General features: G+C 44.3%; 42 protein-coding genes and 1 tRNA gene (2 of these 43 running past the window's edge). 26 read left to right on the forward strand and 17 right to left on the reverse strand.

Features of this window, described 5'->3' with window-relative positions; translation table 11 throughout:
• The 3 genes from CLV51_RS23250 to CLV51_RS23260 form a co-directional block, all read right to left on the reverse strand.
• On the reverse strand, positions 1–737 hold the 5' portion of the coding sequence (locus CLV51_RS23250) for a DUF2625 domain-containing protein (protein ID WP_211302093.1). The gene continues 16 nt to the left of window position 1, outside the view; only the first 737 of its 753 coding nucleotides appear in the window; it begins with the start codon at positions 735–737; its stop codon lies off the left edge, out of view.
• A gap of 106 nt (positions 738–843) precedes the next feature.
• Positions 844–2,553, reverse strand: a complete 1,710-nt coding sequence (locus tag CLV51_RS23255) for a GMC oxidoreductase (protein ID WP_106530500.1) — start codon at positions 2,551–2,553, stop codon at positions 844–846.
• A gap of 11 nt (positions 2,554–2,564) precedes the next feature.
• A complete protein-coding gene (locus CLV51_RS23260) occupies positions 2,565–3,116 on the reverse strand; it encodes a gluconate 2-dehydrogenase subunit 3 family protein (RefSeq protein WP_106530501.1) in 552 nt (183 codons plus the stop codon).
• 901 nt (positions 3,117–4,017) lie between these two features.
• On the opposite strand from CLV51_RS23260, the gene CLV51_RS23265 reads away from it, so the two are divergent.
• From CLV51_RS23265 to CLV51_RS23285, 4 genes are all read left to right on the forward strand, one after another.
• A complete protein-coding gene (locus CLV51_RS23265) occupies positions 4,018–7,167 on the forward strand; it encodes a SusC/RagA family TonB-linked outer membrane protein (RefSeq protein ID WP_106530502.1) in 3,150 nt (1,049 codons plus the stop codon).
• A 32-nt stretch (positions 7,168–7,199) separates the two neighbouring features.
• A complete protein-coding gene (locus CLV51_RS23270; protein ID WP_106530503.1) occupies positions 7,200–8,771 on the forward strand; it encodes a SusD/RagB family nutrient-binding outer membrane lipoprotein in 1,572 nt (523 codons plus the stop codon).
• Positions 8,772–8,790: 19 nt separating this feature from the next.
• Complete coding sequence (locus CLV51_RS23275) at positions 8,791–9,786, forward strand: DUF1735 domain-containing protein (protein ID WP_106530504.1); 996 nt, start codon at positions 8,791–8,793, stop codon at positions 9,784–9,786.
• A gap of 363 nt (positions 9,787–10,149) precedes the next feature.
• Positions 10,150–11,337 (forward strand): M20 metallopeptidase family protein, encoded by a 1,188-nt coding sequence (locus tag CLV51_RS23285; RefSeq protein ID WP_106530506.1) that lies wholly within the window; start codon positions 10,150–10,152, stop codon positions 11,335–11,337.
• Positions 11,338–12,054: 717 nt separating this feature from the next.
• Here CLV51_RS23285 and CLV51_RS23290 read toward each other — a convergent pair.
• Together CLV51_RS23290 and CLV51_RS23295 are read right to left on the reverse strand one after the other, a co-directional pair.
• A complete protein-coding gene (locus CLV51_RS23290; RefSeq protein WP_106530507.1) occupies positions 12,055–13,593 on the reverse strand; it encodes a DHA2 family efflux MFS transporter permease subunit in 1,539 nt (512 codons plus the stop codon).
• Positions 13,594–13,716: 123 nt separating this feature from the next.
• Positions 13,717–14,340: a TetR/AcrR family transcriptional regulator gene (locus CLV51_RS23295; RefSeq protein WP_245898919.1), complete on the reverse strand. Its 624-nt coding sequence runs from the start codon at positions 14,338–14,340 to the stop codon at positions 13,717–13,719.
• Positions 14,341–14,562: 222 nt separating this feature from the next.
• On the opposite strand from CLV51_RS23295, the gene CLV51_RS23300 reads away from it, so the two are divergent.
• On the forward strand, positions 14,563–15,687 hold the full coding sequence (locus CLV51_RS23300; protein ID WP_106530508.1) for a glycosyltransferase family 2 protein: 1,125 nt from the start codon (positions 14,563–14,565) through the stop codon (positions 15,685–15,687).
• A gap of 231 nt (positions 15,688–15,918) precedes the next feature.
• On the opposite strand, the gene CLV51_RS23305 is transcribed toward CLV51_RS23300, so the two are convergent.
• A complete protein-coding gene (locus tag CLV51_RS23305; protein WP_106530509.1) occupies positions 15,919–16,278 on the reverse strand; it encodes a DUF1801 domain-containing protein in 360 nt (119 codons plus the stop codon).
• A gap of 111 nt (positions 16,279–16,389) precedes the next feature.
• Here CLV51_RS23305 and CLV51_RS23310 point away from each other — a divergent pair, with 111 nt between their 5' ends.
• Positions 16,390–16,884 carry a DinB family protein gene (locus CLV51_RS23310; RefSeq protein ID WP_106530510.1) on the forward strand — a complete coding sequence of 165 codons (495 nt, stop codon included), beginning with the start codon at positions 16,390–16,392 and terminating at the stop codon, positions 16,882–16,884.
• Between the two features lie 67 nt (positions 16,885–16,951).
• Here the strand turns inward: CLV51_RS23310 and CLV51_RS23315 are convergent, their stop codons facing one another.
• The gene (locus CLV51_RS23315; RefSeq protein WP_106530511.1) at positions 16,952–17,422 is read right to left on the reverse strand and encodes an SRPBCC family protein; all 471 of its coding nucleotides are present in this window, start codon (positions 17,420–17,422) and stop codon (positions 16,952–16,954) included.
• 98 nt (positions 17,423–17,520) lie between these two features.
• Between CLV51_RS23315 and CLV51_RS23320 the strand changes: the two genes are divergently transcribed.
• From CLV51_RS23320 to CLV51_RS23365, 10 genes are all read left to right on the forward strand, one after another.
• A complete protein-coding gene (locus tag CLV51_RS23320; protein WP_211302094.1) occupies positions 17,521–18,279 on the forward strand; it encodes a type 1 glutamine amidotransferase domain-containing protein in 759 nt (252 codons plus the stop codon).
• 275 nt (positions 18,280–18,554) lie between these two features.
• Complete coding sequence (locus CLV51_RS23325) at positions 18,555–19,568, forward strand: LLM class flavin-dependent oxidoreductase (RefSeq protein ID WP_106530513.1); 1,014 nt, start codon at positions 18,555–18,557, stop codon at positions 19,566–19,568.
• A gap of 112 nt (positions 19,569–19,680) precedes the next feature.
• Complete coding sequence (locus CLV51_RS29665; protein ID WP_245898921.1) at positions 19,681–20,463, forward strand: DUF6515 family protein; 783 nt, start codon at positions 19,681–19,683, stop codon at positions 20,461–20,463.
• A 108-nt stretch (positions 20,464–20,571) separates the two neighbouring features.
• Complete coding sequence (locus CLV51_RS23335; protein WP_106530514.1) at positions 20,572–21,078, forward strand: GNAT family N-acetyltransferase; 507 nt, start codon at positions 20,572–20,574, stop codon at positions 21,076–21,078.
• Positions 21,079–21,253: 175 nt separating this feature from the next.
• Positions 21,254–22,324: a 3-oxoacyl-ACP synthase III family protein gene (locus CLV51_RS23340; protein ID WP_106530673.1), complete on the forward strand. Its 1,071-nt coding sequence runs from the start codon at positions 21,254–21,256 to the stop codon at positions 22,322–22,324.
• A 201-nt stretch (positions 22,325–22,525) separates the two neighbouring features.
• Complete coding sequence (rluF, locus tag CLV51_RS23345) at positions 22,526–23,272, forward strand: 23S rRNA pseudouridine(2604) synthase RluF (RefSeq protein ID WP_106530515.1); 747 nt, start codon at positions 22,526–22,528, stop codon at positions 23,270–23,272.
• Positions 23,265–23,981: a 4'-phosphopantetheinyl transferase family protein gene (locus tag CLV51_RS23350; protein WP_158267127.1), complete on the forward strand. Its 717-nt coding sequence runs from the start codon at positions 23,265–23,267 to the stop codon at positions 23,979–23,981. Before rluF ends, CLV51_RS23350 begins: the two co-directional genes overlap by 8 nt.
• A gap of 371 nt (positions 23,982–24,352) precedes the next feature.
• Positions 24,353–24,428 (forward strand) — tRNA-Lys (locus CLV51_RS23355).
• Positions 24,429–24,687: 259 nt separating this feature from the next.
• On the forward strand, positions 24,688–25,923 hold the full coding sequence (locus CLV51_RS23360; RefSeq protein WP_106530517.1) for a site-specific integrase: 1,236 nt from the start codon (positions 24,688–24,690) through the stop codon (positions 25,921–25,923).
• Positions 25,924–26,153: 230 nt separating this feature from the next.
• Positions 26,154–26,681: a DUF4468 domain-containing protein gene (locus tag CLV51_RS23365; RefSeq protein ID WP_106530518.1), complete on the forward strand. Its 528-nt coding sequence runs from the start codon at positions 26,154–26,156 to the stop codon at positions 26,679–26,681.
• A 556-nt stretch (positions 26,682–27,237) separates the two neighbouring features.
• Here CLV51_RS23365 and CLV51_RS23370 read toward each other — a convergent pair.
• Entirely contained in the window at positions 27,238–27,639 is a 402-nt protein-coding gene (locus CLV51_RS23370) for a helix-turn-helix transcriptional regulator (RefSeq protein ID WP_106530519.1), read from the reverse strand.
• 167 nt (positions 27,640–27,806) lie between these two features.
• On the opposite strand from CLV51_RS23370, the gene CLV51_RS23375 reads away from it, so the two are divergent.
• The 3 genes from CLV51_RS23375 to CLV51_RS23390 all read left to right on the forward strand — a co-directional run bounded on the left by CLV51_RS23375 (position 27,807) and on the right by CLV51_RS23390 (position 29,527).
• Positions 27,807–28,277 (forward strand): hypothetical protein, encoded by a 471-nt coding sequence (locus CLV51_RS23375; protein WP_106530520.1) that lies wholly within the window; start codon positions 27,807–27,809, stop codon positions 28,275–28,277.
• Positions 28,274–28,507 (forward strand): hypothetical protein, encoded by a 234-nt coding sequence (locus CLV51_RS23380; RefSeq protein WP_106530521.1) that lies wholly within the window; start codon positions 28,274–28,276, stop codon positions 28,505–28,507. The genes CLV51_RS23375 and CLV51_RS23380 overlap by 4 nt, the downstream gene beginning before the upstream one ends.
• 735 nt (positions 28,508–29,242) lie before the next feature.
• Positions 29,243–29,527, forward strand: coding sequence for a type V toxin-antitoxin system endoribonuclease antitoxin GhoS (locus CLV51_RS23390; RefSeq protein WP_106530523.1), 285 nt, complete (start codon positions 29,243–29,245; stop codon positions 29,525–29,527).
• Between the two features lie 855 nt (positions 29,528–30,382).
• On the opposite strand, the gene CLV51_RS23395 is transcribed toward CLV51_RS23390, so the two are convergent.
• The 8 genes from CLV51_RS23395 to CLV51_RS23430 all read right to left on the reverse strand — a co-directional run bounded on the left by CLV51_RS23395 (position 30,383) and on the right by CLV51_RS23430 (position 48,405).
• Positions 30,383–38,968, reverse strand: coding sequence for a hypothetical protein (locus CLV51_RS23395; protein WP_106530524.1), 8,586 nt, complete (start codon positions 38,966–38,968; stop codon positions 30,383–30,385).
• Between the two features lie 59 nt (positions 38,969–39,027).
• A complete protein-coding gene (locus CLV51_RS23400) occupies positions 39,028–40,428 on the reverse strand; it encodes a ComEC/Rec2 family competence protein (RefSeq protein WP_106530525.1) in 1,401 nt (466 codons plus the stop codon).
• 38 nt (positions 40,429–40,466) lie between these two features.
• Positions 40,467–41,873: a ComEC/Rec2 family competence protein gene (locus tag CLV51_RS23405; protein WP_106530526.1), complete on the reverse strand. Its 1,407-nt coding sequence runs from the start codon at positions 41,871–41,873 to the stop codon at positions 40,467–40,469.
• A gap of 21 nt (positions 41,874–41,894) precedes the next feature.
• Positions 41,895–45,341, reverse strand: coding sequence for a hypothetical protein (locus tag CLV51_RS23410; protein WP_106530527.1), 3,447 nt, complete (start codon positions 45,339–45,341; stop codon positions 41,895–41,897).
• A 13-nt stretch (positions 45,342–45,354) separates the two neighbouring features.
• Positions 45,355–45,807 carry a hypothetical protein gene (locus tag CLV51_RS23415; protein ID WP_106530528.1) on the reverse strand — a complete coding sequence of 151 codons (453 nt, stop codon included), beginning with the start codon at positions 45,805–45,807 and terminating at the stop codon, positions 45,355–45,357.
• Positions 45,808–45,820: 13 nt separating this feature from the next.
• Entirely contained in the window at positions 45,821–46,207 is a 387-nt protein-coding gene (locus CLV51_RS23420; protein WP_106530529.1) for a hypothetical protein, read from the reverse strand.
• Positions 46,208–46,344: 137 nt separating this feature from the next.
• On the reverse strand, positions 46,345–46,995 hold the full coding sequence (locus CLV51_RS23425) for a response regulator transcription factor (protein ID WP_106530530.1): 651 nt from the start codon (positions 46,993–46,995) through the stop codon (positions 46,345–46,347).
• Between the two features lie 474 nt (positions 46,996–47,469).
• The gene (locus tag CLV51_RS23430; protein ID WP_106530531.1) at positions 47,470–48,405 is read right to left on the reverse strand and encodes an IS3 family transposase; all 936 of its coding nucleotides are present in this window, start codon (positions 48,403–48,405) and stop codon (positions 47,470–47,472) included.
• Between the two features lie 758 nt (positions 48,406–49,163).
• Here CLV51_RS23430 and CLV51_RS23435 point away from each other — a divergent pair.
• Positions 49,164–50,633, forward strand: coding sequence for a serine hydrolase domain-containing protein (locus CLV51_RS23435; protein ID WP_106530532.1), 1,470 nt, complete (start codon positions 49,164–49,166; stop codon positions 50,631–50,633).
• A gap of 222 nt (positions 50,634–50,855) precedes the next feature.
• On the opposite strand, the gene CLV51_RS23440 is transcribed toward CLV51_RS23435, so the two are convergent.
• The gene (locus CLV51_RS23440; protein ID WP_106530533.1) at positions 50,856–51,422 is read right to left on the reverse strand and encodes a dihydrofolate reductase family protein; all 567 of its coding nucleotides are present in this window, start codon (positions 51,420–51,422) and stop codon (positions 50,856–50,858) included.
• Positions 51,423–52,014: 592 nt separating this feature from the next.
• Here CLV51_RS23440 and CLV51_RS23445 point away from each other — a divergent pair.
• The 6 genes from CLV51_RS23445 to CLV51_RS23470 all read left to right on the forward strand — a co-directional run.
• Positions 52,015–52,935: a helix-turn-helix domain-containing protein gene (locus CLV51_RS23445; protein ID WP_106530534.1), complete on the forward strand. Its 921-nt coding sequence runs from the start codon at positions 52,015–52,017 to the stop codon at positions 52,933–52,935.
• 12 nt (positions 52,936–52,947) lie between these two features.
• Entirely contained in the window at positions 52,948–53,721 is a 774-nt protein-coding gene (locus CLV51_RS23450) for an ABC transporter ATP-binding protein (RefSeq protein WP_281261535.1), read from the forward strand.
• Complete coding sequence (locus CLV51_RS23455; protein ID WP_106530535.1) at positions 53,722–54,489, forward strand: ABC transporter permease; 768 nt, start codon at positions 53,722–53,724, stop codon at positions 54,487–54,489.
• Positions 54,490–54,572: 83 nt separating this feature from the next.
• The gene (locus CLV51_RS23460) at positions 54,573–55,895 is read left to right on the forward strand and encodes a TolC family protein (RefSeq protein ID WP_106530536.1); all 1,323 of its coding nucleotides are present in this window, start codon (positions 54,573–54,575) and stop codon (positions 55,893–55,895) included.
• A gap of 6 nt (positions 55,896–55,901) precedes the next feature.
• The gene (locus tag CLV51_RS23465) at positions 55,902–56,993 is read left to right on the forward strand and encodes an efflux RND transporter periplasmic adaptor subunit (RefSeq protein ID WP_106530537.1); all 1,092 of its coding nucleotides are present in this window, start codon (positions 55,902–55,904) and stop codon (positions 56,991–56,993) included.
• 2 nt (positions 56,994–56,995) lie between these two features.
• Positions 56,996–57,671, forward strand: partial view of an ABC transporter permease gene (locus CLV51_RS23470; RefSeq protein WP_211302095.1) — the 5' portion only. The gene runs 587 nt beyond the window's last position; 676 of the gene's 1,263 nt are visible here — the first part of the coding sequence; it begins with the start codon at positions 56,996–56,998; its stop codon lies off the right edge, out of view.

Raw genomic sequence — 57,671 nt, forward strand, 5'->3', positions numbered from 1 at the left:
TCCTTGGTATGCTCATTTTGTAAAGTCCATAGCTCTTCTACGGGCACCGGTTTTTTGCTGGTATTATTTATGTCTTTTCCTTCTTTCGTGAATAAAAAAGGGAAAAAACTCATTCCCTGTGTACCGCTCATTTTAGCTACATCATCTTCCCAGCCGGTCCAGCGGAAATCCTGGTAGAATTGTTTTAAATCTCCGGAGCAGCAAAAGGTAATAAAGTCGGAGTAACCGATCTCCATATTTTCCCACTCTAAATTGTCCGGTGCAAAATAGAAAACACTGCCTATGCCTTGTGAAGAGAGACCACCGGCATTGATAGCAAAGAAACCACCCAACACATCATCTGCTATTAACAAAAAGCCGGGTTGTTCACCTTCATTTGTATAGGATTTGCCTTTATTCCATGCTGGTAAGCTTCGGTTGAGTTTTTCATGGCCGGAGCCTAAAACTCTTATCCAGCCATGATCTACCAGGAGGCCGCCGGTTTCATGAATAATAGCTCCCATAGGAGAGCGTGTAGTCACCTGCGTTAGGTACAGGGCATGATCTGCGCGTGCACTGTCTTTGGGTAGCACCTCAATATGATTGGTAGCGGCTTTAATCCATTTTTGTACTAATTCCCAGCCGGGTTCTTTTGTATTGATCAGTTCATTTAAAGGTTTCATCTTATGAATTTGTGCATTTGTTATTACAGGTGAAATAAACAATGTGATGATGACAGCATACAGGTATAATTTCATTGTAATGTTGTTACAGGGAGTAATAAACGGACGCACGCAAATTAAGTAAAAATCCCGTCTCAGCATGGCCGGGGCGGGATTATATATTTATGGGTGACCGGCAGACTTAAATTTCTCCTTTCTTCAATTGCTGGAATGCATAATCCGCTGCCCTTGCTGTTAAGGCCATATAAGTGAGGGATGGGTTCTGCGTAGACGTAGATGTCATGCAGGCACCATCTGTTACAAATACATTTGTACAGGCATGCAGCTGATTCCATTTATTGAGCATAGATGTTTTGGGATCATGGCCCATACGTACACCGCCCATTTCGTGGATATCCAGCCCGGGTGCCTGTTTGGAGTCACTGGTTTTAATGTTGGTGAATCCTGCTTTGGTATACATTTCGGTCATCTGCTCAAAAAAATCTTTCAGCATTTTCTCATCATTCTCATCGTAGTCCACATCGATATTTATTTGTGGTACGCCCCATTCATCTTTGCGGGTGCTATCAAGTGTCAGGGTGCTTTTTTCTTTGGGAATAGTTTCGCCCATCATGTGAGAGCCCACATACCAGGGACCCACTTCAGGATTGAACAACTGATCTTTTAAGCTTTTGCCAAAGCCGTTGGTGTTGGTGTGGGTACCTCTTTCGGCAGAAAAACCTGCGGCATAACCACGAAGAAAATCTGTTTCCTGTTTAACTACATTACGGAAACGCGGCAGGTACGCACTGGTAGGTCTGCGCCCATCCGTTGTGGAATCCAGGAATCCTTCGTATTGCGCGGAAATATGACCGCGGTAATTATGGAAAGCAAAATATTTACCTAATACGCCACTATCATTGCCCAGGCCATTGGGGAAACGGTGGGAGGTAGAGTTGAGCAGGATCAGGTTAGTATTTACTGCCGCCGCATTTACAAAAATGACTTTAGCATAAAATTCTATCATCTCTTTACTCTTCGTATCTATCACACGTACACCTGTGGCTTTCCCTTTCTGCTCATCGTAAATGATAGAATGCACAACAGAAAAAGGGCGCAGCGTTAAGTTGCCGGTTTTTTCTGCCCAGGGAATGGTGGAAGAGTTGCTACTGAAATAACCTCCAAACGGGCAGCCTCGCTGGCATAAATCCCTTTTCTGGCACTGACCCCTGCCTTGCTCCAGGTGAACGGGCTGTGGCTGCGTTAAATGCGCACAACGGGCATAAATAACCTGTCTGTCTTTATAATTGGCGGCCACCTTGTCTTTGAAATAGTTTTCTACACAGGTAAGGTCCATGGCTGGTAAAAATTCGCCATCGGGCAAATGGGGTAACCCATCTTTATTACCGGAGATACCTACAAATTTCTCTACATAGCTGTACCAGGGCGCCAGGTCTTTGTAACGAATGGGCCAGTCTGTTGCAAATCCGTCGCGTGCAGGACCTTCAAAGTCAAAGTCGCTCCAGCGTTGCGTTTGCCTTGCCCACATCAGTGATTTACCGCCTACCTGGTAGCCACGTATCCAGTCGAATGGTTTTGGTTGTCCGTAAGGATGATCATTATCTTTCACAAAAAAGTGCATGGCATCTTCTTTGAATGCATAGCAGCGGCTAATTACAGGGTTAGCCGCTTTAATTTCCTGCGGTACCTGTCCTCTGTGGGGAAACTCCCATGGAAACTGGTTGGTAGTAGGATAATCTTTTAAATGTTTTACATCGCGGCCTCTTTCAAGTACCAGTGTTTTTAATCCTTTTCCGGTAAACTCTTTGGCTGCCCATCCGCCGCTCATGCCGGAACCTATAACGATGGCATCGAATGTACGGTTTTGCAGACTGGTATTATTGTTACTCATGCTGTTATTTGTTAGGCAATCTTTCGGGTAATAGGTTTCAGTGGTACACATCCTTTGAAGCGGGCGGGCACTAATTCATAGATCTGTACATTCGTCAAAAAGTATTTTGAGGAGATGTACGCCTGTATGGTCAGGTGCTTTGTGGTGTTGTAAAAAAAGGAGATATCGCTGTTATCTGTTTTTTTAGTTTCCCGTTCCTCTAAAAACGCGGCGCTTTGCACCGGGGTGCACTTTTCGAAAGCATAGCCATTTTTCGCTATGCATAGTTTGTTAAACTGTTGTAAGCCACTGAGCCATTTTTGCTGGTCCTCCTTTGTGTAGCAGTCATCTATCATAATTAATGTAAACAAATGCGCAGAGAGGGCCTTTGCGCCCGGGGTGGTAGTAGCCGGGATGATGGCTTCCACCAGTTCTGCCAGCATTTTTTCCTGCTGGCCATCCACCTTAATATTTTTCAGTGCTAAAGAAGCCCTGGTTGTATGTTGCAAACAGGCTGGCAAAAGGGCCATACCGGCGGAAACATATAACAATTGCTTGATAGCGGATCGTCTGTTCACTGACATGAAATGGAATTTTGTATAATGAAACGGATAGTTATCGACATTCTAATAAATTAGCAAAAACGATTTTTTAGGGCGTTTTTAACGTGAAACCAGACTTAAATATAGTAGAATCCGGGAGTTTTTACAAGTAATAATATCAGATCTGGCCTGCATCTATGTTTCACTAAAAATTTTTTTTAAATTAATCTTGTTATTGAAAAATTCAATTCATATATTTGTCTTGATAAGATCAAACACTTGTTTTTACTTTTGAGCGCAACAATTTCTGGTTTTTGAATGCTTTTTAGATTAAATCGATCAACCAAAATCAATAGAACAGGAACGTAATCAGCTACTGCTGCTTGCCAACGTTACAAACTTTGCCGGGGAAATAGGTTCTTATACAGTCCGTGGCAAGCCATATTAAATTTTGTTATTTTTAATAACGATGACTATGAACATAGGCGTTGTAGTTTCTTATGCCAATATCACAAATATTGTTGTAACGGGATTCCTATAGTCTGACTTTAGTAAAGCACACAGTTTTAAGCGTATTTTATTAAGATGAACATATATCTAAACCAAAATCTGATCAATGAGTAAGCGTTCACCTGGGCTCCGCATTCGTCGGGCATGCTCCTTTCATTTTTTAAAAATTTAGGATGGTAAAATGGGATGATTGTCTTTTTGACAATCATAGCCTGTACAATTAGCTAAAATATTATCTAAATCTAAACCAAAATCAGACTCGCGCAACAATCGACTGTTACAGCGCTAACGGGATTTTTATGTCTTTCCACATAGCCCGTAAAAATAACTTCTGCCGATAAATACAGACAGGTAAGCGCTACCTGCATCTCTGTGCGGAATGCTGCGCCCTTAATGGAAAGCAATTATCTAAATCTAAAAAAAAACTGTTCACATGAAAAAAATTGCATCATTATGCTTAACGCTGATGCTTTTTGGGTTGCTCTCCTTTGGGCAAACCCGAACTGTAACCGGGCATGTATCGGATGAAAGTGGCGTCGCAATTGGATTCGCCACTGTTCAAATTAAAGGAACCGTTACCGGTACAATGACCAATGCGAAAGGTGAATTTCAAATCCACGTAAAAAATGGCGCTACACTTATCGTATCTTCTGTAGGATATCTCAGAAAAGAAGTAGCGGTTGACGGACAGAATGAAGTGTCTGTAAAATTAGCAGTATCCTCCAAAACAATTGATGAAATCATTGTTACAGCAGGTGGTGTTACTTCTAAAAGAAAAGAATTGGGGTATGCCAACGCTGTTATTAAAAGTGAAGCACTGGTAGCCGGAAAGGCAACCAACATTGCAGGTGGCTTGCAGGGCAAAGTTGCCGGTTTACAGATCAGCGGAACCGGTGGTGGTGTAAACCCCAGCTACCGCCTGATATTAAGAGGACAACGTTCCTTAACAGGTAACAACCAGGCACTGGTTGTATTAGACAACGTTATTGTAACTACTGATATCCTGGGTAACCTGAATCCGGAAGATGTAGAGAGCGTAGTGGTGCTGAATGGTGCCGGCGCTGCTGCTTTGTACGGTTCACAGGCATCTAACGGTGCGGTAATTGTTACTTCCAAAAAAGGAAAAAGAGGTGTTACAAGTGTAAATATTTCTCAAACAACTACGCTCGAACAGGTAGCTTTCTTTCCTAAAATTCAAAAAGGATTTGGTGCAGGTGGTACTAGTTATGGTACAACTCCCAGCGGAACGGCTCCTTTTTCTTACCTGGAAAACCAATCTTACGGGCCTGCCTTTGATGGTGTAAAAAGACCGTTAGGACCCCCACTGGAAGATGGTTCTCAGGATTCTTCGATCTATTCTTTCAACAACGGACATAATAAGTTTTGGGTAAAAGGTGTAACCAGCCAAACAGATTTTTCTGTTTCTACCGGAGATGAAAAATCAACCTTTTATTTATCCGGTCAGTACCTGAGTTCTACCGGTACAACACCTGGTGATAAATACAAACGCAGCTCTGTGCGGGCCAATGGTACCCGGAGAATCGGCAACACCATCAACATTACCTACAGCACTGACTATGTGCAAAACAGGTATGATATCACCAGTGCAACGTCAGCGATGTATGCCAATATGCTGAACATGCCGAGCAACGTTGACATCACAAAATATAAAAACTGGCAAACAGATAAATTTGCCAACCCTAATGGCTTCTACAATCCCTGGTACCTGAACCCTTATTTCAGCAAGGATAATTTCAGAACAAATTCAAGAAATGATTATCTCACCGGTAATGTGGAATTGAAGTTCACTCCAATAGAAGGACTGGATTTAGTGGCCCGTGAAGGTGTTGTGGCAAGGAACTATTCCGGTAAAAATACTTCCGGCGGCTTTATTTATACTGATTATGCCAAGCATACTGAATCCAGCTCCAAAGCAGATCTCTCTGCAGCGGTATCGGATTACAGCAGCTTTAAAACGCTGTTGTTAACAGATCTGTATGCACAGTATGCCAAAAAACTAGGACGCTTTGATTTTAAAGTATTAGGTGGCGGACAGTGGCACCAGGATCAATCCAAGTTTGTTAGTAACAGTGCAAATGGACTCGTGGTTCCGGGTTTATTTAACGTAAGCAATGGTGTTGGTACACCAGGTGCTGCCGAATCTAATTATCAGTCACGGCAAATTGGTGCTTACGGAAGTGCAACTATTGGCTTTAATAATTATTTATTCTTGCATGTTACCGGCAGAAATGATTGGGTATCTACATTAGCACCTTCCAATCGCTCCTTCTTTTATCCTTCAGTGGATCTGTCTTTTGTAGCTTCAGATGCTATCGAAGCCCTCAAAGGAAATAAAACAATCAGTTTCCTGAAACTCAGAGGTGGCTGGTCAAAAGTAGGACAGGTAAACCTTGGTAACAGTGACGACTTTGGTGCTTACCAGTTGCAGCCTACTACCAGCGGAAAATCATTTGGATTCCCTTATGGTAACCTTGCCGGTTATACCATCGATAATACACTGGTAGCTGCCAGCTTAAAACCTGAAATAACCAAAGGATATGAAGCTGGTTTCGATCTGAATATGTTTGCTGACAGATTTGTTTCCAACGTTACCCTGTTCAGCACAAAAACGGATGATCAGACGGTTAATACAAAAATATCCGCTACTACAGGTTACAATATTTTAAGGACCAATACCGGGCAAACACAAAGCAAGGGTCTTGAAGTAACCGCACACTTTACACCGATAAGAACAACCAAATGGTCAGTAACTGTGGGCGGCAATTTCACCGCACTTGATAACAAGGTTAATTATATCAGTGCAGCGTTACCAAGACTGGCATTATCTACCTATGGTGCTGATGGTCCCGGTTCTTATGCTGTACCCGGACAAGGATTTCCTGTGATCATGGGATATGACTATCAACGTACACCAGATGGTAAAGTAATCGTAGATGGTGCAACCGGTTTGCCTACAAAATCTGATACGATCTCTATCCTTGGTAGTGCAACACCTAAAACCCGTATCAGTCTTGATGCATTAGTAAGATATAAACATTTTACTTTTAGCGTATTATTTGAACATCGTGGTGGTTACCAGGTGTACAATGCCATGGGACCTGAAATGGATTGGTCCGGAACCGGCTACAGAACTGCTATCTACAACCGTCAGCGTTTTGTGTTCCCTAATTCAGTAATTGCGGATCCTTCTAGCCCTGGTAAATATGTAAACAATAACAGTGTAACCGTTAAGAATGGTAATGGTAATAATGGTTTCTGGACAGATGGTATTAACAGGGATGTTACCTCTAACTACGTTACCTCAGGTGATTTCTGGAAGTTAAGAGAAATCTCAATTTCTTATGATGTACCTGCCGAAGCATTAAGAAGAATAAATTTCCTCAAAGGATTAACAATCAGTGTACAGGGTCGTAACCTGTTTCTCTGGATGGCTAAGGATAACTATTATACCGATCCGGAATATAGCGATTCTGGTAATGATAGTAATGGTATTGGTCTCACTGGCCTGGGACAAACACCTCCGTCACGTTATTACGGAGCTACCATATCTGCTAAGTTTTAAAACAGGATGAAGATTGTTTAAAAATTATTATCATGAGAAAACTGAACTTTATAATATTTATGGGGATAATGGTGCTGGGGACCTCCTGTAAGAAATATTTTGACATCAACCAGGACCCCAACAGAGCAACAGCCCCGGCAGCAACTGCTGAATTGATCTTGCCACTGGCGCTTACCGCTACTGCATCAGACCTGAACGGATTTAACAGCTACGGCATGCAGCTGGGCGGTTATGGTGCCAATGCAGGCGGCTTTGGTGGATTTGGAACAGCTATTTCGTATAACTTTTCCTCTAACGATTATAGTGGCTTGTGGAATAATACGTATGATAACCTGGAAGATTATTATACGATCATTACTAAAACAAAGGATAAGCCAACATACAAGTATTTTGAGGCAGTGGCGCGGATTATGCAGGCACATGACTTTCAGTTGCTGGTAGATACCTACAATGATGTGCCTTATACAGATGCATTAAAAGGTGCTGCTAATCTTACACCTGCCTATTCAGATGCTAAGGTGATCTATAAGGATCTGGCAGATCAGCTGGATGTGGCTATCGGCCTTATCAACGCGGGCAACACAACCGTTGGTGCTGTACCGCTGGGTACTTCAGATGTGATTTTTGGAGGAGATGTAACCAAATGGAAGCAGTTTGCCAATACCCTTAAGCTCAGGATCATTTTGCGTGCAAACGGTAAGGTTACTTTTTCCAATACTACTTTCAGTGCAGATGGATTTCTTGCAGCAGATGCGCTCGTAAATCCAGGTTACACCAGGGATAACGGAAAACAAAATCCAAAGTGGGACAACTGGGCATATGGTTATACCGGCACCGATGCCGGCAAAGCATGGATGCCAAATACTTTTGTATTCAGCTTTTACGATGGTACAAAATTATCTGACCCATACAGGGGCGCAAACGTTTATTACCAGTTTCCTAAAACAGGCACAAACAGGCTGGGTGTAGAAAATAATAGTGTGGTGGCCAGTCCTTCCGGTAATTTCTGGTATACAGGATTTAACAGAAAAGGTGCTTCTGCAGTGGATACTACCGGTGTATTAAAAGGACCGGGTGCTGGTTTCCCTGTTATCACTGCTGCTGAAAGTTATTTCCTGCAGTCAGAAGCTGCTGTGAGAGGTATTCTCGCTGGTGGTGATCCTGCTGCCTTGTTTAATAGCGGCATCAGTGCATCTTTTAATTATTTGTATACCATGGCTGATGGCAAAACCATACACGGAGATCCTGCTGGTGATCTTGCCAAATATAAAACAGATAATGTTGGAAGTCCGCTGGTGAATTTTACACTCGCTGTTACAGCTGATCAAAAGATTGAAGCCATTATCACACAAAAATATATAGCACTGAATTTTGTCAATAGCAATGAAGGCTGGAATGAGTTCAGACGTACGCATTACCCTAAGATCAGTAGTGCTGCAAATGCCAGTGGTACTGCCACCTTTGCTTCTTCTGTGTCTGAAAGTACGCGTCCGGACAGGTTGCCTACCAGGGTACTGTATCCTTCTTCTGAAGGTGCATATAATGGAACAAATGTGCCAAAAGGTATCAGTCCGTTTGGTTCCCTGATTTTTTGGGCTTTATGATAAATTTAAAACCAGTGATATGAAACGACTTACAATAAAAATATTACTTTTTTCAGCACTCATGTCCGGCTTAACATCCTGCCTGAAGAAGAATGACATGGCTGGTCTTGACTCGTCCATAAGGGGAAATGTAGTGGAGTTTGACAATACGGGTGATAATGTTGCATCGGCCACCTCTATCTATCCCAGGTTTGCGATTGATCTGGGCGTGATAAATATCGGTGATACCGTTTCTTTTAATGTAAACGTCAGCTACTCGGGTACGAACGTTGCTCCCGAAGACATCACCGTAAACCTTGCATTGGATACAGCCGCATTGAATCAGTTTAACGTACAAAACGGTACATCTTACAAAGCGCCTCCTGCCGCTATATTCCAGATGCCTACGTCGCTTGTTATTAAAAAAGGAACACGCCAAACGCAGATCAGGGTACTTATCAGCAATAACAGCAGCTTTGATTTTAATGTGAATTATGGTTTGCCATTACAGATTACTACTGCTTCCAAAGGCATTATCAGCAGCAATTTCGGCAAAGCGGTATATTCCTTCTCTGCCCGTAATAAATACGATGGTGTTTATACAATGGATGCCAGTGCTCCAATGGTAGATCTTACCAATCCGGCCTTTACCGGGTGGTATCCGCTCAACATGCAGCTGATCACCTACTCCGGAAACTCAGTAGCGCTGTATGATGCGGTTGGTAATGCTTCAAAAACATATGGTCATCCTTTCCATAATGCCGGAAATGCTTCTTACTATGGTAGCTTTAGCCCGGTGTTCTTTTTTGATAATACGGGTAAAATAACCAGTGTATCAAATTACTATGGCCAGGAATCAGGTGGTAATAAAAGATCTGCTGTGCTGGATCCTACCGGCGTTAATAAAATTACATTTAAGGCAAATGGTAAGGTTGACTTTTTTGAAGTGAGCTATATCATGACACAGAGCGTGGCATCACCATATAAGCCGAGAACATTTTTCCATGAAAAATACACTTACCAGAAAGGAAGATAAACAAACAGTAGAGGATTGATCGCTGAAAGCGAATGAAAAATAAAAGCATACTGCAATGAAGAAGGTCATAAAACCGGAACCGTTGCAGTATGCTTTTTTTATGCAAAAAATATTTAATGCCTTTTTCAGGACGTGAAAACTGTTAAAACAGCCCCATTTAACCGCTATCAGGCGCTGGATATGCTAAAGGCTGCGGTCAGCTCTTTCCGGCGAAATGATATAGCCCTGTACACCGGCAATGATGATAATATTGCGGCAGGTCTCTCCGGACAAATAAAAAATTGTATAATTGAGGGTTATAAGGGTGCGCGAGCATTGAGAGGGTGATTTTATCACAGGAAGGAATAAAAAAATTAATGAGCAATGCTTAAAGAAAAGATCCGGCAACTGGCCAGCGAACTGCAAGGGGAAACAATTACACATCGTCGTCACCTGCACGCAAATCCTGAGCTTTCATATAAGGAGTTTCAAACAGCTGCTTTTGTAGAAGGAAAACTACAGGCGCTGAACATTCCTTTTGAGCGGATGGCAGATACCGGTATTGTGGCCTTGTTACAAGGCAGCAGGGCAGCATCTGATAAGGTGGTGGCGCTGCGCGCAGATATGGATGCATTGCCCATATACGAATTAAATGAGGTGGATTATAAATCACGCAATGAAGGCGTGATGCATGCCTGTGGCCACGATGTTCATACGGCTTCCCTGCTGACTACTGCGGCTATTCTCAGCCGGATGAAAAATGAATTTGCCGGAACGGTGAAGTTTATTTTTCAGCCGGCAGAAGAAGTAATTCCCGGCGGTGCCAGTTTGCTGATAAAAGCAGGCGTACTCGAAAACCCGCGTCCGCACAATATTTTAGGGCAGCACGTGATGCCGGAACTGCCGGTAGGCAAAGTAGGCTTCCGGCCTGGTTGTTACATGGCCAGCAACGATGATATACATATTACTGTGAAAGGTAAAGGCGGGCATGGTGCCATGCCACATCTGGGCATTGATCCGGTGGTGATAGCCTGTCATATGGTGATTGCGTTGCAACAGATTGTAAGTCGCCGCGCTAACCCGCTGCTGCCATCTGTGCTGTCTTTTGGAAAGATGCTGGCCAATGGTGCAGGCAACGTGATACCTGATGAAGTGCGATTGGAAGGCACCTTCCGTTCTTTGGATGAAACATGGCGCACAGCCGCACATGAAAAGATCAGGAAAATGGCTGTATCCCTGGCCGAAAGTATGGAAGGCTCCTGCGATATCAAAATCGAAAGGGGGTACCCCGTACTTATCAATGATGATGCATTAACGGCAGCCAGTCGCGCACATGCAGTTGACTTTTTGGGAGAGGAACAGGTAGTAGACCTCGATATCTGGATGGCTGCTGAAGATTTTGCTTCTTACTCACAACAGGCCGATGCCTGCTTTTACAGGCTGGGCGTGCGTAATGAAACACGGGGTATTACTTCCGGGTTACATACGGCCACTTTTGATGCAGATGAAAAAGCCCTGGAAACCGGCGCCGGGCTGATGACTTACCTCGCTTTAAAAACATTGGGTAATTAAGTGAAAGCCTTTTGTATTAAGGGTTCGCAATACCTTTAATAACCTCCTTTTTTTGTTAATCGAAGGTTAACAGTAGCTGATTTGATACATTCACTAGGTATAATGATGTGTTCACGAAATAAGAAATTAAACTAACGTCCATGAGTATATCTTTGGGTCAGGTTTTTCATAGGATATGGTTAAAATATTAGAGGGAGGTATTCTTACCACCCTCTATTTTTATTTTCCCCAAATGTCAATGCCCCATTCACATTACTTTCACCGCTTTATTTTTTTTACCTGAAGCAAGTAGCAGTAATGGTAACACAATCAAAAAGATTATTCAATCAACAAATAACCATCGTTAAAACGTTTGCCTGATTACATTGTTATCCAATAATTTTAATACTTTGTTATACGGCCACTTTTGATGCAGATGAAAAGCCCTGGAAACCGGCGCCGGGCTGATGACTTACCTCGCTTTAAAAACATTGGGTAATTAAGTGAAAGCCTTTTGTATTAAGGGTTGGCAATACCTTTAATAAGCACCTTTTTTTGTTAATCGGAGGTTAACATTAGCTGATTTGATACATTCACTAGGTATAATGATGTGTTCACGAAATAAGAAATTAAACTAACATCCATGAGTATATCTTTGTGTCAGGTTTTTCATAGGATATGGTTAAAATATTAGAGGGAGGTATTCTTACCACCCTCTATTTTTATTTCCCCCAAATGTTAATGATCCATTAACATTACTTTCACCGCTTTATTTTTTTTGCCTGAAGCTAGTAGCAATAACGGCAACACTATTAAAAAAATTATTCCGATCAATAAATAAGCATCGTTAAAACTCAGGAGTGTTGTTTGCCTGATAACATTGTTATCCAGCAGTTTTAATGCTTTGTTATGTGCTTCTGAAACAGTGGCGCCTTTATTTAAAAAATACCGGGCGTAACCGGATAGCCTTGCAGTGACCTGTGGGTTATCTGTGCTGAGATGTGTGATGAGGTCGGAACGGTGCACCGCACTACGATTCACCAGGTAAGTGTTTACCATCGCAATACCAAAGGAGCCACCCAATTGACGCATCATGTTATTTAATGCCGCACCCTGTCCGATATCTGCGGGAGCCAGGGAAGATATTGCCAGTGTGGTGAGCGGTACCGTTAGTATGGCGAGTCCTATACCGCGCCAGATCAATGTGGTGGATATGCTGGATGCGCTGACGTCAAACGTGAAGGATGACATTTGCCAGTTGAACAAAATAAAAAGTAACATGCCGCTACCGATCAGGATCACTGGCGGAATGCCACTTTGCAGCAGCCGGGCAGAAATAATGAGGCCAAGGATGGCCAGGCACGCACCGGGCAATAGCAGTAGCCCTGTTTGCAGCGGACTAAATTGTAACAATCTTTGTGCAAATACCGGCGTAAGAAAAACAGAGCTGAACATGCCAATGCCGGAGATGAAAGTAAGGACGGCAGCAATAGCCAGGTTTTTACTTTTTAATACCCGTAAATTCACCACCGGGTCTGTGGTATGTAATTCCCACCAGATAAATAGTATTATCCCGGCAATGGCCACAGCTGTGAGCCAGGTAATGTAAGTAGTTTCAAACCAGTCTTCGGTTTCACCTCTTTCGAGTACTATTTGCAACGCACTCACACCAATGGCCAGGAGCAGGATACCTATCCAGTCAATTCGCCTGGGAGGAGGTGTGGTGGTGGGTTCCCGTAGCAGTATATAACAAATGAAAGCCACCAGTATGCCTATCGGTACATTGATGTAGAAGATCCAGGGCCAGGAATAATATTCAGTGATATAACCACCTAAAGTAGGGCCAATAGTGGGGCCAACAAACACGCCTATACCAAATAAAGCACCTGCCACATTTTGTTTTTCTTTCGGAAATTGTTCAAATACAATTACCTGGGATACTGATAACAAAGCACCGCCACCTATTCCCTGCAGAAACCGGAATATTACCAGCGTCAGGATATTGCTGGCTTGTCCGCACATCAGCGAGAAAAAAGTAAAGGCAATAACAGAGCCGATATAGTAATTGCGCCTGCCAAGTTTATCTGCTAAAAAGCTGGTCATAGGAATGATGATCACGTTGGCAATGGCGTAGGCTGTAATCACCCAGGAGCTGTCTTCCAGTGTGGCGCCAAGGTTACCACTCATATGCGATAAGGCAACGTTTACAATGGATGTATCAATCAACTCCATGATGGCAGCCATGATAACCGTAATAATCAATAAGGAACGTTTCATTTTCTGGTAATCTTTAATATACCGATCGGTATATTTATGTGTAAATTTTTTTCGGGATATACTACGTCGTCAGCTGAATTGCTTGTTAAATATACCGTTCGGTATATTCAAAGAGAAAAAATATTACGTCAGATCCTGTATCAGTTTTTCTACAGACTGCAGGATGGCTTTTTTATAATGTAATTTACCGGTCAGCTTGGCAATCATGATGGCGCCTTCAATCATAGCAATCATCGTTAATGCGGTTTGCTCCGGATTTACACCAGGTTTGAACTCTTTATTGGCGATACCTTTTTTTATAATATTCACAATGGAGTTTTTCCATGTATTCAGTCCATCACAGGCTTTTTGTTTCAGCAAAGGATGGGTATCATCTGCTTCTATAGCAGTATTGAGAATAGGGCAGCCACCAGTAGGGAAGGAGGATTTCAGGAAGTGATCGTATACGCGCACATATCCCAGCAGCTTACCTTTACAGGTGGCTTCCTTCTCTATCTCCTGCCGGATAATAGCATATATCTTATTCAGGTTATAATCAAAAGCAGCCAGGGCCACCTCATCCTTATTGGCAAAATTGCCATAAATACTCCCCTTAGTCAAACCAGTGATATTGGTCATATCATTCAAAGAAGTACCGGTATAGCCTTTCTCATTAAAGATAGGCGCTGTCATTTCTACAATAAACTGTTTTGTTTTATCTGCTTTGTTCATCATCTTAAAATTGATGCCGGTGTAAAAATATACCATTTGGTATTATCTAAGAAATTTATTTCCGCAGATGCTCTTTGATAAAGAGATACGCCATAACATGTTTAAAATAAACTTGTATTATCCAGAGAAATAATCCAGGCAGGGTGGCGGCTATTGATCAGGTGTCTTGCAGGTATATTTTTTTATATATCTTTGCGGCACTAAAAAGGGTAACTGCAATAAAGCAGTGATTTCCTGATGTATTTATTGAACTAGTCTATGGCCAAGCAAGTGAGTATTGATGTTGTTATTCCTTCTTTCCGTCTGGAAGAAAAATATTTATTACCTATTCTGCAGTTAAAGCGGCCGGAATCGGCTATTATCAGATTTTACCTGGTAGCAGACAATCCTGCGCTGGTACCAGCTGAAGCTATCAAATCACTGGTAGATAATGAGCACGTATTTCTTACTGTCAATTCCCGGAACCTGGGCGCTGCCTTAACCCGTAACAAAGGAATTGAAATGGGGCAGGGCGACTGGATACTTTTTCTGGATGATGATATTGTTTGTAATGCTGATCTGCTGGAGACTTACGTGCATGCTATTGAACAATATCCTGAGGAGATCGGATTTATTGGCCTGGTAAACTTACCGAAGCCTGGTAAGTCTTTCAGCCATGCTATCCTCGCTAATGGTTCTATGGATACATTTACGCTGGCTGCTAAATATGATAGTGCAGCATGGGGTGCTACGGCCAATCTCATGATTAGCCGTAAGGCAGTGGGGGATGTGCGTTTTTCTGAGCGATATCCAAAATTTGGCGGTGGTGAAGACGTGGATTTTTTCATCAACATCCGGGAGCGCAATGGCTACCGCAACTATAAAACATTGCCGGCAGCGGCAGTAGCGCATCCCTGGTGGGATAATGAAAACGCCAACTTCAAACGTTTCTTTCGTTATGGTGTGGGGAATAGCTTTTTACCGCAACTGAATCCAAAATATGCTTACCGCGATTTGTTGGATGGCCCGGAAACGCTGTTCATGGCAGTTTTAGCAACGATAGTACTGTCAGTTATAAATATCCATTGGCTGGCGCCTATGCTTACATTGATAGGAGGCATACTGCTCATCGAAATAATAGCCATTATTGTACAGGCGCTCAAAAGAAAAGTGAAGCCGTCACTGGCTACCTTCCGTTATATGGTGCAGCTGCGTTTTGTGTATGAAAGCGGCATCCTGTGGGGTAACCTGACCCGCTTCAGACTGGCAGGTATCAGTCAGCGGTTTAATTTTGACGGTAGTTTCCCGAAAAAAGGTAAAATCTTTGAAACCAATACCTACAAAACTATAAAGTGGATCTTATATCCCGTGTTGGTTTTCTTTATTGTTAAAAGGTTTATGTGAATATAGCAATGTGTATATATTAAAAGAGAGGTCAGGGTTAAACCTTGACCTCTCTTTTAGTATATACGTAAACGTTATTTTTTATCGTATAATTTGATGCGGAGTCTTTTTGCAGCTTTAGTACAGCATATAGGTTACAGGCATACATTGTATGTATCTGCAATTTAATATAAATGATAATATGATATGTGTATTATTTTTATGTTGATAAGAATATGATTTTCAATGGAATCACTTACTTTGTTTTCCATACCAGTTGATCATCTTTCCCAAAATTTCATTCACAGTTTCCATCGGAATATCTGCCTCCGGATCTATCAGCAGGATCTTCATACGGGCGCGCTTTTCGGGTAACAGCAGTCGATGTGCGATGTTTTTACCTTCCACAATACCCAGGTAGGGCTGCCGGAAAGTTTTGTGCATCCATAGATAGCAGCACATTTTTCCATTATAACAATAGAACGGCATTTTGTATTTCCAGGCTTCCGTAATAGCGGGGTGGTATTGCAGTAAATGTGCTCTCAGCGCGAGCAGGCAGCCCTTTGCGGGCTCCGGCTGCGTATCAAACCATACATCAATGTCTCGTAGCATGGACAGGGTTTAGTCCCGAAATTAAATTTTCTTTTTTATTTCTGATCACTGCTGACATAGGGTTGTCACTCCCCGGTTTTTTCTTTGTATCAACAACTAAAAACACACACTATGTCTACCATTATTCAAGCCTTACTGAAGGAAATGGATCAGGAATCCACTACCACCCGCAAAATGTTGCAATGCATTCCGGAAGACCGCTTAGACTGGCAGCCACATGAAAAAAGTATGACCATAAGGCGACTGGCTACGCATCTGGCGGAATTGCCTACATGGGTAACGATGGGATTTACCACAGACGAATTGGATTTTGCTAAAGGAAACTATGAAGCTACCGAGGTAAAAAGTAAGGAAGAGCTGATAAAACTCTTTGAAGATTCCCTGGCGGATGGCAGAACACACCTTGAAAAAGCAAGCGAAACGCAATTCCCTGAAGCATGGGTGATGCGTAACGGGGAAGCGGTGCTATGGAGCACTACCAGGGCGGAAGTGATCAGACATACTTATTGTCAGATTGTACATCACCGCGCACAATTAGGTGTATTCTTACGGTTACTGGATATTCCCATTCCCGGAAGCTATGGCCCCAGTGCCGACGAAAATTAACGAATAGAAAATTAAACGGGCATAAACAGTGCGTTCTCTTTGTACGGGCACAAAGGGAGCGTACTGTTTATTTTGCTTTGCAGTAGTTGGCAAAGCATTGCAGAATGAAATCCCATCCCTCGTTGCTGTTCATCGCTTCCCTATATGCGGCAGCGTCTTCCCCATGATTATCAAAATGGCGGTGCCCGAAATCAATTTTTACTTTATGAGCTCCCTCCGGAAGAAAATGGAGGAATACTTCGCTGGCTTTTTCAGGGTCGGGTTCCGGCGCGCGTGTAGGACTTATTTGCCATGAAAAGGCAATGCTGGCACCGGCTGTTACGAAGATTACCCGGCCCCAGTCGCAACTGAAATTATAAGGACCTGTTTCTGTACACAACCCGTTTACTTCCGGCTTTATGGTCATTTTTACCAGCTTGTTACGCGACCAGGTATAGTCTTTAGGCCACCACTCATTAATCTCCTGTACAAATTTCGTATAGGCGGTACCGGCAGCAACCGGTAATGTCAGGTGTCTGGATATGTTGGGTGTTTTCATACTGTCCTGAGATTAATTTGCTATCTTAAACAAGGATACATTGGAATTGTTTGAAATAACAGGGGCTTACTTGCCAGGTATCTTCAAAAATCATAACGATGAAAAAAGTCCTGATGCCTTTACCAACTTATGGTTTTGATCCAACAGAGGCGGCTATTCCGTGGCTGCTGCTAACGGCGCACGGGTACGAAGTGGCGTTTGCCACACCCAATGGTTATAGCAGTTTAGCCGATATCCGGATGTTGAGGGGGGAGCAGCTGGGTATCTGGAAGTGGCTGCTGCAGGCACGTTCCGATGCTGTTACCGCCTATTATCAAATGTCCAACAGCGACAACTTTTGCGCGCCCCTCAAATATACTGATATACAAATGAATGAATATGATGCACTGTTGTTACCTGGCGGGCACGATAAAGGCGTGCGGGAATACCTCGAATCCGCGCTGCTGCAAAGTATAGTTGTTGATTTTTTTGTTGCGAAAAAGCCCGTTGCAGCTATTTGTCACGGGGTGGTACTGGCTGCCCGCAGCATCAATCCCGCTACCGGCAAATCTGTCTTACATCCTTATAAAACTACCGCTTTGTTGCAATCGCAGGAGCTCGCGGCCTATCATCTCACAAAATTATGGCTGCAGGATTATTACCTGACTTACCCTGTAACAGTAGAAGCAGCCGTAAAAGCAGCTTTGAGCGATCCTGCTCATTTTTTAAAAGGACCGGCGCCTTTGTGGAGAGATACCGCTGCACACCTGAACAGGGGCTTCACGGTAACCGACCGTAATTATTTATCTGCCCGCTGGCCGGGAGATGCGTATCGCTTTTCTATGGACTTTATACAGCTTTTAGCGGTTAGCTTTTAGCTTTTAGTAAAAATCACCTTCGCGTTAATCACTATACAGCATTTAGCGGTTAGCCATTAGCTTTTAGTAAAAATCACCTTCGCGTTAATCACTAAAAGCTAAAAGCTAAAAGCTAAAAGCTAAAAGCTAACCGCTAAAAGCTAACCGCTAAAAGCTAACTGCTTTCCTAAAGGTTATCACCTGACCGGCTTCTAATGGCAATAGTGTAAATTTGTTAATGGCTGAATTTGCAGTCATCATGAATCAATAAATGAATCATTATAATAGCCTGAAGTATGAGTAAGCAGCATGGATCAATACGCCCGCTATCCGTTCTGGATCTGGCCCCGGTATTAGAAGGAAAAACGCCAACAGACGCATTTCACAATAGCCTCAGACTGGCAAAGCACGTCGAACAATTAGGATTTAACCGTTTCTGGATGGCAGAGCACCATAACATGGTGAGTGTGGCGAGTTCTGCTACAGCGGTATTGCTGGGATACATTGCCGGTGGCACAAGCACCATCCGGGTTGGGTCAGGTGGTATTATGCTGCCTAATCACGCACCGTTGGTGGTGGCTGAACAGTTTGGTACGTTAGCCTCTTTGTATCCGGATAGAATTGACTTAGGTCTGGGACGCGCCCCTGGCACAGATCAGGTTACTGCCCGTGCGCTACGCCGCGACAGTCTCGGTGCCGGTAACGATTTTCCGGAGCAGGTAGCAGAATTACAAATGTATCTTTCATATGATAATCATACCAGTGCTGTGCGTGCCATTCCTGGTGAGGGACTGGATATTCCTATCTGGATATTAGGCTCCAGTACAGACAGTGCCTACCTCGCAGCCGCTATGGGACTGCCTTACGCTTTTGCCAGCCATTTTGCACCGGCACAGTTGCATGCTGCTTTGAAAATTTACCGTCAACATTTTAAGCCATCAGAATTTTTGCAGGCTCCTTATACAATGGCCTGTGTAAACGTGATTGCAGCTGATACAGATGTGGAAGCAAACCGCCTGGCTACCTCTTTTTACCAGTTATTCCTGGGCATTATACGCGGACGGCTGCGTCGTATGGGCCCTCCTGTAGATAGTATGGATGGCTTATGGACTGAATATGAAGCTGCACATGCAAAACAAATGTTGTCCTGCTCCTTCATTGGCGGACCCGCTACTGTACAACAGGGCCTGCAGGCATTCCTGGATGAAACACAAGTGGATGAGGTAATGTCTACCGCACACATTTATGACCAGGATGCCCGGTTGCACTCTTACACTTTACTCCGTAAAGTGTTCAATGAGCTGACCTGAATATTTCTGTAAAGCCGGAAGATCATTGTTCAGAACAATTATTGGTATCGTGCTGTTTTCTTATAGAGACACAATTAAGATAACACCTCAATAACCTATAAAGATCCGAACTATGTATCTTCCATCTGCTAAGCAATATTTTAGTATTGCGCTCTTATTCTCTGCTATTTTATTATCTTCTTACAGCTTCGCCCAACGGGAACGGGGTGAACGGGAGCGGCCGGCTGAACGCCCCGGGCGGGAAGACAGAGCTGCTAATAATAATGTTAACCGCAATAATAACGTGAATGTTAATCGCAATAACAATGTGAATGTTAACCGCAATAACAACGTTAATGTAAACAGGAACGTTAATGTAAACAGAAACGTAAACGTAAACAGGAGTGTAACCGTCATTAATCGCCCGGCTTATCGTGTGTATCCTGGCCGTTATAGTTACTACTATCATCCTTACAGGCCCTATAGCTGGGGACCCGTGTGGCATCCGATAGGATTCCTGGTGACTACGCTGGCGGTAACAGCGGTGGTGGTGACTGTGAATAATCAAAAATATCATTACGATAAAGGCGTGTATTACGCGCCTGCGCCTACCGGAGGGGGATACACCGTAGTGCCTGCGCCGATCGGTGTAGTGGTGACTACCATTCCGTCGGGTTACGCTACGGTACCTGTTTCGGGCAGCAATTATTATTACTATGGCGGCGCATTTTATTCAAAGTCAGGTAGTTCCTATAAAGTGGTGGCACCACCGGCAGGTGCGGTGATTACACAACTACCCTCAGGTGCAAAAGAAGAAACAATAGATGGCAAAAAGTATATGGCCTATAACGGCACCTATTATCAACCGGTATCAAATAATGGCCAGAATGGCTACGAAGTGGTATCGGCGGAATAGATAATGTTTGTGCTCAAAGGAAAAGCTGTTTCAAAGTAATTTTGGAACAGCTTTTTTATGCTGGTGCTGTTTTAATTGTATATTTTGCGTGATCTAAAATTTTTTTTTATGGAGATATTGAATAGCACAATGAATGATATAGACCGGATATTTGACCTGTATGATGATGCTGTTGCTTTTCAAAAGACCCGCTTCAACAAGCATTGGCAGTCGTTTGACCAGGAGATGGTAGCAACAGAAATTAAAGAAGGCCGGCAGTGGAAAATTGTTGAAGATGGCGCTACTGCTTGTATATTTGCTTCCGCTTTTAGTGATCCGTTTATCTGGGGAGAGAAAAATACTGATCCTGCAATTTATCTCCACCGCATTGTTACTAATCCACTTTTCAGGGGCAAAAATTATGTGCTCACCATTATCGAATGGGCAAAAGTGTATGGTAAAAAGATGAACAAAGATTACATCCGTATAGATACCTGGGGCGATAATCAATACCTGATAGACTATTATGTAAAATGCGGATTCACTTTTTTGGGGTTGATGACACCGGAAGATGCAGCTACATTACCCAGTCATTATTCCGGAATTTCACTAAGTTTATTTGAGATAAAAATTTGATGAAAAATGTTTGTAATGTGATGGAATAAAATAGCCCGCTGCGGTTTAATATCATGACAAAAAGTCTCTTTTGTCAACGCAAGGGTTACCAGCCATAAACAAATGTTTGTATCTTTATATAAATAGGTTGTCAGGTGGCAGCTTAAAAAACGTAGTACGTAGTATGATTCAAACAATGCGAACAGTTATAACGGGTACTGGTAGTTTTATCCCTGTTAACAAAAAGATCAACAGTGATTTTTTGATCCAGGAATTCTACAGTGAACGCCAGGAGCGTATTCCTTCAGAGGCTGCGGTGATCATCCGGAAATTTGAAGAGGTCACCGGCATTTCTGAGCGCAGGTATGCAGATGTAGATATGAATGCTACGGAAATGGCCATTGCTGCAGCTATTGCGGCTATCAAGGACGCAGGGATAGATCCGGAAACCCTGGACCAGATCATAGTGGCGCATAATTTTGGCAATGTTTTAAAAGATACTATTCAGTCGGATGCAGTGCCTTCGCTGGCTTCCCGCGTAAAACAGGCGCTTGCTATCCGCAATCCGGCCTGTATTCCTTACGATTTATTATTTGGTTGTCCGGGTTGGATTCAGGGCCTGATACAGGCAGATGCTTTCTTTAAAGCGGGTCTTGCTAAAAGATGCCTGGTAATAGGAACAGAAACACTGAGCCGTGTAATTGATTTGTACGACAGGGATAGCATGATCTTCAGTGACGGCGCCGGTGCAGCCATAGTAGAGGCTATCAGCGATACTGCAACAGCAGCCGGTATTATCAGCGCCAGTGCGCAGTCTTATGCCATCGACGAATTAAACTACATCTTCATGGGCTCCTCTTACGCTCCGGATGCCGATAAGAATGTACGATATATTAAAATGCAGGGCCGCAAAGTATACGAGTTTGCGCTGAAACGTGTACCTGAAGCGATGAAAGCTTGTCTGGATACCGGTAATATTGATATTGCCGATGTGAAGAAGGTTTTTATTCACCAGGCAAATGAAAAAATGGATATCGCCATTATAAAGGCTTTCTATTTATTATATGGCATTAAAGACATACCAGTGGATATTATGCCTATGAATATCCATGAACTGGGTAATAGCTCTGTAGCCACCGTTCCCACTTTATTTGATATGGTAAGAAAAGGTGTGATTGCCAATCAGGCCATTCATGCCGGCGATGTCGTGCTCTTTGCCTCTGTAGGGGCGGGGATGAACATCAATGCCATTTGTTACCGGGTGTAGCCATCGTATAAGCATGACCGTGCCCCGGCGATGGTAGTGCTTGTGTGGTATTATCCGCTTTTTCACCAGCCATACATAAGGGCTGTATTACAACAGTTTGCATAAATTAAGCAGGGGCGCTATTGCGCTCCTTCTGCTGTTGGTGGGATGGCTCAGTTTTGCCCGGTTTTAAGTAATTTGCAGGTGATTTCAAAGGTAATTATGGATATAAGCGTTAACAAATACATCAGTGAAACGGGCTTTTGCAGCAGGAGAGAAGCTGATAAATATATTGAGCAGGGACGTGTGACCATCAATGACAACATCGCCTCCAAAGGCAACCGTGTTAAGGATGGGGATGTTGTGGAAGTAGATGGGGAGCCGCTGAAAAAGAAAAAGGCCACTGTTTATATTGCGCTCAACAAGCCCAAAGGGATTACCTGTACAACGGATATGAAGGATAAGACAAACATCATTGACTATGTCAATTTCTCTTCCCGTATTTTCCCGATTGGCCGGCTGGACAAACGTTCTGAGGGACTCATCTTTTTAACGAATGATGGAGATATTGTCAACAAAATTTTAAGAGCGGGCAACCAGCACGAGAAAGAATACATTGTTACAGTAGATAAACCTTTTGACCTGGAGTTTATTAAGGCTATGCGCAATGGAGTGCGTATACTGGGGGTGACTACTCAAAAATGTTTTGTACAGCAGGAGGGCGCCAACCGTTTCCGTATCATACTGACCCAGGGCCTCAACAGGCAGATTCGGAGGATGTGTGAGGCGTTGGGATATGAGGTAGTGGCATTGAAACGCACCCGTATCATGAGTATGACCACAAAAGACCTGGCGACAGGCCAATGGCGGTACTTTACCAAGGAGGAAATCAACAGCATCAACGCGATGGTAGCCAACAGCAGTAAAACCGATAAAGGAGGCAGCAATAATGACGGAATGGATGAATAGTCTTTTTTTGTCGACGATGATCAGCAGAAAAGAGCAATCTTTTCCGGTGTCTATCGCTATTTCCAGCTTGCCCGCTGCAGCTTTGATTTCCAGGGCACACGACTATTTGCATCCTGACGAATATACCACCTTAACCGGTGCAGCACAACATCATTATCTGCTTGGCCGCCATGCTGCAAAGCTGGCGGCAGTGGATTATACACAAGCCAACCCCACTTCCATCTGTATTACCCCCGGCGTTTTTGGTCAGCCTGTTTTATATTGTCCGGTTGACAGTAATATACAGGTGAGCATCGCACATACCCGCAACAGCGCCACTGCCATTGTTTTCCCTGAGTGGCATCCGATGGCAATAGATATAGAAGCCATCACAACAGATAAAGAAATACCAGGATTATTGCCGGCAGAAGCACGATTGTTTGCTTCACTCAGTTATAGTCAGGCAGCGTGGCAACTATTGCTGTGGACCGCCAAGGAAGCGCTTTCCAAGGTATTAAAGACAGGACTTACTACTGCAATGGAAATTTTCAGCGTAGCCGCTATACAAGTGCAGGGTGATTTTATCGTTTCCACTTTCACCAATTTTGCACAATACAAAGCCATCAGCTGGATTGCCGGAAATATGGCATGGGCCATTGTTTTGCCGGAGCGAAGCCAGATAGATACCAACGCATTAGAAGTGCTGTCGGGGATTAAATCAAATTTCTGATAAAACAGAAAGAGACATAGGGACTTTTCATATTTGCAATATATTTTTTTCGGGTTTATATTTCTGCGTGGAATATTTTGCTTGCGGAATTGTTTTATTGATACAGGATATTTGTATTAAATTCCTCCTGTGTGGCAAAACCCTTGTTCGTAGCCTGTTACAGGTATTTGTATTTTTATTTGGGTAGAGAATCTTTTATTCTTAGATACATTATTTTCCATGTTTTGTTTCTTTAAACCATTTGCCAGTAAAGGTTTGCAAGCTTTCAATAAATGTGCACCAATTTATTTTATTTATATTTTTCAGAAAAAAATTTGGAAGTGAATGTAAAATTCATATTTTTGCATCCCCTTAACAGCAATACAGTAAAGGATTCCCTAGCTCAGTTGGTAGAGCAATACACTTTTAATGTATGGGTCTTGGGTTCGAGTCCCAAGGGGATCACCATCAGGAGTAAAAGTAAATACTCTTACGTAATTAAAACCTTGTAGAAGCATATTCTACAAGGTTTTTTTGCTTTTAGTGGTAAAGTTGTGAAAAGATAAGTAAGGGTAGAAAAGTGAGCGTTGCGGTTAGCAATATAAATATTAAATTGTGCTAACCGTCACAGGCCCAAATGCTGCACCGTGTTGCGTTTGACCAATGTTAAGTGATGTCAGGATAAGTGAAGTTGAAACAATTTTGGTTAACTTAAAACAAATGGTGTATGACCAGTTTTTCTGTTCTTTTCTGGCTTAATAAGAGCCGTTCTAAAAACAATAAGCCCGCTATTTATCTGCGTCTCAGCGTAGACGGCAAACGTGCAGAACTTTCCACGTATCAGTATGTAACCCCGGCATTATGGAATGCCTCCGCCCAATGTGTTAAAGGAAATTCCGAAGAAGCACAGGCGATTAACCGGCAGTTGGTAACCCTGAAAGCCAATCTACACAAACATTACAGCCATTTAATTACATCCGGTTCAATGGTGACCGCTCAATCCGTGAAAAATTCTTTTTCTGGAATTACAGAACACTCGCGGACATTATGCGAAGTGATAGACTTCCATAACCGCCGATTTGCAGAGAAAGTAAAAGCTAAGATGAAGTCCGGGCGTACTCTGAAACGGTTTGAGATCACTAAAGAAAAGGTGGTGGCCTTCCTGAAAGCTCATTTTCATGTTTCCGATAAGCCGCTTTCTGAAATTCGTTTTTCTTTTGCCCCGGATTTTGAACATTTTCTCACAACCGTACAGGGAATAGGGTCTAACACCGCTATGAAGTATGTGAAGATTTTAAAACAGATGCTCAAATTGGCCGTAGATCAGGGTTGGTTGGTCGTTAGTCCATTAAGCGGGTTTAAATGTAGCTATGAAGAACCGCAACGGGAACGGCTTACAATGGACGAAATTATGTCCTTGTATAATAAAGAGCTGATCCCACGATTGGCAGAGGTGAGAGATATTTATTTGTTCTGCTGCTTTACGGGCTACGCTTACACAGATGTACTCCATCTTACCCCGAATAACCTTGTCATTGGTATTGATGGCGAAAAGTGGATTATGAAAGACAGAATGAAAACCCACACAGCGGAACGTGTACCGCTTTTACCTATTGCATTGGAGATAATAGACCGGTACAAAGAAAGCCTGTATTGCAAGGCATATGGCCGTTTATTGCCCGTTAATAGTAACCAGCGGTATAATGCCTACCTGCAAGAAATAGCCATCGTATGCGGCATTAAAAAGCATTTAACCACGCATACCGCCCGACATACATTTGCTACCACGGTCACGCTTGAAAATGACGTGCCGATTGAAACAGTGAGCCAGATGTTGGGGCATAAATGTATCCGTACAACGCAGATTTATGCAAAGATCACGCAGCAGAAGGTTAGTAATAATATGCGGGCCTTGCGTGATAGGTTGTCTGCTCCTGGAGTAGGATTACAGCGGATCGTTTAACCTGGTATCGCTGCCGCAGGCTACGTTCGATATACCGTTTTTAGGGTAAAATATTTGCTTATATCTAAGCTGGGTGATTCTTTGAATATGAATCATCCAGCTTTTTTGTATTAATAAATTCCTTCTTATGATATGCTTATAGATGATTTATTCTTTTATATTTGCTCAATATGTTCCGCTAGTTATTGAAAGTAACCACTTATTCAGCCTCAAATTAAATAGATATACTTATGAAGAAGTTCCTTTTGTTTTTTTTCTTTTTACCGTTTACTGCTTTGGGACAAAACAATTCCCCGGATTCTTATCTTGGCGAACTGCCAATAAGAAATGGCAGGATTAATTACACAGGGATTGATAGTGTTTCAGGGGTTAGTAAGGAGGAACTTTATTTAAGAGCTAAATCCTTTCTGTCAACAGCTTTCCCAAATTTTAAAGATGTTGTTAAGCTCGATGATAAGGATTTAGGAAAGATAACGGTTCGAGGAATTTTTCGGACCGATGCCAAAGGAGGCAATCTTGTTAAGACTTACCAAGAGTTTTATGCAAATACCAATATACAAGTTAAAGACGGGAAGTTTAAGTACGAGATTACAGATTTCATTAAGCCAAGCTCAGACCTTCGCGTTCCCGACTTCAATTATGAACAGATGTTGTTCAACAAAAAAAGAGCTGAGAAACTATCGCCTGATATTAATGCTGTAATCAATCGATATATAGTTGCATTGATACACGCAATGAAAAGCCAAGATAATTTTTAACTGTGTTTTGGGTTTTAAACGATTTGAATAATTTGTAATATAGCACAGTAGATACTTTAGTAGGTGTCGCTGCCGCGGGCTGGTGCCTTATGACCAGATGTTTTTTGCAACGGTGGAACACTACCGGGCTGCATCGGAAAAAACATCTGGTCATAAGGCACTTGTGTTTTGTGGGATACCTATTTTTCCTTTTCACCAGCAAATTCGCTTCGGTGTGCAGATGGGAGAGCAGATAAAACGTGTAGCCTTGCTACCCGTTTGCGAAGATTGAACTGGCTGCGCTGCCACCAGTTCGGGAAGATTATACAGGCAGCTTCGCAGCCTGTATGCGGAGATAAACCGACTGGCTTCGCCATCCGGTTGCGGAGGTTGAACGGATCTTCGCTCCGTTAGCAAGCGGTGTTTTTGCTACGCAAAAACCGCTTGCCCTTCGCTCCCGATGGTCGCAAAGGGGGAAATGCAGCGGAGAATAAAAAGGAGATCGGGTTGCCGGTGAAAAGAAAAAAGCCACTGTTTTACAGTGGCTCAAGTTTATGGAGATAATAATATCTAAATACTATTTCTTAGTTTGCTTACCCGCCAAGTCGTTCTTTTCTCTTTCACTTGTAAGCAGTCGTTCATAAAGTTCAATGACTTTATCAAGTGGGTTAAAAGTACAATGATAATTATTCAACGGGCCGTTGTTAACACTGCTATCGTTGAAGTTATTTACAAAGTTAATGGCCGCTTCTTCACTGAAGTTCTTAATCGCTTCAGGGGTTACTTTCAATACTTTCGCTACCTGCTCTAATATCTCCGGCTCTACTGTTTCTTTCCCTTCCAACAGCGAAACCTTTTTTTGGTTCCAGTCGTCACCTAATTCAAACGCTAATGCATCCTGCTTCATGCCAAGCATTTCGCGGAAGCGCTTAATGTTCTTTCCTTCGTGTACTTTATTGGGCATATCAGTGTTTGTCATAGTTGCAAATATAAGGTTTTTCAGAAATGCTAAAATAGGGAATATCTGGCATAAAATACCTGTATAATATCCCTGATTCTTTCCAAGATAGATGTTTAAAGTATTGAATATGAGGTTATTATTCTGGAATTTGTATCTGTCATTTTGATAATCATAAAATCAAAACTATGGAGCATACGGAAGAAATCCTCAATATGCCCTCTTTCAACGAGGGGGAATGGTTAAAGCTACTTTTCCTAATAAGTGATACGCAAGACTGGCTTAATAATCTGGCCTACGGCGCCATGTTACAAATCCCTATAAGGGATAGAAGGCAGTTGTTTAGGAAAACCTATTACCTGAGTGCAACAGCGTTGACCCACATTATAGAAAGACATTATTATAAAATGATGCGCCACCCCGCTACCAGTAAGTTTACGATTCCCCTAACTGAAATATTAACCCATCTGCGGAATGCGTGTAATGAGCCTATACTGCCTGTTCCCGGATCAATGAATTTTCAACGGACTATTGATACAGGCGACATTATTGGATTTGATTGTGATAGACTGCCTACCAGCTTGGTTACTATAGTTACAGATGGGGGAGGACGTATTACAACCGCTTTTCCGGGCAATTTTAAAAAGAGAATGTCATGAGTACTAAACTAAAGATCAGTAAGAAGTTTAAAACGGAGTTACGACAATTTTTTGAGGCTCATCCGGCAAAGCGCGTAAATCGTAATCTTCGTGAGGTTTTCATGACGTATATCTATTATTCATTAGACGTTATTCCCCTCAATATGTCGGATATTATTTGGGATATGCAAAGCCTGATGGAATTAATAGATGTTGTAGAGGACGAAACAACAGACTGGCCGGAGCAATAAATTTTGAATGCGAAGCATGAAAAGTTTAGGGATTTTGGTATTACCAAAACATAGCTGGCCATACCATTTCCCCTTCTGAAATGTTTGAGGATTTATCAATTATCAATGTATACACATTTACTCTCAAAATATCGCTTTAAGCTCCCATATAATTACTGATATTAAAAAGTAAATTTATTTTAATTAACTTTCGATTAACAGTGGGTATGTGTTTTTATCTGTCATTTGTACTATTAAAATAACACATATGGCCGATCATCGAGTTAATATTCAATTGCCAGAAACAGAATTGGGGAGGGCTGATACAATCCTAAAAGTTAAGAAAGACAATAAACTACTAGGGACAATCCACATATCCCACGGAGCATTTGAATATCGACCAAGTGGGTGGGCGGACAAGAATAGAATTAAAATAAACTGGACGGACTTTCATGATTTAATTCTGAGTACAAATAAGTAGATAGAATTTCAGAAATTCTCAGCATCTGGTAGCTATTTGTGTATGGGAAGTCTGATCTATCATTTTATTATTGATCTGATCAAATACTGACTTTCACGTTTTTAGTAATTGGCCGTGTACATTAGATTTTCTATTATTTTCGGATATTCACCTATCATTCCTCCTGACTATAATGGCTACACGTAATCAGGGTAGCAGTAAACGCTCACCGCTGTCAAACACAGATTCTACAAGAAAGAATTATAGAAGTAATATTTTATTGTAAAACTTATTATATGTCTATTTTTATAGTTAGGGTTGTTCTGCATAATGCAAATGAAACAGATTATAATATTCTCCATTCTGCAATAGAAGATAAAGGGTTTTCTAGAACTGTATTGAGTGATGATAATATTGAGTATCATCTCCCAGAGGCTGAATACTACAAGAAGGGAAACTATATTAAAGAACAAATAAGAGATTCAGCCGTTTTAGCTGCTAAAACAACAGGAAAGAAATATGCGGTTTTAGTAACTCAATCTGATGGGATATGTTGGATTGGGCTAAAAGAAGTTAAATAATTCCCAAAAGTACCAATTTTATGACGTTCCCCGTCAGCGAATTTATATTTGATCCAAGCGTAAAATATTATGTGAAAGGGCGTTTTTTACGTAACGTTTACGATAATTTGACATTCAAGTCTTCTTGGACGAAAATTGTTACCGAGCCCATTGCGTAATTCGGGAATTAATTCGACCTCTTATGTTTTTGAGATCGTTTTTCATATATTTGTGTATCATTACTCCTGACTATAACGGTTACACGTAATCAGGTTAGCATCACGGTTAGCAATAAACGCTCACCACTACCAAACACAGACTCTACAAGACATTACGAAGATACGTGCTACTCCCAAGGGGATCACAACAAGATTATCAAAGGAAATTAAAGCCGCTTAAATCTTAGGATTTATGCGGCTTTTCTGTTTTTGCCATAAAAAGGTAAACCATATCAAATGAATCTGAAAGGATACAAAATAGGATACACAAAAAAAATCTAAGTTTAGTGTATCCTTTTCAGGTGCCAATGAATCGGTGAAATAATTTCCTGACCTGGAAGTTTTTAACGGCTACCTCTACGCTATCGTCATCATATAAAGGAAGCATTCCCCAGTATAGCAAGTCCAACTGCGAAGCTTGGTGCAATAACAGGGTGGCTGGAAATCTTCCATATAAACAAGACTGCCTAATATCGGATGATAAGAAGCGATATACTTCACGTACTCTTGATCATCCATCCTGGGAACTCAACATGGCCAGAAAAGATACGCAACTCTTCATGAACGTTGCCTGCGAAGCTAATATACCGATTGATTATTCATGTTTATAAAATAATATGATCTTCGCTCATCATAATAACCACTTTAATCACATACATTACAGTCCACTTATCAGCAAGTACAGTTGCACTTGCAACACTGGTCTTGTACTATCATCAGAGAAAACTGTCATATCCAGGTTGTACTGAGCCTTGTTGGTTTCCGGCATATGTGTATCCTTCCATTTCTTCATGGCGTCTGCTATCATGATGGCTACTGCCAGTCCTTTATCTGCGATACTTACTTTAGTAGAGGCCAGCAGTAATACAGGCAGGTTTATTATGAATGAAGTGCCCGGTTTGGTATACTGGTAGCTGACATGTAATTTAATTAGTATATCCGTTAACGTTACCTCACTGGTGAGGGCGATGAAGAGCTGGGTCATGTTCTCCTGCAAGGTTCTCTGTTGCGGCGCAGGGAAGACGTTGCTGTTGATGGTGGCGATATCTACGGCGCGGTTGCAGTTGAGTAGCGGCACAAGCTTGTCGAAGAAGCGCACCCACGGAGTCTGATAGATGAACCGTTGATTGGTGGGCTGCCACGTTCCATTATTATTCTGTATCAGGTACTCATTGCGGATGATGCTGGCGCCTGACCAGCTGTTTTGTTCATGGAGTATATCCAGCTGTTGCATGACCACTTCTCTGTCAGGATCGTTGTTCCTGTCGGCGTACAGGAGATATTTACCTTTTGCATCTTTGTATGTCCAGGTATTACTTTGACCGGTCACCGGCTCTGCGGTGTAATTGCTGATGTTGACCAACGGAACCATCGGCACGCTATTGCCACTGTCTGTTGTAACGGTGATGCTGAGATAAGTGGTAGTCGGCTCTTCGTTTTCTGTGATAGTATATGATAAAGTATACGGCGACAACGCCAGGCTAAGCGGTCCGTGACTCACCAGTTTTTTGGTGCGCGGATGTATCTGGTTCCAGGTGCTCCATGCAGTAGCCACTACAGTTACTACCTTGATGAAAGCCGCTATGGCATTCTTTGCAGCCTGCGCATTTGTTGTGTTGTTCGTTACATCATCAGCAGTCAGTGTCAGCAGGTGCATGTTGAAATCATCCAGCATGGCGGGATACACGGACATGAACTGAGATAATGCCTGATCCAGTGTAGGCGGTTCATCCAGGTTCCGTGACAGGAAAGTGTTACTGGATGCCGGGATATTGAACTGAACCTGCGTGTGTATGGTATCCTGTGCGGCAGACTGGTTCTGATATACATAACGGTAGTTCCATGCTCTTGTATCAGCGATGGTTATAGAGCCGGTGCTATTGTTGACAGGATATTGAAGTCCCTGGCTCAGGATGGAAGGCGGTGTAGGATAGGCGCGCAAGGGAACCGGTATGGTGATGTTGCCTATCTGCCCCAGGCTGTTATCAAGCGGGATAATGAAGGTCAGCCAGGACGATGCCATGTAGCCTTCGATACCATCAACAGGTTGTAGCTGGTATTCCAGGTGACTTACGGCATAACGCATGTCTGTGAAGCTGAAGCTGCGGCTGGCCGGCAGGTCTTTCGATTCAAACATATACGTAAGCCACGATTGCCCGTTGCCCAATGGTACTTTAGCGTTGGACAGGGAATAGGAAGTATTGGGCGGTGTACCGGGTGGCAGGGAAGGATCAATGCCTTTCATGCTGCCGTACAATGCAGGCACATAGGGCGCTTCCGGGGGCTGATTGTTGCTGCCTGTCCATCCGGAGCTGATAGTGGCGGGTGTCTGCACGGCTGTCGTATAGCGGTAAGCGTTAGAGAGCAGTTGGAGGATCACCTGTTTCCATTTGTCCTGTGCGTTGCCGATGTTGGATTGTGGTGCACTTCCCGGATCTATGATGTAGTCGATGGTACCTTCAATAGCATTGGCGATGTTTTCTTTTTCAGCCAGCAGTGATGCCAATGATACGCCGTTGTCTAACAGGAAGGCGGGCACCGCATAGGCCGGGCTGAGGAAATTATCTACCGCGGTGAGGAACTGCAATCCCCAGTTGTCGAGGTCTATACTGCTGAAATGCTGTGTCACTGCGGACCCTGCGGGATATGGCTGTCCACTTGCATACGGATAGTTGTTGCTGCTGAACGACAACAGGTTGTTGGCCAGCGGTACGGGTGCAAAGAAATATACTGCAGCGTTGCTGAAGTTGAAATTGATACCGCTCTTTCCGTTGCTGTCCAGTCTTATCATCCAGAGCGATGGTATTTTGTCTTCACTTTCCTTCGGTGTGCCTGTCGCCAGTTTCAGCGTGATGCCTGCGGTGGGCTGATCTTTGAAGGCCGCTTCAAACTGTTGCGCAAATGGGGTGAGCGACAAGGAATCATTGTTGCCGTTACCACAGGGCGTGCCTTTGGATTGCGGCGGCACGGTGGTCTGTGCGCTGGTGATACCGGCAGTGTTGGCAAAAGCCGGATCTATATGTGAAGTGCGTTGTACCGTTGCCGTTAGTGTCAATGGCAGTATGTCTGCATAGCTCGCAATCGTGGCGGTATCCACCGGGCTGCTGATAGTATACAGGATGCTGTTGTTGTCTGCGGCAGTAGCGGCTACTATGCTCTTCAGGTAGCTGATCACCGGTGTGAGGAAGCCGGTGTTCAGGGCGGCTATATCTATACTGCGACCGGAGCCTTCCGGTAGAGCAGCAGTGCCGTCAATAGAGGAGCGGAAGCTCATGTTCACATCCGTACATACTACCAGCTGATAATAGAGGCGCATGTAGGTTTCGAGGTCTATGGCAGCATTGTTCTGGCTCTTGCTGCCGGTGTATTTTGTCTTGTCGAAACAGAAGCTGAGCTGTATTTCCGGCTTGCCGGCTTTCCGGGCAAACTGGTAATAGGAAGATACGGCAGGCCACTGTGATACCGCGATGAGCGGATCGGTATACAGTGATGCCATTGATAATGTCAACGGCTGCACGTTGTTCATGGGTATGTTACCAAACATATCCTGCCAGTTAAGCTGCATCTGCACAGTAGCGCCGATGCCCCCATACGGATTAGGATAGTCTGGGTCTGTACCGGAAGGCTGCACGTATTTGTAGTAAGGGATCACAGCTGCATAGTTCCAGTAGTCGGTTTTCAGGTCCGGTGTTTCACCTGCGCGCAGTTTATTTACCTGGTCTTCATCCAGTGTGTCCGCAGGACCGGCTGGCAGTAGGTTCTGATAGGCGGCCACGCCAGGTAGTGTAGTGCCCAGCAGGTTGAACTGGTTTTGCAGGTATATCTGGTTGTCGGCGGTTGTAGGTGGTTGCTGTGAAGGATTGTATTCTCCCGGATTATTGCGCACTACTGTATAGCCCACCGTGCCCACCGGTATAGTAGCCACGCGGGTGGTGATGCTGTCTGCCTGGGCATATACACTGGTAGTGGAAGTGTCCACCGGATCGCCGGTTACCACGCTGTTCACAAAAGGTTGTATGAGCAGATCCGTATAAGTGACCACCAGCGTGAGGCGCGCTACGCCGTCTTTATTGAACAGGTAGGGTGGAATGCCATCGCCGTCGGAACTGCGGTAGTACAGATAAAATCCGCCTGATCTCACAATACTGTTTTCCCACAACAGTTGCAGGAAGATGCCCGGTTTGTTCAGCGTGTTGTAAGTGTTGGTCACGCTGTCTTTCAGGTAGCTGAATGCGCCTACAGGGTTGGTTTCCGTGCTCAGGTTGGCCTGTACAATAGCCAGCTGTAAAGCGCCATTGGCAGCGGAGATATTACCTCCGGCGGAATCTGTTGTCGGGTCAGGTTCATACAACAATTGTATTTGTGCAATAAAGCTGTCGTCATCTTTGCGGGTAGTATTAAGGTAGATGATCAGTTGTTGTAATAGTACCACACCACTGTCGTCTGCGCCGGTGAGGTTGTACATGTTGCCGGCAAGCGGTGTATCGGGTGCTGAGCCAGCGGTGATCTGCTGTATCGTAACCGGCATAGTGGTGGCCCAGGCAAGATGACTGATGCTTCCTTTCTCGCTGCCATCGCCGGAGGGCTTGATGGTCTGGAGGGAGAAAGGAATGGATGTACCGGCATGCAATGCAAATATAGCTGTCAGGTTTTGTGGCAGCAGCCACAGCACAGGATTTCCGCTTACACCAGCAAAGTAATCGCCGGGGTATTGCCACAGTGCCGGACTGTTGAGCGTAAAGGCCTGCGGCGTATCGCGGTAGTTCACCATAGCAGCCGGTGAGCCGGATTCAAGGGTGGGCGACAACACTACACTGCGCATATCATTGATGCGGGTGATTTCATTATTGTTGATGGTGATATTGAGAGAAGCTGCATTGCCGGGATTAAAGGAAATCCAGGTGGCTGCCGCATCTTTGGTGATGTTCATACTGAAGGTATCACCGGTTTTGAGCGCCGCAGGCAGTGGGAACTGCTGGCCTGTAAGCTGGTACAGTGGTGTAATGGCGCCGGTGGCCGCATTTGGCGGAGCTGGTAAGCGTAAGCCATACAACAGGAACCTCGAAGACATGCTGCCGGTCTGTGTTACATTGGCGGCTGTAACCACTGCATTGACAAGGCTTTCTGCATCCAGACTTGTTTTCTTGTTGGCCTGCATATAATCCAGCGCATGTTGCAGGAACGTCTTGGCCACGAGGGCAATGAAATCTGTGAAGATAAAAGTAGGCATGCTCAGGTCCTGCTGCTGCTGATAGTCGGGGTCAGTCACCTGCGTACAGGCGTTACCGTAGTAATCAGCAGTGAGCTTGTTTTCTGCGTCCATACTGAGCATGCGCAGTATGCCCGAAACGGCGCTGATATAGCCATTGTTGCCGGTCATGCTCTGTGTGGCGAAGTTCAACTGCGCTCCTTTGGCGCCGTTGTAATCTGTCTGCATCAGCAGTGGCGGCAGGGCAGGGAAGATGGCGGCCTGCAGCTCCTGCCGGGTAGCAGGATCTGTAGCGGTGATCTGTACGCTGAAGAAGGTTTTCAGGAGTGAAATAACATCATGTCCTGCTGTATTGCTGTAGTTGAATGGTGCTACATTATCCGGCCTTGTGTTGAAATAACATAACAGCACCTGTAACTGATCAGTACTGATCTGTTGTGTTTGCAGCCAGCTCAGTGGAACGCTGCTGCGACCATTGCTGACCAGCGCGCTGAGACACCAGTACAACACGCCGGTGCTGAGAGCGGTGAGACCGTTCACCGTGTTGGCAATATTGGCGGAGGCTGTATCGATATAAAATATCATGTTGTATTGCGGGCCAGGTGTAGCGCCTTCTCCGGAAACGGTCAGCTGTGGGATCACATACAGATCCAGCAGGTAGTTGGTTCCGGTATCCGGTGAAACGGGCTGCCAGTTTAATGTTACAGCCAGGTCTGCGGCAAGGCGGTGGTATGCCGGGAAATTGCCGCCGGTGAGACATCCGTTCCAGCCTGCATCCTGCGGGCGATTGCTGCCGATCACAAACCGTGCCCTGATAGTAGCGCTGAAGCTGAGGTTGACGTGTATTTTAAATAATCCCAGGTTGATGGTGATTCGTAGTGAAACGGATACGCCGGCTACAAAGGAGATAGGTATCTCCATATAACTTTCTATCGTAATACTCACATACACATAAGCCAATATATCCACCCGTGCAGATATAATAGCAAAGTTCACTTCGCCATAGATATGACCCACCAGTCCGAAAGTGCCTTGCAGCTTATAATAGTTATCGTCTTTTGCACCACTTAATCCCGGTGTTGCATGGAAGATGGCAATCACTCCCTGGAAAATGCCTACAGCGGTGAGATACAGCCCTGCCTTCAGAATACCTTCATCAATTGTTTTGCCCACGCCCAGTTGCAGCCCCAATCCAAAGGCTATCACGGGATTGAATATGCCGCAGGTAGTTTGTGGAATATTAGTAGCTGTAGCGCCACTCAGCCAGCCGAAATAAAAACCACCGGAGCCGGTGAAGGGAAACACCTGCACGGTGAAGGAACGCGAGAAGTCTGTAATGCTGGCAGGGAAGCCGAAGTCGAGATAGAAGTTACCATTGGTGTAGATCCTGATCCCGATGCTGGGAAGCGTAATGGATACTTCCCCGAACTCAAGATGCCTGAAAACATCCGGCAGTTGCAGATCTATCTGATACATGCCGATGTTGTCATTTATTTTCTTATAAAGAATTTCGAAATAAAGATTAGCAAAATAAGCCGCAGTGGGATCGATGCTGATCATGAGGCCATACAACTCAGGATCATTGAAGATCAGCGCCATCTTGTAGAACTTCGCTACGGTGAAGTCTGCGCCGAAGAGCCAGTGGCTGTTCTGATCGAAATACAGGGAGCCTTGTTTGTCAGGTTTGATCGGTACGCTGTTAGGTTGACCATTGGTATCCGAGAATGATTTCTTCATGGTATCGATAGCGCCCGGTATGTCGCTGATATTACCAGGATTGGTAAATGCCACATGCTGGCCCATACCCAGGAAACGAAGATCAAAGAACTGGCTGCCCATACCCGGCACTCCGGGCATGTTGCGCACATCGCTGCCTTTGCCCGCCAGTGGCGCAGTTTCAGGATTGATACTGCTGATAGTCAAGCCCAGGAACTTGCCTTCAAAGCCAAGATATACGCCGGTATTATCTTTCGTAAGTGTGATAGCAGAAAGCTGCAGGAAACCCAGGTCGACATTGCTGTTATAAACTACCTTCAGGCTGCTCAGTGATGGATCATTGATATTTCTTACATATACAAATGACAACCCGTTCAGATTAATACTGTTGAGCACATTCCAGGGAGCCGGTAGCGTGAAGCCCGGTTCAAATGAAGCAATAAGATGCGTGATGATCTCTCCCAGCGACATCTTTCCGAATACAACCGTGATCGTGTCCGTATTCTTCACATTATCATGCTGGTATTGCGCTACAATACCTTCCCATTCGAGGTACACCTGTGTATCCGAGGTACCGAACTTATAACCCACCTTGAAGCTCATGCCCAGCAGCAGGGCTTCCACGGTGATCATACCGGAAGCATTGCCATTCACATAATCCATCTGCAACGTAGCGGTGAGTTTAGGCAATACAAAGCTCTGGTAATTGAGCTGCCATTTAACGGTTCCGCCTACACTATATTTGTTTTTCTGATCTGTTGCTCCCGGCGCCGGCGTGTATACGGTAACGTTAACCCCTTCGATATTCAGCGAAGCCTGATCTACCCAGGTGGGCAGGTTGGTGATACCCAGCGAGGAGAGGAACGTTTTCACCAGCTTCATGATGTTGATGCTGGAACCGGGCAGCATAGCGCCTTTGAAAGTCCATCCTGCGGAAGGATCTGCTTTCTCTGCGCGCAGTTCCAGCGGAATGTCGACGATGTTAAGCTGCGTGCTGATAAACCCGCTGATGGTGCGGTCGGCAGAAGAGAAAGGATTCTCTATATCCAGCGCCATAGCTGGGTCCACAATATCCAGCACATTGAAAAATTTAATATCTACCTGTGTGGATATATCGAAGTTGATGCGGCTGATCTGCCGGGAGGTAGCGTTGTAGGTGATTTCAAGGGTATTGAGATTGAAGCTGTCAAAAGTAATATCTACTGGCAGCGCGGGGGCCTGTGTGCCCGAAAGCCCTGGCAGCGCAGTGAAAAATTCATTATACTTATTGATCTCCACTTCGGCAGAAAAAGCAAGCAGCCATTCATCTTCGCCGAAAGGCAGGTGCGCATTGACTTCCAGCTTGGCTGTAGCGGAAGACATCTTCATATTAAATATACCATCAATGTCCAGTGTGAAGGTAGGCTTCACCGGCACTCTGTTAAACTGCATCGTAATGCGTAGCTCCTCGATAACAAGGCCGCTGGCCACCTGCCAGGGCTGCGGGTTGGAGATGATCACCGTTACATCATAGATCTTCTGTATTGCCGGATTAAAAAGAATACTCAGCTGAGTGATACCGAAATTACTCAACACCGCTACTTCCTGTGGCATGCTGCCCAGCACATTCATACCGGGGAATAAGCCCAGAATATCGTATATGCCTCCCTGTAAGGTCTGCTTAGTGGAAAAAGTCAATGACCATTGGTTAGCTGGCATATTGTTGTTGATCGGCACTGCCAGCGATATAGACAGATCAGTTTTACCAATGCGGAAAACACCGGTAACGGTGAGGTTGGGTGTTCGCTGATCATTGACTGGATTGACATACGTAAGGACCGCAAAACCGAAATTTTTCAGCGAAAGCCCTCCTGCACCTGGAATAATGGGGAAATCGATGTTGGACGAAAGGACCGAAAGCGTCATGGCAAAGGTGACAGAAGAGGCATTCAACTGAATACCCGGGAAAGCAATAGTGGGAAATATATTGGGATCTGCAAGCCGGTTCAATGGCAGCAATCCCATCTGCGACAGCTGTGGTATCGATAGATTGTTAAGAATGGAATCCAGTACTGTTTCCAGTATGTCGCCCCGCGTATTGATCAGTTGCAGTACGCCGTCATTATCCTGGGTGTACAGTTTCACTTTCCCGGAAACAGACAGGATATTATCTTTCACAGTGATATCAGCTGGAGTAAGTGTAAACACCATGTTTTGCAGCGACAGCATCTGCAACAGGAACGGGAACCGGTTGCTAGGTATCAGTTTAGGCGTAAGCGTTAGTGTGCCGTTGGATTGTATCTGCTGTTGCAGGTTGCTGGCTAGTTGCTGGAGGTCCATGATGACTGTTTTATGGAAATAAGATTAGGAAGAAAGTATTTTATCGATAACAACAGTGATTATGGTGGTGTATTACGATGACACTTAAACGTAGACAAGGGTTGATTGATGTTTTTGTAATAATTCACACGGAAGACGTAGAACTGGCTCTGTGTCGTGATATTATTCGGTTCTACTTTCAGCACATAACTATCTTTACAGTTTACTTGCTTGCTCTGGTACTGATTGTTGCCATGTACACCCTGTGGGTTGTAATCATTGCCATAGCTGAAGTTGGTACTGTCTTTATTGGCAAACAGGTTGATCGCGGAAGAACGACAGAACTTCTTTGTACCACTGGGAAAATTATAGAGGTTAGTGATATAGATTCCGCGATTATTAACACTCAATGGCCGTTGGGCGGAAGACCATTCAGAGAGCGGATCAAATAAGGTGTCTATACGTTTCTGAAAAGTAGGTTCCGGCAGTCCCCATTTTGACATATTACCTGCCGACAGAAACATCGCACAGGCTGTGAATTTCATCAGGTCATGGCTCGAGCTGCAATCACTGCCGTGATGACTTGTCTTGAAAGCACAGACATGACCAATGGCAGCTACATTGCGGGCTTTTTTATCGAAGCGGTAACTTTTAGTATTGAAAAGCGTATCAAAGCCTCCGTCCACGGTGACTTCCTGGTCAATGTAGGCAGAACAGCCGCCATTTTTATATCCACCCATATCTCCGGCTGTGAAGTAGCGGAACTGGCCATATTCAAGTATAAAGCCCAGAGAAAAATTATTGGCATTGTTACGACCTGCAATACCATCATTCACGGCGGCGCCACCAGCGCCATAAGTATAACCGGAGCTGACCAGGCATTTCAGTGTAGCAGGCACGCCGTTCAAAGTGTCTATCTTCAGCACCTGGCCTATATCGCGGGGAAAAGACGTGACCAGGAGACTGCGCGATTGTAGGTAATTATTATTGAACGCATCTCTCAATGCCTTCTTGTATATGGAAGCATCGCTGGATGCTTTGGCACCTCTGTTGGGAGTGGCTTGCGGCGGATTGACAGGGCCATAGGTAGCGCCTAATGTATATCCTCCGGGATCTATCACGGTGTCTGCTCTGAAGATAGTACCGTTGCCCAGTTTATTGAAGCCTGCATAGTGATCCTTATGGAAATGTGTCAGGATAAGGTATTTGAAAGTTACCGGCATATTGGCAGCGCCAAAATAACTGGTGAAGTAGTTTTGCAGGAATCTGTCTGTCCCTGAATTGCCGCCATCAATCAGTATCTTCACCGGAAAGGTGTTGCTGGCAGTATCATGCACTACTATCATTGTTGCATCGCCATTCTCGATATTGATATGATGTATCTCCAGTATTTTATTCTGGGCCGCCGTGTACAGCGGTAGCAGGAGGCACAGACAGCAACCGCATCTGCGAAACAGGGTATATAATTGCTGATAGAACATTGTTTGTTATTATTGGATGATGATGAATGAATGCTTTACTACCGCGCATTGCGATGACACTTGTAATTCCCTATAGGACTCATGATCACGCCCTTCCAAAAATTGGTCATGTATAAGTAGAAGATGGATTGTGTGGTGATATTATTCGGTTCAACAATCAGTATATAGCTGTCTTTACACGTCGGATCCTCGCTGGAACCGGTCATTGCGCCGGTTGCCACCCCTGCCGGATCATAATCGTTACCATAATGAAACTCCGTGTCTGTACGGCCGGCAAACAACTGCACAGCATATTTCAGACAACTGTCCCTCTCTGTACCATACCTTTTGAAATTGTACAGATTGGTGATGTAAAGCCCACGATCAGATACGCCGAAAGGCCGCGTGCCGTCTGCACGGCTGGAAAGTGGCTTCCACGTGGTATCCAGACGTTGTTGAAAGGCGGGATTGGGCAATGCCCAGTTTTTCTGGTTACCTGCGGAGACGATAGCTACTGCAGGTCGTATTTTCAAGAATGCGGGATTGGTGCTGTGATCACTGCCGTGGTGACTTACTTTGAAAGCGCAGATATGTCCTGTTACACTGTCCCTTGTGGCGGTGGCATCAAAGCTGTAGCTGAGTTCATGCAGCAGTGTGTCCAGTCCGCCTACCAATGTAGTTTCCTGATCGGTGAATTTGGGTCCATTCTCACCACCCAGGTCTCCGCCGGTGAAGTAACGAAACTCACCATACCGGAGTACAAACCCAAGTGAATAATCATTTGGATTATTCTCCCTGGAGATGCCACAGAATAGAGAATCTCCGTTTCGTGTATATGTATAGGCCGCAGCGGCCACGCAGGTAAGCGTTACAGGGATACCGTTGACAGTACCGATGGTAATGCTTTTACCTATATCGCGGGGAAACGAGGTGATCACCTTACTCCTGGATTTCAGCAAGCTCTTGTCGTACGCCGTTTTCAGCGCTTTCATATACACTCTTTTGATGGTCGGCTTATCACCGCCTCTTTTAAGTGCCGCAGCAATGGTATCAGGAGGAGCTATTGCCGCGTAGGCGCTGCTGAATTTATAACCGCCTACATCAATGATGGTATCCACCTGGATGAATGCACTGTCCCCCAGCGATTTAAAACCGGTATAGTGATCCTGATGATGATGGCTCAGGATCGCATATTTAAAATGTGCTACAGGCATAGTGTCTTTGAAACAATGTTTGAAATAATTGTTGAGGAAGGCATAGGAATCTTTCATACCTCCATCAATCAATACGCTCGCCGGAAAGGTATCCACTGCTGTATTATGTATCAGGATCATGGTAGCATCTCCGTTTTCTACATTGATATGATGTATTTCCAGTTGCTCCTGTGCTTTCAGCGAAAGCGTTAGCAGCAGGCACATACAGCATATGAGGCTGTACAGATTTTTTTTGAGGGAAAGGGAAAACATACGATTGAGATTTTAACAGCGTCATTTTTTTACATAAGCAGCATACCAGCCAAGGCTCTCTGGTGGCGCACCCTGATCAGGGTTGCCAAAGAGGAAGAAGCCAATATTGCCTCCTGGTGGAAACGAAAGACTGAGCAGTTTTACTGCAATATTGTTGATCTTCATCAGATAGGCTGCCTTACCGGGACCGCTGCCATCCGCCAGGGATAAGGATACGGAGCCGATGTTCAGTTTTAGTACACCCTGCAGACTGAAGAAAGGCGCCTGCGGATTTACATCAGGGAGCTTCAGTGCGGCAGCAGTGCCACTGCCGCCTACATTCCACGCAGCGAGGAAGGTAGTGTTGAAACCTGCCGCTGACGCCAATGCGCCCAGTGTGCCCATATTGAGTGTGAACACGAGTCCATACCAGTCACCTGAAATACCTTCCTGTGGCTGGTTAATCCATTGTGTTACGTTCAGGAATCCCTGAGATGCAGGCGTATTGTCTTTGGAGCCGGTGGTCATACCAGTGAGCTGTAGCGGGAAATGCCTGTACAGGCTATCATTGCGGGCGGTGCTCTGACCTATGTCTACGGAAAGATGACTGATGTCGAAGCGGAAAGTACGTGTGGACGGTGTTTCCAGCGGAAAGTCCATGTCGAGGTTCAACCCTGCACAGGCAATACCGGCACTGCCCGGCAGCACATTCACTTCACTCCCGAAAGAGAGTATATCAAAATCACTGAGCTTGTTGAAGTTGATGAATCCCCAGCAAGAGAAGACCGACTGCACGATGCCCTGACCGCCGCTTTGTGGCACAGTGGTGCTGAAGGACGCTTTCTGTATTTCTACATCCTGCATAATCGTGCTGTCAAGAAAGATGAGATTGTCATCTGTACTCACAAACGTATACGCCGGAACGCCATTGTGATTTTCACAGGCGCCGCGCAGTATCACGAGGTTGCCCCGGTTCTCTGCTTTTGTTTTCTCACCGAAAAGCCGGTTGATGGTAAGTGCTATATTGCTATTGAAATTCACCACCTTCGCATTGTTGAATAGCACTTTGAGATTGAGCACCCTGAAATCATAATCCACGTCTGTATTGATCACCGCCTCTTTCTTGTATTTTTCGACTGATTGTCCGAGGGAAACAAACACCTGGTCTTCATAATCAATCAAACCAAACAGGGCGCTCACGGGCAACATGGATAGTGCGCCGTTATCATTGTGCACTACGCTCATGTCTATGCCAAAATGGTGCGCATTGAACCGCTGCAGGTCGATACCTGCAAGCAGACCCTGAAGTGCTGCAGGGAAATGTTGCACATCCACTTTGATAGCAAGCGCGAGAACGCCCTGCCACTGTGGGTCTGTAGCCGCTGTATAGAATTTATAGTAGTTGTTGTCCTTATTCACCAGGTAATTATCAATACCTGTTTGCACATACTGCTGTATCCATGTTGATAATAATTCGAGTCCATTGTTGTCCGTCATGTTAAACTGATCCGCCATCGTCCATCCCTGTGGATTGCTGATATGATCTGTCAGTGCACCGTTACGGAATTTGAAGATCAGCACATTGTTGAACTGACCATATACATTCTGCTGCGGCACATCCAGTATAAAAGGCCAGCCGTCCATATACATTTCATTGCTGAAGGAGCCAAGTACAGGAGTGCCGTCAACAGTAGGATTGAAAGAAATAACGTTGAACAGTTGATTGGTCTGTAAGGCGCTTTGTAAGGTATGTCCCAGATCGCTGAAGAAAAGTTTGTAGAGGGGCGACATGTTGCCATCACTCTGCAGATACTGATTGCTGGCCAGTTGCAGTAAGTTCCAGACGCCGCTTGTTTTGTCGGCTTCGATATAAAAGCCTTGTGGGCTTGTGCCCGGTACAATATCAGCGGCTGCAGTTTGCATAGATCTGCGTGCCTGCATCAATTGTTGCTGCTGGCTCGTGCCGATTACATTTTTGCGTTGCGCACTGATGATCTGTAACTCGTATTGTTGAAGGTCAGTAAGTACATTGCTGGAAGTAGCGGCGCCATAGGAAGTCATCGGGAATACGATTGTTTGGGAGAGCGCTCCTGCATTGGGTGTGAAACTGCCTAGTACTTCCTTATCTGTAAACACATCCTGATCAGCCGCAAACAGGGAAGCGCCTACCGGTTGTGCATGATAGATAACGGCGGCATTGCTGCCAGTGCCTTGCTGCATGGTGGCCCATGCAGTCTGGTAGCTGTTGTTGAGCAAGGGAAGCACCTTACCATTCTCATCCAGGTTGGGGGATCCTGCTAATGGAAACCGGTCTGCATATGCAGGTTGTTTTGGTGTGAAACATAGCAGATCGCCGGTGCTGCCATTCACTTCTGGTGTGAAGCTCACACTCTCTGTGCCGGCGAGGCCATTCATGAAGCGCATCTGTTTGTTGCTGTCGAGATAGGGAGCATATTTGCTGTCCAGTACCAGCGTGAAATTGCCGGATGGTATGAGATACCAGGACAGTATATCGGCGGCATCCCGGTGGCTGAATACGAGCAGGGCGCTACCGGGACCGGGATAGTTATCAGTACCATTGATGGAAGACAGATTGACCACAGGTTTCATCTGCAACGGATAACCATAATCAGCGGTATAATAAGTATTGAATAAGGTAGGATTGGAGACAAGGGAATTAGAATTGATGGTTTGTCCCAGCAAGGCAAAGTAAGTTCCTGTCTTATGCATGTTCATCATATCCACAGGATTGATACTTGCCTGGCAGAGTAGCAGGTCATTGAGATTGCCGTCTGGCGCAAGCGGATAGCGGATTGTACAAAGGGAACCATCTGCTGTGCTGTTATAGAAATATTTTATGCTGAGGTCATAGGTTACAGCGGTAAAGTCACGGGCCAGGTTAAAGCCGATGACAAAGCGCAGGCATCCTCTGCCAATACCGGTAAACGGGAGCACCAGCGGCAAAGGTTGCGTAATGGTGCTGGAAGCCACGCTGTTGGCCGTCAGGATGAGTTGTGTAGGAACATCATTGATGTTAAGCAGCAGACGGTCGTTGTCGCTATCAACGGAAAAATAGGTATTGCTGGAACCTATGTACAGTGTTGCATAATTGTGGCCGAAGCTGAAGTTCACTTGCTGCTTGATAGCAAAACCTTTATTGTATTGTGTCAGGAGCAATCTTGTTACATTAGCGGATGAAAGGGCATCATTGGGGGAATTGAGCCACAGGATTGCATTATCAGGTATCCCACCGGAAATGAACTTAATATAGGTCCATATATTCTGTACCAGCGTATCTGCACTGATGGAAGGTGCGTTGTTGGCAAAAAGATAATAGCCTTTGATGACAGCAGTATCGCTGAGGCTGAGGGTGTCTTTGCCGGGGGATGTACCTGATGCCAGCACAAAGGCACACCAGCCGTTATCTTCAGGAGTGGTGTATAGTGATGTATTACCTGAATGTGTGTTGCTGAATGCAAGGGTGCTCATAGTACTCAGCGGTTTATGGTTTTTGCAGGCATGGTGGTGAGATGTCATTGACATACCACGCTGCCAGCAGACCTTTGAAAACAAAACTTCGGTTGTTGCTGTATACGCTGTAACTGAAATCGCCGTTCAGTATGCCCGGCATATCAGGCAGTAAAGGCAACATTTTCAGTAAACCTCTGGCACGTCCTGTCCCCAGCTCCAGATCAAAAATATATGTGCTGTTGGTAGGGGTTAGCTTGCACAGGCCCGCCAGCTGTGTGTTCAGCAGCAATACACAGGTGACGGCATTACCGCAGCTGTCGATCTTATATATTATCTGCAGGTCACCCAGGATGCGTTGTGAGCATTTTCCGGGAGTAGAAAGTACAACAGTGAGGCAATCAGCTTTGGGTTGTTGAGCGTATAGGAGTGAGGAGACAAGCAACAACAGGATAGCACCTGTTGTTGCTGTTGTTTTTACAGGCATCTATCTTATAATATTAATGATGCTCCTGTTTTTCCTTTGTTTTAGCTTTAGCTTTATCACCCGCATCGCCAGTAGCCGTCCAGTCGGCAATGGAGGCTGAGTAAGGGGTCTCGTTTTTTCCTTGTTGATCGGTAGCGGACCCTTCTGCGAAAACGCTGCCATCAACGAATTGCGAAGCTGCGATGAAGGTGGCCTTTTCAAGCGTTACGACCTGTTGTCCTCTTTTATAAGTTACAGGGCCTGCAGTAGGCTGAACAGGTGAAAGGGTTACCTGGCCGAGTTTTCCGGCGGCAGACATGAATTGTACTACTGCTACCTGCATGTTTGATTTTATGCTGACAGTGGTGACAGTGTAAACGGAGTTTACCAGCGGTGTCGTCTGTACATAAGGGAAGCCCATAGTGATAGAATTTAAATGGTTAAGAAAAATTGGGTTTGATTACAATAGTAAAGGTAGGGTGGTTGTTATTCTACATAACCCGTATTTATCCCGTCAGCCATGCGTAATATTACGCTTGTTCTGTCTGTTTTTTTTCTTTATACTTCCACCATATTCTGCCGGATAGCATACACAACAATGCCCGCAGTGCCGCGCACATTCATCTTTTCCATGATCCGCAACCGGTAGCCTTCTACGGTTCTGTTGCTAAGATCCAGCCTGGCGGCTATTTCTTTGGTAACCATATCCTGGCATATCAGCTGAATGATCTGTTTTTCACGCACGCTGAATATCTCCCGCTGCATTGAAGAACGTGGCGCAGAAAAAAGACGCATCGCCTGTGATGCAATAGCACGGCTGTAATAAGGCTTCCTGTTGTATACATCATGAATGGCTTCCAGTATCTCCAGCCTGTCGCATTGCCTGAGCAGAAAGCCCTGCACGCCGGCCTGCAACATGCTGCCCAGCATCGGCACATCGTCCAGCAGTGATAATGCAATGATGTTTACGTTCGGCAGCGTTTTGGGCACATATTGCAGTACCGTTGTGTTGTCGCCAATATCAAATGTGGGATCAGTGAGGAGAATGTCTGGTTGTAGTATAGTAAGCGCGGAAGTAAGCTCGTTGCCATCAGTCGTGGTTCCCAGGAGATCTATATCTGGTGCGGTCTGCAGAATATGCGAAAGCCCTTCAAGATATACTTCCTGGCGGTCAGCAACGAATAGGCGGATAGGATAGTAATGTTTCATACGCGATGCGATTCCCAGTCAATGTATTTCCTGGGCTGGTTATTTTGAGTAAGTGGCTCCTGACTTATAATCTTGCATGCATACCGTCTGAAGGAGGTGGCTTCATTATATTATCCGGTTTGTTGAGCATGTCTTTTATCTCTGTAGAGACACTGCAATAAAGATAAGGGAATTTTCATTATCGCATACCGGGAAAAATAACGGTTGATAAGAGCCATTTAGTTATTGGATTAAATACCACGTATAACAGACTTACCAGATGCACTCGAAGCGGCAACTTCTTATAATAACGATTGATGTTATGCTTCAAGCCCGCATCCCGGATCACTACCGGGTATTGAAATATTGAAAGGATTAAAGGACACTTGAAGTACAATAAAATAGTGTTTCCCGTTAGTAGATGTCTTTTTCTCGAATCGCTCATTGTGTTGGGAATTGAAGTACTTCCCATCGGTCAGGCAGCGGTTTCGCAAGTTAAGAAACATTCGGACTTTGGCAATGGGTATGACTGTAGTTGCTGATGCCTGATAGAATTTCATCTGCTGATACAGTTGTACTCTTTGCCAAAGTAGCCCCCCGCAGGGGTTGTGGCTTATTGATACCAGTATAGATCTCTATGGGTGTTTTATAGTCGAGTGACTGATGGAACCGCTGCTCATTATAAAACAGAAAAAATCTCCGCAAACCCTTTAGTAACGCCAGTACATTGTCGTACTTCAACCGGTACAGGTGTTCGTACTTGACCGTCCTCCACAATCTCTCGATGAAGATATTATCAATCGCACGTCCTTTGCCATCCATGCTAATACGCACTCCCTGCCCTTTTACTTTTTTCGTATAGGCGTCAGCGGTAAACTGGCTTCCCTGATCTGAGTTAAGTATTTCTGGCTTGCCATATGTATCCACAGCGCTTTGCACGATATCAATACACCATTCTGCTGTCATCTGATTGTTCACTCCCCAGCCAACCACAAACCGGGAATACATATCTATCACGGCGCACAAATACATAAAGCCATCCTTCATCGGCACGTATGTGATATCAATCTCCCACACATGATTCGGCCTGGTCACTTTTAAACCAGTGAGCAGATAAGGGTATTTTAAGGCGACAGGATTGGGCCTGGTTGTTCGTGGCTTACAGTATACGGTTTTCCATCCGACGACCCGCATAAGCCTGCGAATGCGTTTCTCGTTGACCTGGTAGCCCAGCTCACGAAGCAGTATGCGCAAACGCAGCACACCGTAAAATGGTGTGTTCATGTACTGTTCGTCCAGTACACGCATGATGGCGAGGTTCTCTTGGCTCTCGCCTATTGGCCTGTAGTAGACATTGCTGCGATGGATGGAATACATCTTGCATTGCGCGGCGATAGATAGTTGCGGATGGCAGCAATCGATCAGCGCCATCCGATCTTTCAGCGGCACTATCGCAATTTTTTTTTAAGCTGCACATTTTCCATTGTGAGCTGCCCGATAGTCATCTGCAAATCATCGATCTCCTTTTGGCAATCATCATAAGCCTCAGTTTTACCTTTTGTAAAAAGCATCACTGCGTTATCGCGCACTATGTTACGCCAAAGGTTAACCTGAGTTTTATTAATCTTATGCTTCTGTGCAACTGCTTCGGCAGTGGTTAGTTGGGAAAGCGCGCCCAGCGATACTTTGGCCTTGAAGTCAGGAAGGTAGATTTTCTTTGTTTTTTTTCATTTAAACAGGTTAGTAAGTGATTAAGAGTATCACTACCTGTCCGATTTTAGGGGAGTATTATACCACTCATTAGGCGTAGAGGAACGAATCAGTAATGTAAAAGCGAACAATACTAACCTTTCAAACTTCATTTATGAGTATTAAATCCCAACCAGTAAACATCTTACTTGAATTGCATACTGACTTTTCCAAGTTACCGGTTCTCTTTCGGGAGCGTGTTTGTGAGGAATGTAATTATAGTACTCCTACTTTCTACAGGAAGATGAGGGGAATGGATAGGCGGGTTGAGGCAAGTCATCTGCAAGACAAAAAATATCGCTAATTTTAGAGTAGTCAATCACAAGTAGTTACGTATAATTACTTGATAATAAGATACTTAAATACACCTGATTTTTTGTGATTGACTAGCTTTTCTTCATAAAATTAATTGAACTCAGGTTACTAAGAAAATAAAACACATGACATTAAAAACTTTTCCCTTCATCCTTAGTGCTCTTCTTTTTTTTCAAAATTCAATTTCTTCAAAATTATTTGCACAAACAGAAAGCCCAATTTCAAAAGAACTTGAAGATAAAATTAAACAAGTTGAAAATAATTTAGTTCCTTGGGTAAAAGATCAAGATAGCTTAAAATTTTCCATTAAGGACAGGATGGCCAAGTACAATATAAATGGATTGAGTATTGTGGTCATAAAAAATTATAAAATAGAATGGGCAAAAGGTTATGGCTGGGCAAATGTTGAGAAAAAACAACCAGTTACAACAAAAACATTATTCCAAGCTGGATCAATAAGTAAATCATTAAATGGGGTTGGCATATTAAAATTGGTTCAAGACAAAAAATTAGATTTAAATGTTGATATAAATAATTATTTAATCACGTGGAAATTCCCTTATGACTCTTTATCAAAAAACAAAAAAATAACAATTGCAAATCTTTTAAGTCATACTGCAGGTTTATCGGTTCATGGCTATGGTGGCTATATGAAAGACGAGAACATTCCTTCAATCTACGATATACTAGATGGCAGAAAACCTGCAAATTCGGAGGCTGTGCATTCAATTTATGAGCCAGGAAAAATTTCAGAATACTCCGGTGGAGGCATAACAATATCCCAATTGATATTAACTGATATAACCAGGAAGAAATATGAGGATTACATGTGGAGCCAGGTATTAAAACCTATGGGAATGACTCAAAGTTTTTTTAATCAGCCTCCACCTGAAAGCAAAAAAAACTTGTTAGCATCAGGATATCTATCTGATGGGAAAGAAATGGTTGAAGGAAATTATAATATTTACCCTGAAAAAGCGGCTGCCGGACTTTGGACTAATCCAACTGACCTGGGCAAATACGTTATTGAAACACAACTGTCTTTAAAAGGAAAATCTAATAAAGTCCTTTCTCAAGAGATAACCAAATTAAGACTCACCCCTTACATAGATCATGAAAGCGGTTTAGGAGTATTTATAAAACAAAAAGGAGATGAAAAATATTTTACACATAGCGGAGGAACAAAAGGATTTATATGTGAGTATATAGGAAGTTTTGAAAATGGAAATGGGGTTGTTGTAATGACCAATTCCGGAAATCCTGGAATCTCTACAGAAATCATTAATAGTGTCAGTATTGTTTATGAATGGACGGGCTTTTATAATCCAACTATAAAAAAAACAATTTCATTATCAGATGCTGTGATGCAAAAATACATAGGAGAATATATGTGGCATGGAAAATCTGTATCTATCCTAAAGGAACAAAATGAATTATGGTTAAATGCTCCTGTTAAAAGCAAATTGTATTTCACTTCTGATTATGATTTTTATATAAACGAAAAAGAAATGGATTATAAATTCATTGAAGATTCAAATGGTTTTGTAAATGGATTTAATGATACAAATAATATAAAAGTTGAAAAGATCAAGTAAAAGACAGAAATTGGAAAAGGCTACTGAAAATCAGTGGCCTTTTTATTTTGGTCGAACTTTTTCAGCGCATACGCTTTTAGCTTACCTTCCTTTACAAAGAACAACATGTCTTTGCAAAAACAGGCCAATTTTTACTACACTATTTTGCTTTTTCCAGCCAATTATTCACATTTGGAGCACCTTTGTAATGACGGCGTTGAACGATGCAACTCAGACCCTGGCCTATACCGGCAGGTATTTATTGAGTACTTTCCCATTTTTGTAAGAGGTTGAACTATCTAATTTCAGCAATTTTTTCTCCTTAAAAATTGAAAGTCCGTTCACGATTGCAACCGGGTTCCTGAAAATAAAATATTCATCAATGAGGTTCTGGCTGATCAGCGAACTTACAAAATTGGCACCGCCATAAACAATAATATCCTTGCCCGGTTCTTTTTTCAGCGCCTGTACCGCAGCAGCCAGGTCTCCGTTTTCCACTTCTAAGTTCCTGCCGTTGATGGCTGTTTGTGTGCGGCTGAAAACAATCTTGCGCATATTTACCATTCGTTGCGCCAAAGATTGTTCCAGGCTGTCGGGCTGGTTGTCGACCACATTTTCCCAGTGATCGATGAATTCCCGGGTCATTTTGCGTCCCAGCAAAATGGTATCGCAGCTGTCGGCCAGCTCAAGTACTTGCCGGGCAACAGATTCATCCCGTTTACCGGGCATCCACATCCAGTCCAGCTGGCCATCCGGCCCGGCCACAAAACCATCAATGGTCATTTGTACCTGTAGTTTTAATTTTCGCATAGAAATCTTTTTTCAAAAGTGATTGTTTAAACGCCTTCAAGTCGTTTGATTTGAAGGCGTTTTTGTGTTCAATAATTTTCAAGATCAATTGTCTTATTTGAAGACAACTCCGATGCAATAGCGAAATGGTTTGCTATCAGGTTAGCGGTTGAACAAAGTTAATACGGACGGATTTCTCATATCAGGGGTATTTGCGCCAATATGAAGGTTTTTTGCGACTATTTGCATGTATGCAAAGCGAGAATAAACATAATCGGACGGGATTATCTTAAGGTATTTTCATTTTTGCGCGGGGTAATCAAATGGCTGAAATCTGAATGATATACTTCCATCAGTGTTCTTCCATCCGCCATAAATATATTTTATTCCTGCCTTCAATTTGACTTCACTATCTGATGGCAAGCTCGTAGCAGGTGGTTTTCTGTTCACAAGAGAAGTATTCACCTTAAATCCCGGCGTACACTACTGATAGTTGTTAAATAACAACTGTAAGTAGCGTAAATACAACTATAAGTTTTGGCATTTTTTTGATTCTGGAAATACATCCGAATACCTTTGTAGTGTCGAAAAAATAAATAAAAAGACAGTATTTATGTTAAACACTAATAATATGATTGGTAATAAAATTGCCGAAGCACGAAAGAAAATAAATATTTCTCAAGCCGAGCTTGCTCAGCGTCTATTCATCAGTTCTCAGGCAGTCGGAAAGTGGGAGCGCGGAGAATCAATGCCGGACATCACTACTTTTAACCGTCTCGCGGAAATTCTGGGTGTTGACCTTAACTATTTTTCAGAAAGCTTCCAATCTAAGACCACTGAGGTGGCGCCCGTTGAGCTCTTGGTTAAACGATCCGCTGAATTGCCATCCGGAAAGCAGGAGAAAAAGCTTAGCTGGGATATGTCAAACGGAAACTGGGTGGACGCTGACTTTTCCGGATTGAAAAATCTGCATGAAAAATTCGGCTCCTCCAACATGCAGCGCTGCAAGTTTATCGGTTCAGAATTGTCGGGACTTCTTCTAAAAAGCAATAATGTTGATAGCTGTGACTTCTCAGGTTCCGACATCAGCAGCAGCCACATTCAGAATTCCAGCTTAGTCAACAATATATTTAAAAACAGTTCCCTGAGAGAAGCCGAATTTTCAGGAAGCCATATCAAAGGCTGCGATTTTTCTGATGCCGATTTTACCGGAGCGGTGTTTAAATCTTGTGCCTTCGAGAAAAACACAGTGGCAAATGCAGTGTGGAATCGCACCTCTTTTATTGGTACAGCGATTGCCGATATGGTCTTCGATGGTACATTGGAAGACTGCTATTTTGAAAACAGCGCATTTACCAGGGTGACATTCCAGCATGCAACGCTTATTAATACTTTCTTTAAGTGTAATACTTTCTTTAAAAAGAAGAGTTTGAAAGGGCTTCGGTTTATAGACTGTCAGGCAGATCGGTTGACCTACGAGTTCCTGAAAAGCGGGAAAGCGGATTTAACTGGTATCACATTGTTAACAGCATAAAAGAGGAAATGAATGATGTCGCAAAATGAAATCGCCATCTCGGCGCAAGGGTTGAAAAAATCCTATAAAAACATCCCCGTGTTAGAAGGAGTAGATTTTGAAGTGAAAACAGGCAGTATTTTCGCCCTGCTTGGCTCCAATGGTGCAGGCAAGACAACGATTGTCAAAATCCTCGCCACGCTGCTGAAACAAGACAGCGGAAACGTTACTGTAAACGGATTCGACGTTGCGTCAAAACCCGGCAATGTGCGGCAGTCGATCAGCCTGACCGGACAATTTGCCGCCGTGGACGAGATTTTGACCGGGCGTGAAAATCTCATCATGATCGCTAAGCTGCGGCACCTGAAAAATCCGCATCCCGTTGCGGACGATTTGCTGAAACGCTTCGGTTTGACCGATGCCGCCGACCGCAGGGCATCGACTTATTCGGGAGGTATGCGCCGTAGGCTCGACATCGCCATGAGCCTTGTGGGAAAACCGCCCCTCATTTTCCTCGATGAGCCGACCACCGGGCTTGACCCCGAGGGACGTATGGAGGTTTGGAAGATTGTCAAAGAGCTTGCTGGTAGCGGCACGACGGTATTCCTGACCACCCAGTATCTGGACGAAGCTGAGCAACTCGCCGATAGAATTGCTATTCTTCATAAGGGTAAGATTATCGTGAGCGGCACGCTTGCGGAGTTGAAAAAGCTGTTCCCGCCCGCAAAAGTAGAATATATTGAAAAACAGCCGACACTGGAGGAGATATTTCTTGCCATCATCGGTAAAAAAAAGGAGGAAAATTAAATGGAAACGATAAAGAACTATTTTTTCAGGGATATGGGTGTTATGCTTGGACGTTCCATGCGCCATATTCTTCGCAGCATGGACACCATCATCACGGTTACCATCATGCCGATTATGTTTATGCTTTTGTTCGTTTATGTGTTCGGCGGAGCCATTAAAACCGGAACGGACAATTATGTGAACTACCTGCTACCAGGCATTCTGCTGATTGCCATTGCAACTGGTATATCTTATACGGCTTACCGCCTGTTTATTGATATGCAACGGGGCATATTAGAGCGATTCCACTCCATGCCCATTGCACGTTCCACTGTACTGTGGGGCCACGTGCTGACCTCACTGGTATCCAACGCCATTTCTGTTGTTGTAATCATTCTTGTAGCGCTCATGATGGGCTTTCGCTCGTCGGCGGGGGTACTGTCATGGCTTGCTGTAGCTGGCATACTCGCGTTGTTTACGCTGGCCCTGACCTGGATCGCAGTGATTGCCGGACTGTCTGCAAAATCTGTGGACGGTGCAAGCGCCTTTTCCTATCCCATTATCTTCCTGCCATTTATTAGCTCGGCGTTTGTGCCTACCCAATCCATGCCGGGGCCTGTTCGCGCCTTTGCCGAACATCAGCCTGTGACCTCAATAGTGGAGACCATCCGCGCGCTACTTTCAAACCAGCCGGTAGGCAATGAAATATGGGTGGCTATTGCCTGGTGCGTCGGAATTATGCTCGTGGCTTACATCTTTGCGATGAGAGCGTATCAAAAACGGGTGTAAGAGATTGTTTTTGCGGAGGTGATACAAAACGTTAACCAAACTCCAAAGTTAATACAGACCTAAAAGAAATTTAACTACAAAAAATGAAAACAGTTATCCTATTACTGTTGCTGGCTCTCCATGTCCGGATAGCAGCCGGGCAATCTATGTCTGAAAGTAACAATAGCCAGCCATGGACGGTCGGGAAATGCCTGGAATACACAACCACGCATAATCACGACCTCCTGGCAAAAAACGAGTCGCTGCAGGCAGCCACACAAAGCAGCAAAGCCGCGGCTTCCAGCCTGGCACCCTCCTTCACCGTGAAAGCGGAAATAGATCATTACTGGAAAATTCCGGTGCAGATCTTTCCCGGACAATTACTGAATCAACCCGCAGGCACTTTCATTCCGGTAAGAATGGGTACTCCCTGGATGGGCAACTATGGCGTGGATGCAGACCTTCCCCTCGTAGATGTACAAACCTGGCAGCAGATTAAACTGGCCCGGCTACAACAACAGGCGGAAAAAAACGAATATTACTCCCTGCTGCAAACATTACTAAAAAACACGCGCATCGCTTATTACAGCGTACAACAACAGCAGGAATATGTGGCCGTTACTGCCAAACTATACGGGAACTACCAGCATATCCATCAGCTCATCACCCTCCAGTTCGAAAAAGGACTCGCCGATAAAATAACGCTCAATCAATCCGCTACCCTGCTGAAAAACCGCGAAATAGACGCTGTTAAAGCGGCTACCGCTTTACAACAGGGTTACCTGGACCTGAAATTCTGGATGGGGTATCCACTGGAAGATTCCCTGCCGCTGGCGCCCACAGGGGACTTACCGGCACTCACTGTTACCGGTTTCAATAACGTACTCCTGCCCGGCTATGAGGCAGAACAATCAAAAGTAACACTCGCCAAACAGCAATACCAGACTTCCCGGGCAGAACTATATCCCAGTCTGCATCTGAAAAGTACCTGGGAACAACTGGGCTTTGGAGAAAAAACTGATTTCATCACCCGCTCTCCCTGGTTCAGCGTAGGTTTCGTGGGGATAAAACTTTCCATGCCCCTATCTCTCAGTAGGATCGCCTATAAGCCCCGTGCACAGAAAGCCCGCTGGCAAGCCGCTGATCAACAGTTCAAAAGCTACACCGCCGGACAGGAAAAAAAATACCAGCAGGAAAAAGCAGCACTGGAACAGGCAGCTCAAAACATTCGCCTGCAACAGGACAACATCCGGTTCTCAGAAGAAAACGAAATACTCAGCACGAGAAAAATAGATAAAGGCATCATTGATATGATCCAGCTGAAAGAAGTGCAGAAAGACCTGTATGAAGCACAGGAAAAACTGAATGAAGCCAGGATGGACTTCTTCCGGCATTATACAGAAATTAATTATTTACAAAATAAATAGCCCTGCATGAAAAAGCTTTTAATCATAGCAACAATAACTACGCTGGCTATTGCCTGCAAGCAAAAAAATATTACCTGGACCGTACAACCACGCACCATGACCGAGGCCGTATATGCCTCCGGTGCAGTGATGCCACAATCCTACTATTTCCTGAAATCAAACAGCACAGATCTTCTGCTGCAAATGAATGTAAAGGAAGGCGACTCCGTAAGCAGGAATCAGGTATTAGCCGTTCTGGGTACGCCCAGCCAGCTTACACAACTGGATATCCTCCACAGCCAGGTAGCACTGGCCGGCAAAAATGCGGGCGATGGCTCTGCTACCCTGCGTGAACTGCAAGACAGGATTGAACAGGCCAAACAAAAATATGACGTCGATGCAGGGAATGCCACCCGGTATACCGATCTGGCAAAAGACAAAGCCGTTTCTGAAAAAGACGCAGAGCAAAAAAGACTCGATGCAGCTAATAGTCTCACTGCTTACAAATCCTTACAACAACAATACCTCGCACAACAAAATGAACTCACCAGCCAGCTGCTGCAAAGCCGCCAGCAATACGCTGCCACCAGCCAGGTCAGAGAGGGGAAAGTGCTGAGAAGCCCGGTAAACGGCAACATTTTTAAAGTATATCTCAAAGAAGGAGAACTCGCCCAACTCAATGATCCGGTGGTCATGATAGGCCAGCCAGGAAAATTTAAACTGGAGATGCTGGTAGATGAACGCGATATCAGCAAAATCAATATCGGCCAGAAAGTATACTTTGAAACAGATGTATATGCCGGCAAACAATTCACCGCTGCTATCAACAAAATTGTACCGCTGCTACAAAAAGAAAGCAGGAGCTTCCAGGTAGAAGCCGCCGTCACAGACAGCCACACCTTTTATCCACAGTCTTCCGTAGAAGCCAATATCATTATCCGCGAAAATGTAAGCGCCCTGATGATCCCTTCCGACTTTCTGCTGAAAGGCGATAGTGTATACCTGCAGCAAGGCAGGGAGCTGCAGAAAACAAGCATCGTTAGCGGCGCCAAAAATGGCAACTGGATTGAAGTAAAATCCGGTTTACATGCCGGAGATATTATCGCTAAAAAAGAGTAGCTATGAAAATATTCACCAACATACAACTGGCGGCAACTATTGCATTAACACATATGCGCTCCCGCCTCAAACAAACCATCATCGCCACCGTAGGGGTTATCTTCGGCATTACCATGTTTGTTTTTATGGTGAGCATGATCCAGGGCATCAACGATTTCCTGAGAAATATTGCCTTCGAACAATCGCCCCACCTGCGGTTGTACAACGAAATACAAGCCGCCTCCGGTACCATACTGGACAAAGTAAAATCACAGGCCATCAACATCGTGGACCACAGCAAACCCAAAAATGTTTCACTCGCCCTCAAAGACGGTAAACAGGTGATTCAGTTGCTACAGGATGATCCACGTGTGCTGGCCGTTTCCGGCTCCATCAAAGCCCAAGTATTTTACCGGCTTGGATCCAGTACGATCAACGGCACCATTAACGGGATTGTATTTGAAAATGAAAATGCCCTGTTTAATCTTCAGGCCAAACTGTTAGAAGGCAGTTTCCATGAACTGGCCACTACGCCCAATAGTATTGTAATGGGTGTTAATCTTGCTAAAAGATTGAATGTCAAAACAGGTGATCAACTGCTACTCACCACCGAAAAAGGCAACAACTTTTATGTCACCGTAGCGGGCATTTTCAAAACCGGTATGTCGGACATCGATAAACAAGAAAGCTATGCCAGTC

This window comes from Chitinophaga niastensis (genome assembly GCF_003014755.1).
In the GTDB taxonomy this organism is placed as follows: domain Bacteria; phylum Bacteroidota; class Bacteroidia; order Chitinophagales; family Chitinophagaceae; genus Chitinophaga; species Chitinophaga niastensis.

What these genes read in the sequence shown, in the direction of transcription:
- CLV51_RS23325 (WP_106530513.1), top strand. Translation starts at nt 18,555, where the DNA reads ATGAGTAAGCAGCATGGATCAATACGCCCGCTATCCGTTCTGGATCTG.
- CLV51_RS23460 (WP_106530536.1), top strand. Translation starts at nt 54,573, where the DNA reads ATGAAAACAGTTATCCTATTACTGTTGCTGGCTCTCCATGTCCGGATA.
- CLV51_RS23320 (WP_211302094.1), top strand. Translation starts at nt 17,521, where the DNA reads ATGAAAAAAGTCCTGATGCCTTTACCAACTTATGGTTTTGATCCAACA.
- CLV51_RS23310 (WP_106530510.1), top strand. Translation starts at nt 16,390, where the DNA reads ATGTCTACCATTATTCAAGCCTTACTGAAGGAAATGGATCAGGAATCC.
- CLV51_RS23300 (WP_106530508.1), top strand. Translation starts at nt 14,563, where the DNA reads ATGGCCAAGCAAGTGAGTATTGATGTTGTTATTCCTTCTTTCCGTCTG.
- CLV51_RS23465 (WP_106530537.1), top strand. Translation starts at nt 55,902, where the DNA reads ATGAAAAAGCTTTTAATCATAGCAACAATAACTACGCTGGCTATTGCC.
- CLV51_RS23405 (WP_106530526.1), bottom strand. Translation starts at nt 41,873, where the DNA reads ATGTTTTCCCTTTCCCTCAAAAAAAATCTGTACAGCCTCATATGCTGT.
- CLV51_RS23350 (WP_158267127.1), top strand. Translation starts at nt 23,265, where the DNA reads ATGAATAGTCTTTTTTTGTCGACGATGATCAGCAGAAAAGAGCAATCT.
- CLV51_RS23450 (WP_281261535.1), top strand. Translation starts at nt 52,948, where the DNA reads ATGATGTCGCAAAATGAAATCGCCATCTCGGCGCAAGGGTTGAAAAAA.
- CLV51_RS23370 (WP_106530519.1), bottom strand. Translation starts at nt 27,639, where the DNA reads ATGACAAACACTGATATGCCCAATAAAGTACACGAAGGAAAGAACATT.
- CLV51_RS23275 (WP_106530504.1), top strand. Translation starts at nt 8,791, where the DNA reads ATGAAACGACTTACAATAAAAATATTACTTTTTTCAGCACTCATGTCC.
- CLV51_RS23400 (WP_106530525.1), bottom strand. Translation starts at nt 40,428, where the DNA reads ATGTTCTATCAGCAATTATATACCCTGTTTCGCAGATGCGGTTGCTGT.
- CLV51_RS23380 (WP_106530521.1), top strand. Translation starts at nt 28,274, where the DNA reads ATGAGTACTAAACTAAAGATCAGTAAGAAGTTTAAAACGGAGTTACGA.
- CLV51_RS23395 (WP_106530524.1), bottom strand. Translation starts at nt 38,968, where the DNA reads ATGGACCTCCAGCAACTAGCCAGCAACCTGCAACAGCAGATACAATCC.
- CLV51_RS23285 (WP_106530506.1), top strand. Translation starts at nt 10,150, where the DNA reads ATGCTTAAAGAAAAGATCCGGCAACTGGCCAGCGAACTGCAAGGGGAA.
- CLV51_RS23305 (WP_106530509.1), bottom strand. Translation starts at nt 16,278, where the DNA reads ATGCTACGAGACATTGATGTATGGTTTGATACGCAGCCGGAGCCCGCA.
- CLV51_RS29665 (WP_245898921.1), top strand. Translation starts at nt 19,681, where the DNA reads ATGTATCTTCCATCTGCTAAGCAATATTTTAGTATTGCGCTCTTATTC.
- CLV51_RS23360 (WP_106530517.1), top strand. Translation starts at nt 24,688, where the DNA reads ATGACCAGTTTTTCTGTTCTTTTCTGGCTTAATAAGAGCCGTTCTAAA.
- CLV51_RS23420 (WP_106530529.1), bottom strand. Translation starts at nt 46,207, where the DNA reads ATGGGCTTCCCTTATGTACAGACGACACCGCTGGTAAACTCCGTTTAC.
- CLV51_RS23340 (WP_106530673.1), top strand. Translation starts at nt 21,254, where the DNA reads ATGCGAACAGTTATAACGGGTACTGGTAGTTTTATCCCTGTTAACAAA.
- CLV51_RS23260 (WP_106530501.1), bottom strand. Translation starts at nt 3,116, where the DNA reads ATGTCAGTGAACAGACGATCCGCTATCAAGCAATTGTTATATGTTTCC.
- CLV51_RS23255 (WP_106530500.1), bottom strand. Translation starts at nt 2,553, where the DNA reads ATGAGTAACAATAATACCAGTCTGCAAAACCGTACATTCGATGCCATC.
- rluF (WP_106530515.1), top strand. Translation starts at nt 22,526, where the DNA reads ATGGATATAAGCGTTAACAAATACATCAGTGAAACGGGCTTTTGCAGC.
- CLV51_RS23290 (WP_106530507.1), bottom strand. Translation starts at nt 13,593, where the DNA reads ATGAAACGTTCCTTATTGATTATTACGGTTATCATGGCTGCCATCATG.
- CLV51_RS23335 (WP_106530514.1), top strand. Translation starts at nt 20,572, where the DNA reads ATGGAGATATTGAATAGCACAATGAATGATATAGACCGGATATTTGAC.
- CLV51_RS23365 (WP_106530518.1), top strand. Translation starts at nt 26,154, where the DNA reads ATGAAGAAGTTCCTTTTGTTTTTTTTCTTTTTACCGTTTACTGCTTTG.
- CLV51_RS23270 (WP_106530503.1), top strand. Translation starts at nt 7,200, where the DNA reads ATGAGAAAACTGAACTTTATAATATTTATGGGGATAATGGTGCTGGGG.
- CLV51_RS23430 (WP_106530531.1), bottom strand. Translation starts at nt 48,405, where the DNA reads ATGGCGCTGATCGATTGCTGCCATCCGCAACTATCTATCGCCGCGCAA.
- CLV51_RS23375 (WP_106530520.1), top strand. Translation starts at nt 27,807, where the DNA reads ATGGAGCATACGGAAGAAATCCTCAATATGCCCTCTTTCAACGAGGGG.
- CLV51_RS23435 (WP_106530532.1), top strand. Translation starts at nt 49,164, where the DNA reads ATGACATTAAAAACTTTTCCCTTCATCCTTAGTGCTCTTCTTTTTTTT.
- CLV51_RS23415 (WP_106530528.1), bottom strand. Translation starts at nt 45,807, where the DNA reads ATGCCTGTAAAAACAACAGCAACAACAGGTGCTATCCTGTTGTTGCTT.
- CLV51_RS23410 (WP_106530527.1), bottom strand. Translation starts at nt 45,341, where the DNA reads ATGAGCACCCTTGCATTCAGCAACACACATTCAGGTAATACATCACTA.
- CLV51_RS23455 (WP_106530535.1), top strand. Translation starts at nt 53,722, where the DNA reads ATGGAAACGATAAAGAACTATTTTTTCAGGGATATGGGTGTTATGCTT.
- CLV51_RS23265 (WP_106530502.1), top strand. Translation starts at nt 4,018, where the DNA reads ATGAAAAAAATTGCATCATTATGCTTAACGCTGATGCTTTTTGGGTTG.
- CLV51_RS23295 (WP_245898919.1), bottom strand. Translation starts at nt 14,340, where the DNA reads ATGGTATATTTTTACACCGGCATCAATTTTAAGATGATGAACAAAGCA.
- CLV51_RS23390 (WP_106530523.1), top strand. Translation starts at nt 29,243, where the DNA reads ATGTCTATTTTTATAGTTAGGGTTGTTCTGCATAATGCAAATGAAACA.
- CLV51_RS23440 (WP_106530533.1), bottom strand. Translation starts at nt 51,422, where the DNA reads ATGCGAAAATTAAAACTACAGGTACAAATGACCATTGATGGTTTTGTG.
- CLV51_RS23315 (WP_106530511.1), bottom strand. Translation starts at nt 17,422, where the DNA reads ATGAAAACACCCAACATATCCAGACACCTGACATTACCGGTTGCTGCC.
- CLV51_RS23425 (WP_106530530.1), bottom strand. Translation starts at nt 46,995, where the DNA reads ATGAAACATTACTATCCTATCCGCCTATTCGTTGCTGACCGCCAGGAA.
- CLV51_RS23445 (WP_106530534.1), top strand. Translation starts at nt 52,015, where the DNA reads ATGTTAAACACTAATAATATGATTGGTAATAAAATTGCCGAAGCACGA.